The organism is Butyricicoccus sp. (genome assembly GCF_977037065.1).
In genome coordinates, this window is record NZ_CDRQNY010000006.1 from 1 (window position 1) to 56,818 (window position 56,818).

The 56,818-nt window shown below is 55.4% G+C and carries 56 protein-coding genes and 3 tRNA genes; 17 read left to right on the plus strand and 42 right to left on the minus strand.

The features are described 5' to 3' along the window. The 7 genes from ACWVX6_RS03635 to ACWVX6_RS03665 form a co-directional block, all read left to right on the plus strand. On the plus strand, positions 1–893 hold an 893-nt coding region (locus ACWVX6_RS03635), incomplete at its 5' end, for a hypothetical protein (RefSeq protein ID WP_455152382.1). A 209-nt stretch (positions 894–1,102) separates the two neighbouring features. Then, positions 1,103–2,017, plus strand: coding sequence for a LysR family transcriptional regulator (locus tag ACWVX6_RS03640; RefSeq protein WP_118761769.1), 915 nt, complete (start codon positions 1,103–1,105; stop codon positions 2,015–2,017). 284 nt (positions 2,018–2,301) lie between these two features. Continuing rightward, positions 2,302–3,468, plus strand: a complete 1,167-nt coding sequence (locus tag ACWVX6_RS03645; RefSeq protein ID WP_455152383.1) for a hypothetical protein — start codon at positions 2,302–2,304, stop codon at positions 3,466–3,468. A gap of 46 nt (positions 3,469–3,514) precedes the next feature. Next, positions 3,515–4,702, plus strand: a complete 1,188-nt coding sequence (locus ACWVX6_RS03650; protein WP_118761767.1) for a M20/M25/M40 family metallo-hydrolase — start codon at positions 3,515–3,517, stop codon at positions 4,700–4,702. A 35-nt stretch (positions 4,703–4,737) separates the two neighbouring features. After that, the gene (locus ACWVX6_RS03655) at positions 4,738–5,382 is read left to right on the plus strand and encodes a nucleoside recognition domain-containing protein (protein WP_118480957.1); all 645 of its coding nucleotides are present in this window, start codon (positions 4,738–4,740) and stop codon (positions 5,380–5,382) included. A 13-nt stretch (positions 5,383–5,395) separates the two neighbouring features. Then, positions 5,396–5,914: a nucleoside recognition domain-containing protein gene (locus ACWVX6_RS03660; protein ID WP_118361021.1), complete on the plus strand. Its 519-nt coding sequence runs from the start codon at positions 5,396–5,398 to the stop codon at positions 5,912–5,914. 15 nt (positions 5,915–5,929) lie between these two features. Continuing rightward, a complete protein-coding gene (locus ACWVX6_RS03665; RefSeq protein WP_118761766.1) occupies positions 5,930–6,130 on the plus strand; it encodes a hypothetical protein in 201 nt (66 codons plus the stop codon). 252 nt (positions 6,131–6,382) lie between these two features. On the opposite strand, the gene codB is transcribed toward ACWVX6_RS03665, so the two are convergent. The 3 genes from codB to ACWVX6_RS03680 all read right to left on the minus strand — a co-directional run bounded on the left by codB (position 6,383) and on the right by ACWVX6_RS03680 (position 9,969). Next, a complete protein-coding gene (gene codB, locus ACWVX6_RS03670) occupies positions 6,383–7,618 on the minus strand; it encodes a cytosine permease (RefSeq protein ID WP_455152384.1) in 1,236 nt (411 codons plus the stop codon). Between the two features lie 25 nt (positions 7,619–7,643). Next, a complete protein-coding gene (locus tag ACWVX6_RS03675) occupies positions 7,644–8,741 on the minus strand; it encodes a hypothetical protein (RefSeq protein WP_192924471.1) in 1,098 nt (365 codons plus the stop codon). A gap of 220 nt (positions 8,742–8,961) precedes the next feature. Further along, positions 8,962–9,969 (minus strand): ATPase P, encoded by a 1,008-nt coding sequence (locus ACWVX6_RS03680; RefSeq protein ID WP_110436013.1) that lies wholly within the window; start codon positions 9,967–9,969, stop codon positions 8,962–8,964. Positions 9,970–10,365: 396 nt separating this feature from the next. Between ACWVX6_RS03680 and ACWVX6_RS03685 the strand changes: the two genes are divergently transcribed. The 4 genes from ACWVX6_RS03685 to ACWVX6_RS03700 all read left to right on the plus strand — a co-directional run bounded on the left by ACWVX6_RS03685 (position 10,366) and on the right by ACWVX6_RS03700 (position 14,020). Further along, on the plus strand, positions 10,366–11,313 hold the full coding sequence (locus ACWVX6_RS03685; RefSeq protein WP_118648147.1) for an ABC transporter permease: 948 nt from the start codon (positions 10,366–10,368) through the stop codon (positions 11,311–11,313). Next, positions 11,307–12,086: an ABC transporter ATP-binding protein gene (locus ACWVX6_RS03690; protein WP_337535308.1), complete on the plus strand. Its 780-nt coding sequence runs from the start codon at positions 11,307–11,309 to the stop codon at positions 12,084–12,086. The genes ACWVX6_RS03685 and ACWVX6_RS03690 overlap by 7 nt, the downstream gene beginning before the upstream one ends. 71 nt (positions 12,087–12,157) lie before the next feature. Further along, a complete protein-coding gene (locus tag ACWVX6_RS03695; RefSeq protein ID WP_455152385.1) occupies positions 12,158–13,336 on the plus strand; it encodes an ABC transporter substrate-binding protein in 1,179 nt (392 codons plus the stop codon). Between the two features lie 24 nt (positions 13,337–13,360). Further along, positions 13,361–14,020: a DUF1847 domain-containing protein gene (locus tag ACWVX6_RS03700; RefSeq protein WP_118761761.1), complete on the plus strand. Its 660-nt coding sequence runs from the start codon at positions 13,361–13,363 to the stop codon at positions 14,018–14,020. 171 nt (positions 14,021–14,191) lie between these two features. Here the strand turns inward: ACWVX6_RS03700 and ACWVX6_RS03705 are convergent, their stop codons facing one another. The 24 genes from ACWVX6_RS03705 to ACWVX6_RS03820 form a co-directional block, all read right to left on the minus strand. Beyond that, a complete protein-coding gene (locus ACWVX6_RS03705) occupies positions 14,192–15,097 on the minus strand; it encodes a DMT family transporter (RefSeq protein WP_455152386.1) in 906 nt (301 codons plus the stop codon). A gap of 180 nt (positions 15,098–15,277) precedes the next feature. Continuing rightward, positions 15,278–16,552 carry a GTPase ObgE gene (gene obgE / locus ACWVX6_RS03710; protein ID WP_110436007.1) on the minus strand — a complete coding sequence of 425 codons (1,275 nt, stop codon included), beginning with the start codon at positions 16,550–16,552 and terminating at the stop codon, positions 15,278–15,280. 348 nt (positions 16,553–16,900) lie between these two features. After that, positions 16,901–17,179, minus strand: a complete 279-nt coding sequence (gene rpmA, locus ACWVX6_RS03715; protein ID WP_110436006.1) for a 50S ribosomal protein L27 — start codon at positions 17,177–17,179, stop codon at positions 16,901–16,903. Further along, entirely contained in the window at positions 17,166–17,501 is a 336-nt protein-coding gene (locus tag ACWVX6_RS03720; RefSeq protein ID WP_110436005.1) for a ribosomal-processing cysteine protease Prp, read from the minus strand. Before ACWVX6_RS03720 ends, rpmA begins: the two co-directional genes overlap by 14 nt. A 4-nt stretch (positions 17,502–17,505) precedes the next feature. After that, on the minus strand, positions 17,506–17,817 hold the full coding sequence (gene rplU / locus ACWVX6_RS03725) for a 50S ribosomal protein L21 (protein ID WP_117489775.1): 312 nt from the start codon (positions 17,815–17,817) through the stop codon (positions 17,506–17,508). Between the two features lie 161 nt (positions 17,818–17,978). Further along, positions 17,979–18,893, minus strand: coding sequence for a hypothetical protein (locus ACWVX6_RS03730; protein WP_455152387.1), 915 nt, complete (start codon positions 18,891–18,893; stop codon positions 17,979–17,981). Between the two features lie 28 nt (positions 18,894–18,921). Next, positions 18,922–19,599, minus strand: coding sequence for a ribose-5-phosphate isomerase RpiA (gene rpiA, locus ACWVX6_RS03735; protein ID WP_110436003.1), 678 nt, complete (start codon positions 19,597–19,599; stop codon positions 18,922–18,924). 444 nt (positions 19,600–20,043) lie between these two features. Then, entirely contained in the window at positions 20,044–20,898 is an 855-nt protein-coding gene (gene folD / locus ACWVX6_RS03740) for a bifunctional methylenetetrahydrofolate dehydrogenase/methenyltetrahydrofolate cyclohydrolase FolD (RefSeq protein ID WP_117751709.1), read from the minus strand. 27 nt (positions 20,899–20,925) lie between these two features. Continuing rightward, entirely contained in the window at positions 20,926–21,759 is an 834-nt protein-coding gene (lgt, locus tag ACWVX6_RS03745) for a prolipoprotein diacylglyceryl transferase (protein WP_455152388.1), read from the minus strand. A 20-nt stretch (positions 21,760–21,779) separates the two neighbouring features. Continuing rightward, positions 21,780–23,042: an EF-P 5-aminopentanol modification-associated protein YfmH gene (gene yfmH / locus ACWVX6_RS03750; protein WP_455152389.1), complete on the minus strand. Its 1,263-nt coding sequence runs from the start codon at positions 23,040–23,042 to the stop codon at positions 21,780–21,782. Next, the gene (gene yfmF, locus ACWVX6_RS03755) at positions 23,039–24,322 is read right to left on the minus strand and encodes an EF-P 5-aminopentanol modification-associated protein YfmF (protein WP_455152390.1); all 1,284 of its coding nucleotides are present in this window, start codon (positions 24,320–24,322) and stop codon (positions 23,039–23,041) included. The genes yfmH and yfmF overlap by 4 nt, the downstream gene beginning before the upstream one ends. Positions 24,323–25,122: 800 nt before the next feature. After that, positions 25,123–25,198, minus strand: a tRNA-Val gene (locus ACWVX6_RS03760). A gap of 3 nt (positions 25,199–25,201) precedes the next feature. Then, positions 25,202–25,276 (minus strand) — tRNA-Glu (locus tag ACWVX6_RS03765). Between the two features lie 9 nt (positions 25,277–25,285). Further along, positions 25,286–25,362: transfer RNA gene (locus tag ACWVX6_RS03770), tRNA-Met, on the minus strand. Positions 25,363–25,483: 121 nt separating this feature from the next. Next, complete coding sequence (locus ACWVX6_RS03775) at positions 25,484–26,260, minus strand: transglutaminase domain-containing protein (RefSeq protein ID WP_455152391.1); 777 nt, start codon at positions 26,258–26,260, stop codon at positions 25,484–25,486. A gap of 92 nt (positions 26,261–26,352) precedes the next feature. Next, positions 26,353–27,135 (minus strand): hypothetical protein, encoded by a 783-nt coding sequence (locus ACWVX6_RS03780; protein ID WP_455152392.1) that lies wholly within the window; start codon positions 27,133–27,135, stop codon positions 26,353–26,355. Between the two features lie 25 nt (positions 27,136–27,160). Beyond that, positions 27,161–27,886: a 16S rRNA (uracil(1498)-N(3))-methyltransferase gene (locus ACWVX6_RS03785; RefSeq protein WP_455152419.1), complete on the minus strand. Its 726-nt coding sequence runs from the start codon at positions 27,884–27,886 to the stop codon at positions 27,161–27,163. A 78-nt stretch (positions 27,887–27,964) separates the two neighbouring features. Continuing rightward, positions 27,965–28,927, minus strand: coding sequence for a 50S ribosomal protein L11 methyltransferase (prmA, locus tag ACWVX6_RS03790; RefSeq protein ID WP_455152393.1), 963 nt, complete (start codon positions 28,925–28,927; stop codon positions 27,965–27,967). Between the two features lie 304 nt (positions 28,928–29,231). Next, complete coding sequence (locus tag ACWVX6_RS03795; protein WP_455152394.1) at positions 29,232–30,263, minus strand: hypothetical protein; 1,032 nt, start codon at positions 30,261–30,263, stop codon at positions 29,232–29,234. 54 nt (positions 30,264–30,317) lie between these two features. Further along, a complete protein-coding gene (locus ACWVX6_RS03800) occupies positions 30,318–31,802 on the minus strand; it encodes a S41 family peptidase (protein WP_455152395.1) in 1,485 nt (494 codons plus the stop codon). Positions 31,803–32,093: 291 nt separating this feature from the next. Beyond that, positions 32,094–33,791: an arginine--tRNA ligase gene (argS, locus tag ACWVX6_RS03805; protein ID WP_455152396.1), complete on the minus strand. Its 1,698-nt coding sequence runs from the start codon at positions 33,789–33,791 to the stop codon at positions 32,094–32,096. Between the two features lie 40 nt (positions 33,792–33,831). Continuing rightward, complete coding sequence (locus ACWVX6_RS03810; RefSeq protein WP_118361062.1) at positions 33,832–34,275, minus strand: DUF1934 domain-containing protein; 444 nt, start codon at positions 34,273–34,275, stop codon at positions 33,832–33,834. 15 nt (positions 34,276–34,290) lie between these two features. Beyond that, the gene (murI, locus tag ACWVX6_RS03815; RefSeq protein ID WP_455152397.1) at positions 34,291–35,088 is read right to left on the minus strand and encodes a glutamate racemase; all 798 of its coding nucleotides are present in this window, start codon (positions 35,086–35,088) and stop codon (positions 34,291–34,293) included. Further along, positions 35,081–36,151, minus strand: a complete 1,071-nt coding sequence (locus ACWVX6_RS03820; RefSeq protein ID WP_118480915.1) for a D-alanine--D-alanine ligase family protein — start codon at positions 36,149–36,151, stop codon at positions 35,081–35,083. Before ACWVX6_RS03820 ends, murI begins: the two co-directional genes overlap by 8 nt. A 217-nt stretch (positions 36,152–36,368) precedes the next feature. On the opposite strand from ACWVX6_RS03820, the gene ACWVX6_RS03825 reads away from it, so the two are divergent. The 5 genes from ACWVX6_RS03825 to ACWVX6_RS03845 are packed head-to-tail and all read left to right on the plus strand — an operon-like array spanning position 36,369 to position 39,014. Then, positions 36,369–36,686, plus strand: coding sequence for a PadR family transcriptional regulator (locus ACWVX6_RS03825; RefSeq protein WP_110435989.1), 318 nt, complete (start codon positions 36,369–36,371; stop codon positions 36,684–36,686). After that, on the plus strand, positions 36,683–37,342 hold the full coding sequence (locus ACWVX6_RS03830; protein WP_119189524.1) for a DUF1700 domain-containing protein: 660 nt from the start codon (positions 36,683–36,685) through the stop codon (positions 37,340–37,342). Before ACWVX6_RS03825 ends, ACWVX6_RS03830 begins: the two co-directional genes overlap by 4 nt. Further along, on the plus strand, positions 37,339–38,268 hold the full coding sequence (locus tag ACWVX6_RS03835; protein ID WP_455152398.1) for a DUF4097 family beta strand repeat-containing protein: 930 nt from the start codon (positions 37,339–37,341) through the stop codon (positions 38,266–38,268). The genes ACWVX6_RS03830 and ACWVX6_RS03835 overlap by 4 nt, the downstream gene beginning before the upstream one ends. A 46-nt stretch (positions 38,269–38,314) precedes the next feature. Continuing rightward, entirely contained in the window at positions 38,315–38,524 is a 210-nt protein-coding gene (locus tag ACWVX6_RS03840) for a PspC domain-containing protein (RefSeq protein WP_110435986.1), read from the plus strand. 40 nt (positions 38,525–38,564) lie between these two features. Next, a complete protein-coding gene (locus tag ACWVX6_RS03845) occupies positions 38,565–39,014 on the plus strand; it encodes a hypothetical protein (RefSeq protein ID WP_118361074.1) in 450 nt (149 codons plus the stop codon). A gap of 340 nt (positions 39,015–39,354) precedes the next feature. Here ACWVX6_RS03845 and trmD read toward each other — a convergent pair whose 3' ends face one another. The 8 genes from trmD to ACWVX6_RS03885 form a co-directional block, all read right to left on the minus strand. Beyond that, entirely contained in the window at positions 39,355–40,089 is a 735-nt protein-coding gene (gene trmD, locus ACWVX6_RS03850) for a tRNA (guanosine(37)-N1)-methyltransferase TrmD (protein ID WP_188886609.1), read from the minus strand. Continuing rightward, a complete protein-coding gene (gene rimM / locus ACWVX6_RS03855; protein ID WP_116705292.1) occupies positions 40,086–40,592 on the minus strand; it encodes a ribosome maturation factor RimM in 507 nt (168 codons plus the stop codon). The genes trmD and rimM overlap by 4 nt, the downstream gene beginning before the upstream one ends. Positions 40,593–41,360: 768 nt before the next feature. Then, on the minus strand, positions 41,361–41,591 hold the full coding sequence (locus tag ACWVX6_RS03860; protein ID WP_110435982.1) for a KH domain-containing protein: 231 nt from the start codon (positions 41,589–41,591) through the stop codon (positions 41,361–41,363). Positions 41,592–41,605: 14 nt separating this feature from the next. After that, positions 41,606–41,848: a 30S ribosomal protein S16 gene (gene rpsP, locus ACWVX6_RS03865; RefSeq protein WP_110435981.1), complete on the minus strand. Its 243-nt coding sequence runs from the start codon at positions 41,846–41,848 to the stop codon at positions 41,606–41,608. A 64-nt stretch (positions 41,849–41,912) separates the two neighbouring features. Continuing rightward, entirely contained in the window at positions 41,913–43,271 is a 1,359-nt protein-coding gene (gene ffh / locus ACWVX6_RS03870; RefSeq protein ID WP_119189529.1) for a signal recognition particle protein, read from the minus strand. Position 43,272: 1 nt separating this feature from the next. Next, positions 43,273–43,644: a YlxM family DNA-binding protein gene (gene ylxM, locus ACWVX6_RS03875; protein WP_110435979.1), complete on the minus strand. Its 372-nt coding sequence runs from the start codon at positions 43,642–43,644 to the stop codon at positions 43,273–43,275. Between the two features lie 181 nt (positions 43,645–43,825). Further along, positions 43,826–46,819, minus strand: coding sequence for an EAL domain-containing protein (locus tag ACWVX6_RS03880; protein ID WP_455152399.1), 2,994 nt, complete (start codon positions 46,817–46,819; stop codon positions 43,826–43,828). Positions 46,820–46,861: 42 nt separating this feature from the next. Continuing rightward, complete coding sequence (locus tag ACWVX6_RS03885) at positions 46,862–48,286, minus strand: extracellular solute-binding protein (protein WP_455152400.1); 1,425 nt, start codon at positions 48,284–48,286, stop codon at positions 46,862–46,864. Between the two features lie 351 nt (positions 48,287–48,637). Between ACWVX6_RS03885 and ACWVX6_RS03890 the strand changes: the two genes are divergently transcribed. Continuing rightward, positions 48,638–49,168: a DUF5662 family protein gene (locus tag ACWVX6_RS03890; RefSeq protein ID WP_110435976.1), complete on the plus strand. Its 531-nt coding sequence runs from the start codon at positions 48,638–48,640 to the stop codon at positions 49,166–49,168. 278 nt (positions 49,169–49,446) lie between these two features. Here ACWVX6_RS03890 and ACWVX6_RS03895 read toward each other — a convergent pair whose 3' ends face one another. The 7 genes from ACWVX6_RS03895 to ACWVX6_RS03925 form a co-directional block, all read right to left on the minus strand. Beyond that, a complete protein-coding gene (locus ACWVX6_RS03895) occupies positions 49,447–50,457 on the minus strand; it encodes a sugar ABC transporter substrate-binding protein (RefSeq protein WP_455152401.1) in 1,011 nt (336 codons plus the stop codon). A gap of 85 nt (positions 50,458–50,542) precedes the next feature. Next, positions 50,543–51,487 carry a sugar phosphate isomerase/epimerase family protein gene (locus tag ACWVX6_RS03900; protein WP_118761741.1) on the minus strand — a complete coding sequence of 315 codons (945 nt, stop codon included), beginning with the start codon at positions 51,485–51,487 and terminating at the stop codon, positions 50,543–50,545. Between the two features lie 96 nt (positions 51,488–51,583). Next, positions 51,584–52,591, minus strand: a complete 1,008-nt coding sequence (locus tag ACWVX6_RS03905) for a Gfo/Idh/MocA family protein (RefSeq protein WP_118761740.1) — start codon at positions 52,589–52,591, stop codon at positions 51,584–51,586. Positions 52,592–52,809: 218 nt separating this feature from the next. Further along, positions 52,810–53,844: a LacI family DNA-binding transcriptional regulator gene (locus ACWVX6_RS03910; RefSeq protein ID WP_118480893.1), complete on the minus strand. Its 1,035-nt coding sequence runs from the start codon at positions 53,842–53,844 to the stop codon at positions 52,810–52,812. A gap of 501 nt (positions 53,845–54,345) precedes the next feature. Further along, positions 54,346–55,719 (minus strand): YARHG domain-containing protein, encoded by a 1,374-nt coding sequence (locus tag ACWVX6_RS03915; RefSeq protein WP_455152402.1) that lies wholly within the window; start codon positions 55,717–55,719, stop codon positions 54,346–54,348. Positions 55,720–55,722: 3 nt separating this feature from the next. Next, on the minus strand, positions 55,723–56,082 hold the full coding sequence (locus tag ACWVX6_RS03920) for a DUF2085 domain-containing protein (RefSeq protein ID WP_455152403.1): 360 nt from the start codon (positions 56,080–56,082) through the stop codon (positions 55,723–55,725). Further along, positions 56,063–56,752: a hypothetical protein gene (locus ACWVX6_RS03925; RefSeq protein WP_455152404.1), complete on the minus strand. Its 690-nt coding sequence runs from the start codon at positions 56,750–56,752 to the stop codon at positions 56,063–56,065. The genes ACWVX6_RS03920 and ACWVX6_RS03925 overlap by 20 nt, the downstream gene beginning before the upstream one ends. Positions 56,753–56,818 lie beyond the last annotated feature (66 nt).

The following is a 56,818-nucleotide window of genomic DNA, read 5'->3' on the forward strand; positions in this document are numbered from 1 at the left end:
TGCTGCACGGAAAATATTCACCCAAGGAGGTATTCCACGCGGAAGAAAAACAGCTCAACTCGCTCGACAAGGAAATGACCAAGCTGCTGCATAAAATCGGTCTGAACTGCAATTTTGAGCAGCTGACACTTTCGCGCATTGACTGCTGTCTGGACTACTTCCCCAACTCGCAGGACTGGGTTGACGAGGCGTTGCGTGTCATTCGCCGCAGTCCGTACATGAAGCAGTACAAGCTGTGTACATTCGGCAAAGAATTCCCCAATCACAAGGAAAAGAACGTGCATTCGTGGCGTATTTGCTGCAAGACGACCACATTGACGGTCTATGACAAGACATTTCAGCTGATGGAGGAGGACTTGCTGGAACAGTATGACGCGCCGATGCTTCGGTTCGAGGTGTCCCGCTCGGGAGCGAAGTTCAAGCGCGGCCTGTCTGAGCAGGTTAATGGCAGCAACAAGGAAATCCTGAAAACCGTGATAAATGAGTCGGAGAAAACCATTCACTCATATAAAGAATTACAACGCTATTCCGAAAAGTACAAAATTCCACCGGAACAAGACCAATGCGGCAGCTATGGCTTCCAGAAAGTTAAGTTCTGCAAGCTGCATAACTTCATTTACAAGGAGCAGAAAAATAGCAAATTCTCTTCCGCTCCGTACTGTTCATTTTACGTTTCCCCTCGTGAGATGTATATGCTGCTACCGAATTTAGTTATATTTTTATGCTATTTGCGTAAATGCCGAAATATATTTCTGTATGGTATGGAATGCACGAGGTTCATTACAGTCAATATCACACCTATATGCGTGCAAAATCGCCTCCCTCGCAAGCAGTTTCGATTACTTTTCATCATGCCTACGTGCAAACATAAAGGTGTCAAATACGGCCCATGATGTAGTCTCGCAGGAAGTGTGTGCGCGCGGCGCCGGGAGCAAGACTGCTGCCTAACCTTTTATAACACATAGCTGCCACTATCGCGCACGCCGAGAATATTCAAATGGTTTTCGTCCATTTCCGCGGTATTCCCTCCTCAAGATCATCTGACATTTTCCGCCCGAATATGCTATACTGAAGATACTACAAGCAAAAGAGGAAAAGAGTTATGCAAATTCAGCAGCTTACCTACTTTGTCGCCATTGCGGAGCAGGGCAGCATCAACAAGGCCGCGGAGAAGCTGTTCGTCACGCAGCCGAACCTGAGCAAGGCCATCAGCAATCTGGAAAACGAGCTCAAGGTGCGTATTTTCAACCGCACGAACAAGGGTGTCGTGCTGACTGACGAGGGAAAAAAGCTCTACCAGTACGCGCGCACGATCATTAACCAGATGGAGCTCATTCAGGGCTTATCGGAGAAAGAACACGCACCGGTGCTGTCTATTGCCTCCTATCCAATCATCACAATGGGGCGTCTGATGGCGAAGTTCTACAACGATTACCACGATAACCGCGTGGCGCTCAAGCTGGTGGAAAACCGTCTGCAGCAGGTGATCGAGAGCGTGGAGCACGGCGAAGCAGAGATTGGCTTTGTGATGAGCAACAACGTGCAGGTGAAGGAGCTCAAGCACATGCTGAAGTTCAAAAACATTCAATTCCACGCGCTGGGCACGGACACCTGGTACGCAAACCTCGGTCCGAACCATCCGCTGTATCATGCGTCTGAGGTGACGATGGAGCAGCTCCTGCCCCATCCGTTCGTCCGCCTTCCGGACGATTATTTCTCCAATCTGAGCTTTTATCTGGAGATCGACGGCGTGCGTCTCGAGCAGTTCAAGCGTGTTGTTTACGTCAACGACAGCGCGGCCATCCTGTCGCTGCTGCGCTCGACCGATGTGGTTCGCCTCGGTCCGGGACTGAGCGCGCCGGACTTCGCGGAGTACGGCATCCGCACCATTCCAATCCGAAACTGTCAAGTACAGATCAATGTAGGCTGGATTCAGCGCAGCCGAGAAATGCTGAGCACAGAAGCACAGGCATTTGTGAAGATGCTGGAGGAGCTTTACCCGAAAAAAGCGAAATAAGACGTTTCGAGGGTTATAACGGGATATTCCGTTTTGTTATGACTGGGTTATAACAAAAGCAGAATGGACAAAAAACTGCAGAATGATATACTGAATAGTGTCAAAGCAAGGGCGCTGTGATTTAGTCACAGCGCCTATTCTTTTGTCTGTTTTTCATGAAAAGCGGGCGTGAAACTGTACAGGAATACTATTCCGTTTCGGTTATAACGTCACTATAACTTTTATGATTTGGACAGGCATAACAAATTTATGATACGGTATAGCCACAGAAAGGAATGAGGCTTATGACACCGATCAGCGCACTTGCGATTCTATTCTGCATCTACGCAGTCAGCGATCTGATTGCGCAGAAGACCAAAGCAATATTCTCCACGGTGCTCAGCATTGCAATCCTGCTGCTTGCAGGCTTCTGGAGCGGCATCCTGCCGCGCACACTGATCGACGATGCGCAGATCACCGGGTTCGGCAACATCATTGCCGGTCTGCTCATCGTGTCGCTCGGCACGACGATCGACTTCGCGGAGCTGCGTCGGCAGTGGAAGGTAGTCGTCACCGCGCTGTGCGGCGTGTGCGGCGCAGTTGCAGCAATCGTACTGATTGGACGACCGTTCATTGGCAGCGAGATGGCGATCGCCGGTGCACCGATCTTCGCAGGCGGCAGCGCGGCAACGCTCATCATGACGAGCACGCTCAAGGAGATGAACCTCTCGACGGCGGCGACGTTCTGCATCGTGCTTTACGTGACGCAGAAGTTCATCGGCGTACCGATCGCGTCCCTTCTGCTGCGGCGCACCGCAAAGCTCATCCGCGATGACGCGGTGCTCGTGGAGCAGTACAGCACTTTACAGGAGGAAAACGACGCGACGCATCACGGTCCGCTGCATCTGCCGAAATGCTGCGAGCGTCCTTCGATGTATTTCGCCAAGCTGGCAGTCGTTGCGGTCATCGCATACTATGCGTCCAAGCTGACCGGCGGTGCGGTTCACTACTTCGTCATGTGCCTTATCATGGGCGCGGTGTTCTTCGCACTGGGTTTCCTCGATAAAAACATCCTCGGAAAAACGCAGGCCTCCAGCCTGATCACGTTTTTCGTCACCATTCTGATCTTTTCCAATCTGGCGCAGACCACGCCGAATCAGGTGCTGTCCGTTCTGCCTGCGCTGCTGACCGCAGCGGCCTGCGGCGTTTTCGGAACCATGGCGGCCGCGCTGCTGTGCGCTAAGCTGCTGCACATACCGGTCAGCCTTGCGGCGGCCTACGGCATCAGCTGCACGTTCGGCTTCCCGACCACCATGCTCATTCCGCAGGAGGTCTCCGAGGCGTTCGGACGAAACGAGAAGGAAAAGAAAGCGATTTTGAATTTCCTGCTGCCGAAAATGCTGACGGCAGGCTTCGTCACCGTTACCATCGTGTCCGTACTCATTGCAGGCGCGGCGGTGAAGATGCTGTGAACTGAGCCCCGGCACAACGGGCTTTCAATAGAGGAGGTATACGAAAATGGAGCAAATTTACACGCAGATCCGCCAGTACATCGACGAGAACCGACAGCCGATGCTGAATCTTTGGCGCGAGCTGGTGAACACGGAGAGCGGCACGACGCAAATCGACGGCGTGAACGCGGTTTGCAGCATCCTGCGCCGCGAGATGGAGAACGCCGGCATCCACACCCGTGTCCGCGCCATTCAGAACTCCGGTGACATGCTCATCGGCGAATGGAACCCCGGCAGCTCTAAAGCGCCGCTTCTGCTCATCGGCCACATGGACACCGTGTTCAAGGAGGGCGCGGCGAAGGAAAATCCGTTCCGCGTAGACGAGAACGGCATGGCGCACGGCCCCGGCGTGCTGGATATGAAGGCCGGTCTGGTCATGGCACTGTACACGGTCAAGGCGCTTGACAGCGTGGACTGGAAGGAACGCCCGATCAAGTTCATCTTCGCAAGCGACGAGGAAAACCTGCATATGCGTTCGGACGCGAAGGAGATCTTCGCAGAAGAGGCGGCAGGCGCGCTCGCGGCGTTCAACTTCGAGACCGGCTACATGGACAACCGCTTCGTGGTCGGCCGCAAGGGCGGCGGCCCGGTCAGCATCAAGATTCACGGCAGAGCATCCCACTCGGGCATTGCGCCGGAGAAGGGCCGCTCGGCGGTGCTCGAGGCAGCGCACAAGATCGTCGAGATCGAGTCGCAAAACGACATCATGCGCGGCAGGCTGATGAACTGCGGCATGGTGGACGGCGGCATCGGTGAGAACACCATCCCCGACTCGTGCGAGGTGCGCATCGGCATCCGTTTCCCGAATGCAGAGGTGCGCGATGAGATTTTTGAAATTCTGCACCGCGCGACCGAGCATAATTCAGTGCCGGATACTACGGCGGAGCTCGATCTGAGCCGCGTCATGCAGTGCATGGACACAACCGATGGCGTGATGGCGCTGTTCCGTCATTTGCAGCGCACCGCGCAGGACTGCGGCTTCGGTGAGATCGACTGCTTCCAGGTCGGCGGTCTGTCGGACTCCGGCATCACGGTAGCGTGCGGCGTGCCGACGGTATGCGGCATGGGCGTGCGCGGCGAGGGCAATCACACCCCGAACGAATATGCGGAAGTAGAATCGCTGTTTCAGCGCAGCGTGCTTGCGGCGTGCGCAGCGTATACGCTGAACGACGATTTTGCAAAGGCTGCCGAATAAGCGGCGGCGCAAAAGGGATAAGGAGGTATAAACTCATGGCAAACAAAGAGAAACAGGCAGAAAACAAGGAAAAGATCGGTATCGGCGCATGGCTGGCACTGATCGTCCTCATTCTCGTGCTCTCCGGTGCGTTCCGCACGGCGGAAGGACCGATCAAGGTGCTTGACTTTACTAATCTGGCAGGCTCGTTCGGACAGATCGGCGACACAGGCGCGAACCTCATCGGCAAGGGCGGCACCGGCGCGAAAGACGGCTTCATGGCAGGCTTCAATCTGATTCCGGCGGTCATGTTCTTCTGCGGCCTGCTCGGTGTATTCGAGCAGCTCGGCGCATTCAAGGCGTCGGATATCCTGTTTCGTCCCCTGCTCCGTCCGCTGCTCGGCATCCCGGGCAAGTGCGGCATCGCATTCATCTCGAGCTTTACCGGTTCGGACGTTGCGGCCGTCATGACCCGTGAGCTGTACGAGGACGGCGAGATTACGGACGACGAGCGCACGATTTTCGTAGCGTATCAGTACGCAGGCTCGGCGTGCATCAACAACACCATCACCGGCGGCGCACCGCTCGTGGCGATCTGCCCGGTGGCACTCGGTCCGTGCATCGTCATCATGTTCGTCTGCAAGCTGATCGGCGCAAACATCGTCCGCCTGATTCTGCGTGCAAAGCGCGGCAAGGCATAAGGAGGTAACGGAAATGAGCAATCAGGCAACCAATACAGCGGCTGCGGCCGCACCCGCAAAGGCAAAGAAACCTTCAATCGTAGATACCTTCCTCAAGGGCTGCGCAAAGGGCTTCAAGGTCGGCATTGAAAATATCACCCCTGCGATGATCCTCGGCTATGTACTGGTGTACATTCTGAAGGAGACCGGTCTGATGGACATTCTCGGCACGGTCATGTCGCCGGTCATGGGACTGTTCGGTCTGCCGGGCGAGGCTTTCGCGGTTCTGATCTCGGCGTTCTTCGCCAAGGCCTCCGGCTGTGCGACCGCCGCTTCCATGTATGAGGCAGGCGCTCTGACGCTCGGTCAGGCCTCCATGATGCTCCCGGCATGTATCCTGATGGGCACGCTCATCGGACACTATGCGCGCATCGTGCTCGTAACCGACACGAACAAGAAGTGGCATCCGCTGCTCATCGCCGTCTGCCTGCTTGACGCGGCTATCAGCCTTGTCATCATGCGCGTCATTCTGGCGGCAATGGGCGTTCAGTAAAAGGAGGCCGAGCATATGCTTTCTAAGTTATCGCGTCGGCGCGGCCTTCAGCTCGAAGCGCTCGGCAGCGTGCTGATCTGCACGGTCATGCTGGCCGATCGGTTTCTGTTTACCTTGCAGGTCGGCTTTGTCCTCACCACAGCCATCATTTCCGCCGTGCTGCTGACGATCGGCATCCGCGTGGTCAAGCGGCACGACGAGAAAAATCAGAACTGATCCTTCGGGCGTTCCTGATACCCCAACCGCCCGAATTCACCCCTCTTTTGGAAAAGGCCTGCGCTGTCAGGCCTTTTCTGTTTCTCCCCCATTTTGCACAGCAGCGATCTGGTCAGCTACACGATTTCAGACCGTCCGGTACTGAGACCATGCTGAACGAGGCATTTGCAAAAATAAAAAATCCCCGATCAAACCGCAAGGTCAGCAAGTTCGGCTGACCTTGGGTTAAACCGAGGATTTCTTTGATTCTGCTTACTTTTTCGCCTTGCTGCCGACCAGATAGCACACAGCGGCAACGATCATGCCGTTGATGGATGCGATACCCCACGGGACCAGATTTGCCACCACAGCGCCCAGCACAACGCCGAAAACCGCAAACCAGTTGACGTTTTCGGTCACTTCAACGTCCTTGTACTTCTCACGGTCCATGAAGAAGCTCATCACCAGAATGATGCCGACCGGCGGCAGCGTGCAGTTGAGGATATTCAGCCAGCCGGTGAAATTCCAGTACAGCCAGACTGCAAGCACGGTGCCGATAATACCGGAAACCAGCACCATCGGCTTCTTTCTCTGGCCGAAAATGTTCGCCAGACCCAGACCGGCCGAGTACAGTGCATTATCGTTCGTGGTCCAGATGTTGAGACCGAGGACCAGAATCGCCAGATAGAACAGACCGAGGTTGATCATAACCTCAAAAATATCATTGCCGCCGACATAGACCGACGAAATACCGCCGAAGAAGAACATCAGCGAGTTGCCGATAAAGAACGCGACAACGGTCGTGATCGCACCAACCTTGCCGTTGCGGGCAAAGCGGGAGAAGTTCGGCGTTGCCGTGCCGCCGGAGACAAACGAGCCGATAACCAGACCGGCGCCGCCGACAACGGTCAGCGTACCGCTGGACTTGGCAAACTGATCAATCAGCGTGCCGTTGCCCTGTTTGACCGCCATCACCATGGCAACCGTACCCAGGATTGCAACCAGCGGAACCGCAATATAACTGATGAGCGTCAACGATTTGATGCCGAAATACGCCGAGGCCGTCATGCACACACCCGCAATGATAACGAGCACCCATTCAGCCGCTGTGCTGCCGCCGAGCAGCTCGTTTGCAACCGGAATGGCAAACATGGCGATACCGACGCCGAACCAGCCGATCTGCGTAAACGAGATCATCGCGCTCGGCAGGTACGAGCCTTTTACACCAAAGGCTTTGCGTGCCAGCAGGTCAAGGCTCATGCCGGTTTCCGCGCCGACATAACCGAGCAGACCGGTGTACAGGCTCAGGATCAGGCCGCCGATGATCATGGAGATGATAAAGCCGCCGAAATCCAGTCCGTCCGCCAGCTCCTTGCCGACCCACATGCTGGCCGAGAAGAAGGTGAAGCCCAGCATGATCATGAACATGGTTACGATGCCGCGGCGCGCATAATGCGGCACGGCCGCTTCCGCAAAGTCGATATCGACCGGTGTGTTGTCATTTTTCATAGATTCTTATCCCCTTTTTGTGTTTTCAAAGAATGTACTTTTTGAGCGTCGTGGTGAACTCATCAATGCGCTGACGCGCGATCTCCTCCAGCGTTACGTCCTTCAGGCTCTCGACAAAGCCGCGCTCCTGCTGATACAGCCAGCGCGTCAGCTTTGCGTCCAGTTTTTCATAATGGCAGTCCTTCAGCCAGTCCTCATAGGAAATCGGCAGCGCATGACCCAGCTTTTCCTCCAGCAGTGCCTGCTTGTCGATCTTGTCGGCACGCGCGAGAATACCGTTCCAGAATTCCAGCACCTCTTCAATATGCTCGTGGATTTCGTAACGGCGTGCGCCGCCATCGTAGATCGTGCACTTCTCAAACAGCGGATTCTGCATGGAAAGCGTCTGACGGCGGAACTCCGGCGCCACAATGCCGCCCTTCCAGTAAAAGTCGATAAGCGCACGGTTGATACCGGAAACGCCCTTGTCGCCTTCCTCGTAGCAGCTGAAAACGCCCTCGTAGTACACGGTGATGAAGCCCTCAAAGTCCGGCCAGTAGGTACGGATTTCCCTGGTCAGCTTTTCGAGGATCTCAATGCCCTGCGTACCGCCGATGGTAAACAGCAGAATGTTGCGCAGCTTGGCGCCCTGCTTGCGGTAATAGTCGGTGACATAGCGCAGGCACTGCACAAGCGTCTCGCCCGAGGCGATGATATCGCCGATCATCAGCGTGCTGTTGGGCACCATGGTCAGCTTGCAGTACTTGATATCGAGCGACATCTCATCATTCTCGCCAAACACGCGCTCGCTGGACATAAAGCTGATGTCATGCACGCGAATGTGCTCCTTGTAGCAGCTTTCCTCGAGCGGATAGTTGAGTGCGCCGCGCAGAATGGACAGAATGTTCGCCGAAGTGATCTTTTTCTGCTCCTTAAGGTAGTACATCATCTGCGAGGTAGCTGTCACGAGCGACGCATACACCTCGTAGCCGACAACCTCCGGATGGTTCATCAGCTTGCGGGTCTCGGCCTCCGAGACGATGTAGTATTCATTGACAAAGCTACCGCCTGCCAGACGGTAGCAGTCTACACCCTGATCGCTGAATTCCGGTACGATATGGACGTCATTCCAATTTTCGATCATATCAGTTTCCTCCCTAAAAAAAGGGACCGACTGCCATTTTTGCGGGCAGAAGGTCCTTGGTTTTCATCGTTTTCCTGTTTGATTCAACGGAACGCCGCATGTTCTGTTTTTACACAGCATATCCGTCCATCCCCTCTTTTTCGACTTCATTTTACTGCATTTATTATACGGGAGAAACCATACCGTTGTCAACAGCTTTGCAAGCCTCAGGCCGGATTTCTTACTTATAATCCGCATTCAGAAACAGCGGCTTGATCGTAGAAATCTCGGCGTATTCCTCCTGCGAGACCTGCATATCCGCATTCATGGTCTGCAGATCGGTCTTGACGACCTCAAGCGCCTCCATGACGTTCAGCGCATGGCCTTCCGCGATGGCCTGCTGCATACGGCGCAGCACGATCGGATGCGCGTACCGTGCGGGCAGCGGAAATGCCGGAAAACGGTCGATATAGTTCTGCATCTGTACCCGCGCCTGCTTATCCCCGCGCAGAACAGCCGCATTGTTGTTGCGCGCCGTCGGCAGCAGGCGCCATCCGCCAAACAGGAAAACTGCCGCCAACAGACACAGCAGCAGGTATCCGCCGGAGAAACCGCGGCACACGAGCGACACCACGCCGTAAATCAGCGCCGCCGCCCCAAGCACCATGATCGCTGCAGCCGCCCAGCGGTATCCCGCGCTCCTGCTCTGGTAGTTGCGCCGCCGTTTGGCTGCACGACTGAGCCGCTTGTACAGCTCGGGCTTGCGCTCGAGGTACGCGATCGCATTCTCCAGCTCCTCAATCTCCCGCTCGGCGCGCATGCTGAGCGGCGGTCGTCGGCGTTCTTCCGCCCTCCGGCGCTCGTACTCGACCTCGAGTTCAGCCTCCTCTTCCTCGCTGACGCACGGAATCTCCGGATGCATCTTGTGCAGCACGCGCAGCAGCTCGTCAATCTGATCCTCGTACTTGAAACAGCACACCTGCTGCATGCCGCCGTCATACTCCACAAGCAGACAGGCTCTGCCTGCAAGCACACCCCGGACACCGCCGGTGCCTTCTTCTATAAACTTAAATGCCCGCGTAATGGCGGAAAACGGCACATAATAATGCCGGTCAATAAAATAACTGTTCAAATATAATGCCCGACGACCAACACCGCACGGACCGATCCGGCGGCAGTGCTGCTTATCGCGGACAAGCGAAGCGTCATCCAGCATGGTTCTGCTGAGCGGACGCGGTTTAAAAATCATATCCATCACCTGTAAATATTGTAGCACAAAAGCGCGGATTCAGCCACCCGATCCCATAAGAAATCCTGCTGCTGCGGTTCTTTATGCAAAGCGACAAATTCTCCCTTTCAGACAAATCGTTTTTGGCATACTATCCAAAATCACAGTATTCCTATTGACAATTAGGATATTCAAGTCTATACTTTCAATCACTGAAACCCGATAGGATTTATATGAATTGAAAGGAGAACCTGTCATGAGCCGAATGTACTGTATGAATCGCTGCTGTATGTGTATGCACCGCTGCTCGTGTATGCGTTCCCTTGTGACCTGGCGAATGTGCGAATAACGCGCATAAACCATCCTGGCGGAAGGCATACGTCTTCTGCCATTTTTTGTCGAAAGGAGTTCTCCCTTGTGAAGCATTTTGTCAAATCACTGCCAGTTCTCTCCATTCTGCTGGCGCTCGCCTGCGATATTCTGCTGCCGGATTCCGCGCAGCATCCTGCCGCAGAACATCCTTATTTTACATGGGCGCTGCTCATCGGACTGGCCGTGTATGTGATTGCCCTGCTGATATCGCTCGGCAACACCAAGGTACGCGATAAGCTGTCGTACAGCGCACTGTTCTATGCAGGAGCGGTTCTGGTGCTGAACATCCTCAACCTGCTGACCGCCAAGTTTGCGATTCTGCCGGTGCTGTACTTTCCCTCGCTCGACCGTGTGTTCGGCGTTCTCGTTGAGGACAGCGCGTTCCTCGCGACCTGCCTTGCATACTCCGCACGCCTGCTGTTCTTCGGCTGGCTCGGCGGTGCGGTTGTCGGCGTGCTGACCGGTATCGCTATCGGCTTCAACAAGACCTTCGCCTACTGGGTACAGCCGCTCGTCCGCGTGCTCGGCCCGATCCCGTCCACCGCATGGATCCCGCTGGTGCTCATCGCTTTCCCGACTGCGGTTTCCGCCAGTGCCTTCCTGATTGCGCTGGCTGTGTGGTTCCCGACTACCGTGCTCACCAGCAGCGGCATCGCTTCCATCCCCAACTCGTACTTTGAAGTCTCCTCGACGCTTGGCGCGGGCAGCTTCTACCGCATTGCCAAGGTCGGCATTCCGGCGGCTATGCCGCATATGTTCCTCGGCCTGTTCAACGGCACCTGCTCGTCGTTCATCACGCTGGTCACCGCCGAAATGCTCGGCGCCAAGTACGGCATCGGCTGGTACATCAACTGGCAGAAGGAAATGATGGCATATGCCAACGTATATGCCGGACTGATCATCATTGCAGTCACCTTCTTCATTCTCATCACGCTGCTGTTCAAGTTCCGCGACCGCGTGCTCGCATGGCAGAAAGGAGTTATCAAATGGTAGGAAGTATTTCGATTTCGGGTGTATCCAAGCATTTTGTCAATCCCACCGGAGAGCGCATTACCGCTCTCGACAATGTTTCGCTCGATATTCCCGCCGGTTCGTTTGTTTCGCTGATCGGACCGTCCGGCTGCGGCAAGTCCACGCTGCTGCGTTTGATCTCCGGTCTGATTCCGATGGATGACGGCAGCCTGACGCTGGACGGTACACCTATCAAGGCCCCCGGTGCAGACCGCGGATTCATGTTTCAGGAGCACACGCTGTTCCCGTGGCTGTCGATTTACGATAACATCGCGTTCGGTCTGCGCGCCCGTGGCATCTACAAGCAGGAAAAGGACCGCGTAGACGAATTTATCGAGATGGTCGGCCTCAAGGACTTCGAGCATTCGTATCCGCACCAGCTTTCCGGCGGCATGTGCCAGCGCGCGTCTCTCGCAAGAGCACTCGTTGGCAAGCCCAAGGTGCTCCTGCTCGATGAGCCGCTCGGTGCACTCGATGCCTTCACCCGCATGAACATGCAGGACGAGATTCTGCGCATCTGGAAGGAAACCGGCATGACCGCCATCATGGTAACGCATGATGTGGATGAGGCCGTGTATCTTTCGGACAAGGTGGTCGTTATGACACCCCGACCGGGACGCATCACCGGCACGCTGGATATCCGGCTTGCCCGCCCGAGAGCACGCAGCTCGGAGGATTTTCTTCACTACCGTGCAGAGATCCTTCGTCAGCTCCATTACGGCGGCACAATCAAAGAGCCCAACTACTACATTTAAGATCGTATTAAAGAACTCTCGTTCATTATTATCACTTTTATTATACATTTCCCTTGAAAGGACAGAAATCCATGAAAAAGAACGGTATTTTATTTCGAGTGGCAAGCGGACTTCTCGCAGCTGCACTGACACTCTCGCTTACCGCCTGCGGCGGCTCAAGCAGCAATTCGGACGCTTCCGCGGCAGTAGATTCCGGCGCAACCCACCTGCGTCTGATCTACTCTCCTTCTCTCTGTGCCGCACCGATGTACATCGCGATTGAGAACGGCTACTTTGAGGACGAAGGTCTGGACATTGAGCAGGTAACGGTTGACGCAGCACACGTTTCCGAGGCCATCGGCGCGGATCAGGTTGATGTCGGCATGGGCCTGATCGGCAAAATGCTCCAGCCGCTGGAAAACGGCCTGCCCATCAAGTTCACCACCGGCATCCACACCGGCTGCACCAAGCTGCTCGTGCCCGGCGACAGCGATATCAAGAGCATTGCCGACCTCAAGGGCAAGAAGATCGGCGTACCCGGTCTGGCTGACGCGGCAACCGTTATCTCCAAGCGCTCGCTGAGCGCGGCAGGCATCGGCGTGACCGACCAGAACATGGAGGTTGAATTCTCGGTTTACTCCCGCAACGATCTGGCACAGGCACTGCAGAACAGTGCCGTTGACGCAATCGCACTCGGCGACCCGGCGGCTTCTATTGCAGAGGAGCAGTACGGTCTGACCGCTCTCATCGACACCGCAACCGATCCCGAGTACAAGGACGAGTACTGCTGCGCAGCATTCGTCACCAGCAAGCTGGCTGAGGAGAACCCGAAGGCTGCAGCAGCCTTCACACGTGCCGTACAGAAGGCATCTCAGTGGGTACAGGAAAACCCGGACGAGACCGCAAAGATCATCACCGAAAAAGAGTATGTCTCCGGCGACGCGGACTTCTGCGCACAGATTCTCAAGACCTACAACTACAAGCCTTCGGTTCAGGGCGGCTATGACGCACTCAAGCAGAACGCCGAGGAGCTGACCCAGATTGGCGTGCTCAAGGAAGGCACCGATGCGACCAAGTTCGCAGACAATGCATATATCTTCTTCGATGATGTTCCGGATGCACCGGAGAGCGACGCTTCCACCGATACCGCCACTAAATCCACAAAGGCCTCCTCTGTCAGCTTCCAGCCGGCAGCAGCCGCCGAGGCTGAGGACGACTGCTGCAGCGGCAAAATCACCAAGCCCGCACAGGACACAAACGCAAAGGCATAACGTTTTTACAGGGAGGAAAGGATTATGTCGGAACTGAAATGCACACACAGCTGCTCGGACTGCAGCAGACTCGGCTGCCGTTCAGCCAGCGAGGAGCAGTACCCGCCGTTCTGCCTGACGACGAACGTAGATAAGGCACTGCTCGAGGAAACACTTGAAATCTACCGCAATGACCCGGAACAGGGTCTGATCGCCCGCACCTCCGCGTGCATTGAAGGCGAGTTTTACGGCCGCCTGACCCGTGTTGAGGAAACCATCGAGTTCATCAAACGCATGGGCTACAAAAAGATCGGCATCGCGTCCTGCGTCGGTCTGATGCGGGAGGCCTCTATCTTCGCCCGTATTCTCAAGGCAAAGGGCATCGAATATTTCACGGTCGGCTGCAAGGTCGGTGCACAGGACAAGACCGAGATCGGCGTACCGAACGAGAAAAAGCTCAACGGCGGCTGCGGTCACGAGTCCATGTGCAACCCGATCATGCAGGCCAAGACGCTTGCCGCGCACGGCTGCGATTTCAACATCGTGATCGGTCTGTGCGTCGGACATGATACCCTGTTTCTGCGCCACAGCAAGGTTCCGACAACGGTTATGATCGTCAAGGACCGGGTACTGCAGCACAATCCGGTGGCGGCACTGTACGGCGCACAGTCCATGTATTCGCGGTTTAAGGATTTGGGATTGTAAATTCAGCAAACCGGCTGCAATCTGTCACGGTCCGGACTGCATCCCTTTCCCCTTCGGGCATCATCATCTCGCTTTCGCCGTTTTGAATGATTGCAAAAATCCTCCTGTCTTCTTTTGAAGACAGGAGGATTTTTCAGCTTAACCTGTAACAGCGGGCATGGCCGAGGCGGCTCATCTGTTTTTCTCTTTGCCGAGTGTTGAATACAGCACACCGAACACGATAAGCACCGCACCGGCAATAAAGCCGACCGTCATGTGCTCGTGCAGCAGCAGGACACCGAGCACCATCGAGGTGAGCGGCTGAATCGGGTAAAACAGAGAACAGGTGCTCGCCTCTGCACGGGAGAGACAGTAATTCCACAGCGAATGCGGAATGGTCGTGCAGAAAATCGCCACATAAAACAGCACAAGGATGTACTTCGCGTTCAGGAAGTCCATCTCCGGGTGGGTGATGATCTCGCGGAGCATCAGCGGCAGCGTGCCGATAGCGGCAACATAAATACCGTAGGTCGTGACGGTCAGCGCATCATACTTCTGCGAGAACGAGCGCATGAACACACTCAGCGCGCTCCACGTCAGCACCGAACCGAGCGAAAGCGCTATGCCGAGAATATGTCCGCCGCCGGCGTCTCCGCCGACGATGCAGACCGCACCGGCAACCGCGCTGACAATGCAGACGACCTTCTTCATCGTCATGCGCTCGTGCAGCAGCAGCACCGCAAAGAAGCAGATGGCAATCGGGTTCATGCAGTTGATGAGCGATGCCAGCGATGCGCCTGCCAGCTTGGTGCCGTACTGCTGCAGACCGATGGACAGCACATAGCCGCCCAGGCCAAACATGATAATGTATTTCCAGTCGCCGCCCTTGATCCTGCGCGGCTTGCCGTTCGGGTCGGGCTTACGCAGGCGCTGCAGGATGGTCATGGCGATGGCCGCGATGATGTAGCGCAGGCACAGCAGCGTGAACGGCTGAATCACATCGAGCAGTACCTTGCTTGCCGTGTACAGACTGCCCCAGAAAATCGTGGTCAGCGCAAGCAACAGGCAGGTTGTTTTATCGTTCTTTTGTTGTTGCACAGTTTGTCAACTCCCCTTTTGTGCATTATGCTTTTATTATAGCACCACTTTGGCAGATTGAACATAGGACGATATGGTTTTTTAGTGATATTGCATTATACTACTCCCGCACGTTCTCTTCACTCTGAATCAACCACACGATATGAAAAAAGAGGACCCAAAGGTCCTCTTTCACCCAGTTTAGTAAACGTACTCGAACTCGAACTCTCCGATCACGACCGGAGCGCCCTCCTCGATGCCCATTTCCTCCAGCTTGGCGTAAATGCCTGCAGACTGGAGCATACGATCCATATACTGGCGGGATTCGTAGTCGTCGATGTTGACCGAGCCCATAATCTTGTCCACCCATGCACCGGTGACAACATAAGCGTCGCCGTCGCGCTCGATGGTCCAGTCGTTCTCGGTTGCGGCCTTCTCCTCGACCTCAACGAACTCCGGCTCGTAGATGAATACCGGCGGCAGCTGCTGCAGCTCATGCCACGTCAGGTTCATCAGCTCCTTGACGCCCTGGTTGGTCGCCGCGGACAGCTCCGCAAACAGGAAGCCGCGCTCCTCTGCGTACTTGCGGATCTTCTCGACCGGCTCGCGGTCATCGCCCAGCAGGTCGGTCTTGTTGGCAACAATGATCTGCGGACGCGCTGCCAGAAACTCGCTGTAGCCGGCAAGCTCTGCGTTGATCTTTTCAATGTCGTCGATCGGGTCGCGGCCCTCACTGCCTGCCGCGTCAACCAGATGCAGCAGCAGACGGCAGCGGTCAATATGGCGTAGGAAGTCGTGTCCCAGACCGGCACCCTCGCTTGCGCCCTCGATAATACCCGGAATATCGGCCATGACGAAGTTCTGCTCCTCACCAACCGAAACCACGCCGAGGTTGGGCACCAGAGTCGTGAAGTGGTAGTTTGCAATCTTCGGGCGCGCCGCCGAGACCATGCTCAGCAGCGTGGACTTGCCGACATTCGGGAAGCCGACCAGACCGACATCGGCCAGCAGCTTCAGCTCAAGGATAATGTCGCGCTCGACACCCGGCAGACCCGGCTTGGCAAAACGCGGTGCCTGACGCGTCGGCGTTGCAAAATGCGTGTTGCCCCAGCCGCCGTTGCCGCCTTTGGCTGCTACAAACGGCTCGCTGTCGGACATATCCTTCATGACCTGACCGGTTTTCTGATCACGGATGATCGTGCCGCGCGGTACGCGAATGATCAGATCCGCACCATCCTTGCCCTTGCAGCGCTTGCCGCCGCCCGGCTCACCGGGAGCCGCAACATACTTTTTCTTGTAACGGAAATCGAGCAGCGTGGACAGATTGTCATCTACCTTGAAGATGACCGAGCCGCCGCGGCCGCCGTCGCCGCCGTCCGGACCGCCGGCCGCCACATACTTTTCGCGGTGAAAACCAACCTTGCCGTCACCGCCCTTGCCGGATACGATCTTGATTTTTGCAATATCAATAAACATGGTAGTCCTCCTTTCTTCTCAAAGGTGTAATATCTATCTAAAATCAACAAAATCCCAGACGAAGTCTGGGACAATAAAATACCAGTTTGCTTGCAAACTGCAACCACATGACAGGATTTCGTCCAGAAATCCGAGTCATCGGCCCGCCCGCAGGCGAATTGCGCCTCCGGCGCAATCATTTAATCGCGGCACTCCGTGCCGCAACAAAACGTCCAGCTTTGCCGGATGTTTTGTTACCCCGACCCAGCCGCATTGTGCGGCGCCGTTGGGGTATCAAATTTCGGTTTCGCAAGGAACCGGAATTTGAATATAGGGGGCTTTTGAAGCCCCCTATACGCAACGCTATAATTACTGCGGGTAAACGGAAACCTGCTTGCGGTCCTTACCCAGACGCTCGAAGCGAACAACGCCCTCAACCTTTGCGAACAGGGTGTCGTCCTTACCGCGGCCAACATTCACACCCGGGTGGATCTTGGTGCCGCGCTGGCGAACCAGGATGTTGCCTGCCGGTACGGTCTGACCGTCTGCACGCTTTACACCCAGTCGCTTGGACTCGGAATCACGACCGTTCTTGGTCGAACCAACGCCCTTTTTATGAGCGAAAAACTGTAAGCTAATCTTCAGCATCTGCTTGCACCTCCATTACGTTCAAGAAATCAGAATAGTTTTGTTCCAGTTCGGAAAAATGCAGCTTCAGAGCACAAAGTGCATCCTGTCCGCGTTCCACATCGCCTTTCGGCAGCGTAAAGCGGATATGCGCCCCGTCATCCTCGATGAGAGTATCGACCGGAATATGCTGTACATCATACAGCAGCGCATGCGTCAGCATAACCGCACTGGAGATCGCTGCGCAAACGATGTCCTCCCCTTCCTCCGCATAGCCTGCGTGGCCGAGAATGTCCACCGCGAGGATTTTATCCTCCTGCAGCGAAAAAGTGACTTTGGTCACGGTCTTACGCCTTGATGGACGCGATGGTCACCTTGGTGTACGGCTGACGATGACCCTGACGACGGCGATAACCCTTCTTCGGCTTCATCTTGAAGATGTTGATCTTCTTGCCCTTGCCGGTCTTCTCAACCGTGCCGGTTACAACCGCGCCGGAAACGTACGGAGCGCCTACGGTGATGGAATCACCCTCGCCTACTACCAGAACCTCATCAAAGGATACGGTAGCACCGTCCTCTACGCCGAGCTTCTCAACGTAGATTACGTCGCCCTCGGATACCTTGTACTGCTTGCCGCCAGTTTTCAGAATGGCATACATGTGTTTTCCCTCTCTTTCGTTGTAGAGTCACGCTTGGCACGGCGGTGCATCGTTTGATACACACTTACAAAAGCCTATGCACAATGCGGCTTCTAATAGCATAGCACAAGAGGCACGAACTGTCAAGTCCATGCCTCTGATTTTTTTAATTTTTCCGCAGATTATGCGTTTGCATCCGCAGATGCGGAGGAAGCGCTGCTGTCAGACGAATTGTCGGACGCACTGCTGTCGCCCGAACTGTCAGAGCTGTTATCCGAGCTGCTGCTATCGCCCGAACTGCTGCCGGAAGCCGTGGTATTGCTGCTGTTATTGAAGAACGAAGCAACAAAATCATAGAAGCCGGACGGAATCGTGCTCGTCGAGCCGGTTGCGCTGCGGTCGGTGCTGACAAAGCCGGTGTCGCCCTCTGCAAGACCGATCACGCGGTCGGTGAACAGCACATAGTACTGGCAGATCGGTGCATCGCCGGTGGAAGCGGCATAGCCGGAAGCGTCATCGCGGTACTCGCCCAGCTTGTCCTGCAGATAGCCCTTCGGAACGCTGATGTAGCGAAGCTGCGAGCCGGTGCTCTGTACTACATAAACGCCGTCGTTCAGCATCGGGATCAGATCCACGATGCTGTTGGTCTCTGCGGTCTTAGCCGCAGGAAGCGTTGCGGTGATGCTGCTCTGCAGGGTCTGATTCTCCTGCGTCAGCGCACCAATCTGTGCGGACAGATTGTCCTTATCCTTATTCAGTGTTTCGATCTGCGAGTTCAGGTCCGCAATTTTACTGCCGCGGGACTTGAACAGTCCGCCGAAGATGATCGTCAGCAAAAGCAGTACCAGCACGGCAATGCAGAGCACCATGCGGTAATTCAGCTTGACCGATGCTCTGCGCATCGGCTTGCCTTTGCCCATACGCATGCCGGAACGCACCGGACGTGCCGGCTGACGTCTGCCTGTGCGTGCGGGACGCTCACTGCGGTCGAGGCTGCTCGAGCGCTCACTGTGGTCCGAGGCACTTTCGAACCGGCTGAAGTCCGGCTCAAAGCGGTCGAATCTGTCGAAGCGGTCGTTCTGATCGTTCTGATCCATCATTAATTCTCCTGCCTTTCAGCTGCGCTTACTTGGACGGATTTTCGATGACCTGAACCTCACCGTTGGAGTGGCCGACGATCATGCGCTTGCACATGTTGAGGAACAGACCATGCTCCAGCACGCCGAGCATGCCGGTCAGCTTGGAGTAAACGTCCTGAATGTCAAAGCCTGCGCCGAGGTGCAGATCCGCGATGAAGTTGCCGTTATCGGTAACGAAGGTCTTGCCGTCGCGTACACGCAGAACCGGATTCCAGCCGTAAGCTGCCATGCGCTCCATCGCCTGCTTGGAGCCGTACTGTGCGATCTCAACCGGCAGATGGAAAGCGCCGATCTTGTCTACCAACTTGGACTCGTCCATGATCCAGATAACTTCCTTCGCCATGGATGCAACGACCTTCTCGCGGTACAGCGCGCCGCCGCCGCCCTTGATGGCGTTGAACTGCGGGTCGATCTCATCTACGCCGTCGATTGCCAGATCAACATGATCCAGCTCGTCGATGGTCAGCAGCGGGATACCCAGCTCACGCGCCTGCGCCTCGGTAGCCTTGGAGGTCGGGATCGCCTGAATCTTCAGGCCGTTCTTTACCATCTCGCCTACTGCATTTACCATGTGGTACGCAGTGGAACCAGTGCCCAGACCAACAACCATGCCGTCCTTTACATACTCTGCCGCCTTATCGCCGGCAAGCTTCTTCATATCCATTATATTCGTCCTCCCCTGACGTGATAAACCGTATGTTGCGGTTAACTCATTAGCTTTATTATAGAATGAATCCGGACAAAGGTCAATCTTTTCTAATTTACAAAATAAAAACAATCCCGCCGAAATTTGGTGGGATTGCAAAAGCAGTCGATTTCTGTTATACTTGTCGTTAAGAAAGGTGCTGCCGCGCCTGCGGTAGGCGGTTAAGTCTTGCCCCTGTAAAGGGGGTGGTTTTATGGAATATCTCGTAATTCTTGTAGTGATACTTGTACTTATTGAGCGTATTTTAGGACCAAAGAAGAAATAACCGCCTCTCACTCCCAATGATTGCGGTTATTTCTTCCGTTTTCTTTAGGGGCTGACCGTCTACCGGCAGCGCCTTTCGTTATCTTTAGTATACCCGCCCGCACCCGGATTGTCAACCCGGATACGGGCGGTTTTTGTTTACTGAATGCCGTGCTGGAGCTTTGCCGCCTTGAGCGTATTCTTCATCAGCATGGTGATGGTCATCGGACCGGCGCCGCCCGGAACCGGCGTCATGTAAGAGGCCTTTTCCATAACCTCCGGCGCCACATCGCCGCAAACCTTGCCCTCGGCGTTGCGGTTGATGCCAACGTCAATCACCACTGCGCCCTCCTTGACCATATCCGGCGTAATAAAGCCTGCCTTGCCGACAGCGGCTACCAGAATATCCGCACGGCGGCACACCTCTGCAAGATCCTGCGTACGGCTGTGGCAGATGGTAACCGTACCGTGACGGTGCAGCAGCAGCATGCTCATCGGCTTGCCGACGATATTCGAGCGGCCGACCACGACGCACTCCTTGCCCTTCGGGTCGATCTTGTACTCGTCGAGCAGCTCCATGACACCCGCGGGCGTGCACGGCACGAAATCAAAATTGCCGACCATGATCTTGCCGACATTGACCGGATGGAACGCGTCCACGTCCTTCTTCGGGTCAATGGCGTCGATGACCGCCTGCTCGGAAATATGCTTCGGTACCGGCATCTGGCACAGGATGCCCGAAATTGCCGGGCTCTCGTTCAGCTGTGCGATCAGACCGAGCAGTTCCTCCTGCGTGGTCTCCTCGGGAAGCGCGTACTTCTCGCTGTAAAAGCCGCACTGCTCGCAGGCGCGCTCCTTATTGCGGACGTAAATCTCGCTCGCCGGATCGTTGCCGACGATAATAACCGCCAGACCCGGCGTTACACCCTGCTTTTTCAGTTCTTCGGTCTCTGCCAGAATGCTGCCGCGCACCTTCGCGGACAGTGCCTTGCCGTCCATTCTTACTGCACTCATGTTGTCGTTCTCCTTTATCGTGAAATGTTATTCGCCTTTTTTCTCGTCCGCCTTGTCCTGCTCCGGCGCGTAGAATGCCTTCTCAACCTTGATGCGGTTATACTGCCGTACCAGCACAACAATCGCCGCAATGCAGCTTATGCCGGCCAGCAGCTGCGATACGCGCACCGGGCCGAGATACAGGCTGTCCGTCCGCAGGCCCTCGATCCACGCACGGCCCAGACCGTACCACGCTACATACAGCAGTGCCATTTCGCCCCCAAACTTGCGCTTCTTCGAGTAGAAATGCAGTGCAATAAAGCCCACCAGATTCCACAGTGACTCATACAGGAAGGTCGGATGCACCGGAGAGGCGCCGTCAATGCTCATGCCCCACGGCAGAGAGGTTGCACCGCCATGTGCCTCACCGTTGACAAAGTTGCCCCATCTTCCGATGCACTGACCGATCAGCAGACCGAACGCCGCCAGATCGCACAGGCTGGCAAACGACAATTTCTTAATTCTGCTGTACACCGCCAGTACAATCACAACACCGATGACCGCACCGTAAATCGCAATGCCGCCCTTCCAGATGGCGATGATCTCATTCGGATGCTGGCTGTAATAGCCCCATTCAAACGCCACATAGTAAATACGGGCGCAGATGATGCCGACCGGCACACAGATGATCAGGCAGTCCATCAGATTGTCCGACGTAACGCCGAACTCCTTCGTCCGCCGATTGACATACAGCGCCGCCAGCACAAAGCCCAGGCAGATAATAATGCCATACCAGTAAATATCCTTGCCGAACAGATTGACGGCGACACGGTTGATGTTAAAATCCAGTCCGAGCGCCGGAAATGAAATTGCGTGTTCCATGATCTTTCTTCTTTCTATCGTTACTTCTGCTCTACCACCGACATGGTCGAGCGGTTCGGCTGTGCCCAGCGGCGGAGCATTTCCTGCACATCCTCCGCATGGATGGTGTCAAACAGCCCGGCAAAATCCAGATAATGCTCGCCCGCAAAAACAGAAGCGATCTCCTGCCGTGCATACAGATCGGGCACATCCAGCATACGCAAACGCATGCCGTACAGCGCGTTCTTCATACGGCGGAACAGCTTCGGCTCGATGCCCTCCTGCGCCAGCCGTGCAGTCTCCCGCTCAAGTGCTTCGCGCACAGCCGCCGGATCTCGGCTCTCGCCGCCGAGGATCGCGCATGCGCCATCCGGAATGAGCGAATAATCCACATCAAAATCACGTCCGAGCAGCCGCTTCTCGTACAGCTTTGCATACAGCGGAGAGGTATCGCCGCACAGAATACGCACCGCCAGATCACCAATCAGACTGCGGCGCAGGCGGCTTTCGCCTGCCGGAACCGGCTCGTCCTTAAAGCCGACCATGCACTGCGGCAGCGACACCTGCATTTTGCGCATCACCACCGGCTGATGGACTTCCGCGCGGCGCTCGCCGTAATGACGCTGACCGATCTCGGGTGCGTCCTGCGGTGAAATCTCCTCTGCCATGCGGCATACCTGATCGAAGTCCGCTGTGCCGCACACCACGAGTGCCATGTTCTTCGGACTGTAAAACGCACGGTGACAGGTGTACAGCAGCTCCGGTGTAATATGCGAAATGCTCTCCTCGCTGCCCGGAATGGACACGCGCACCGGATGATTGCGGTACAGGCCCTCATACGCGCCGACGAACACCTCCCAATTGGGTGTGTCCTCTACCATGCGGATCTCCTGATTGATAATGCCGCGTTCCTTCTCCACGTTTTCATCCGTGAAGTACGGCGTGAACACGAATTTAAGCAGAATCTTCAGATTCTCCTCAAACCGGTCGGTGCAGGAAAAGTGATACGCCGTCATGGTGTGGCTTGTGAAGGCGTTCGGACTTGCACCGGTGCGTGCGAATTTCTGCAGTGCATTGCCGTCCTCATCCTCGAACATCTTATGCTCAAGGAAGTGCGCAACGCCTGCCGGTGTGTCATACCGCTTGCCCTCAAAGGTGAACGATGCGTCCACCGAACCGAAATCGGTCGCCAGAATGGCGAAGGTCTTGCTGAAACCCTTCTTGGGCAGATAGCAGATGCGCAGACCGTTTGCCAGCGTGCGGGTCTGCATACTCTCGTGCAGAGCGGAATAATTCTTTGTCATTTTGCCGCTCCCTTCATAAAGAATACCGTGTCAAGCGCTGTGCTCTGTGCCGCAGCAATGACCTGCTCGCGCGTGATGTCGGTCACCTGCTCGATGCGCTCCTCGGGCGATACGAGCGTGCCTGCAGCCGCCTGTCCCATCCAGTAGCGCTCGAGTGTAAGCGGGTCGTCGAGCATGGTGCGCCAGCCGTTGACCAGCGTTTTGCGTGCGCTTTCGAGTTCTGCGTCCGTAATTTCGCCCTTGCGGCACAAATCCAGCTGGTGCAGGATTTCATCGCGTGCGACCTCGAAATTTCTGTTCTCAATGCCGGAGTTGACAATCATCAGTCCCTTAGAGGCGACAAACTGTGCGCTTGCATAGTAGCACAGCGACTTTTTCTCGCGTACGTTGAGAAACAGCTTCGCGCTTGTCGAGCCGCCGTAGATGGTCTGGAACATCCAGTACGCCGCCGGTTCTCCGCCGGTCAGTGATGCACCGCCGGTACGGAAGCCGAGCGACAGCTTGCCCTGGGTTACCTCGGCATCCTCAACGACCTCACGAACATCACCGGCAGGCCGCGCCTGCACGACCGTGTGCGGCTGATACAGCGTGCCCTCGCGCGGCTGGGCCAGCGGCGTTGCCATGAAGTGCGCTTCCACCTCGTCCGGCATCATCGTACCGCAGTAGAACAGCTCCACCTGCGCCTCACTCAGCGCACGGCGATAGGCCGCGTACAACGTTTCCGGCGTAATGCGCTCCGCCTGCTCGATCGTACCGAGCGCGGACTTGCCGTAGTCCTCGTTTTCGCACATGATCTCATTCAGCCGGCGCGGCGCCCACGAACGCGGATCATTTTTAAGTGCAGCAATGCGGTCGATCAGGTTGCCGCGCTCGCCCTCTGCATAGGCGGCGCAGAACAGGCCGTCCTGCAGATACGGATCGTACAGCAGATCGCACAGCAGACCGATCACACCGGCGGTCAGGCCGTCGGCTCCCGGTGCATAAGCCTCATCAATACAGTCGGACAGAAAGCCGATGCACAGGTTTTCGCCCTCCTTGCGCACTGCAGCTTCAATACGCGCACCGTACAGCTCGTCAAGCGCGGTGCCGAACGCCTGCATATCGTTCAGCTTGGCCGTGCCGCGGCGCAAAACCTGCGGCAGACACGCGCGCAGCGCGGCATCCTCGCCGCCAAGCGGCAGCACCAGCATCGCACGCAGCACTGCCCGCTTAAACTTCGGTGTGGTCACGCAGGTGAGATTGATTCCCTCACCCAGCGTTTTTCGGGTCACTTGTTGCATAATTTCCCTCGATTCCGGAAAAGTTTGTCTAACGGGTTATATTATACCGTATATGTGGGAGTAACGCAAACGTAGTTTATGTGAAGTTGCGGCGGTTTAACCGCAACGCAGGCTATTCCGGCACCGACCCGCTAGGATGCACGAACCGCACAGGCGGTTCGCCCTATCCGGGCGGCATTTCTCAGCACCGGCTGAGCGGGGTACTCGAACTGCGCAAGCGTGTTCGTCCCTTTCCGGGCTGAGAGTTTTCCGCTGAACCTCAGCGGGGGATTCGCCGTCTGCGGACGGCGGGAACGTGCCGCGCCCCGCGGCGGGGGCAAAAAGGAAGGACAACCTACGGTTTTCCTTCCTCTTTGAACTCCTACCTTTCCCTTGCTTCCTAATCTGGCGCAGATTTCCTATATGTGACCGCTGCGAAAAGGTGGAGAAAGACACGCTGCGGTAACCCGACTGCCGTTCCCCTGTTTCGCAGCGGTCACATGTCGGCAATCTGCGCCAGACCCTCCCAAAAGGAAGTGGGAGTTAAGAGGGTAGAAACCTTGGTGTCTACCCTCTTGCCCCGCCGCGGGGCGCGGCGAATCTCCGCGCTCCGCAGAGCGCAACTCCTCGCTTGATTTCAAGCGAAAAACCTCCCGCCCGGAAAGGGTGAACCGCCTGCGCGGTTCAGGTCCCCCGGTCTACCCGTGCAGGAAAAGGTGCCGCCCGGACAGAACGTAGCGCTGCGCGCCTCGTATGCCCCGGAAAGTCGGTGCTCCTAAAAAACAAAAATAAAAACCACTCACTTTCGTGAGTGGTTTTCGTGGTGGAAGTTAACGGGCTCGAACCGCTGACCCTCTGCTTGTAAGGCAGATGCTCTCCCAGCTGAGCTAAACTTCCAAGTGGTGACCCGTGGGGGAATCGAACCCCCGTTACCGCCGTGAAAGGGCGGTGTCTTGACCGCTTGACCAACGGGCCAAGGGAAAATGGTAGCGGTAATTGGACTTGAACCAATGACCTTCCGGGTATGAACCGGACGCTCTAGCCAACTAAGCTATACCGCCATATCCTTTTCCGTTGTTATCGCCCGCTCGCTGACGACTTGTTTAGTATAGTCCATAATCGAGTAAATGTCAACACCTTTTTTTAAATTTTTTTGAAAAAGTTTTGGAACCGATTTTTCCGCTATTTCCCACCCTGTTCCAGACTGTCCAGAAGCTGTTCGTAAAACGCCTCATTCCAGGTATGCGTCTGCGCCAGTTCTTCTCCGGTGAGCATAAAATACTGATCGGATACATATTCGCCTCTGTCCGGAATCGGGTCGTCAAACGTGCAGTCGATGTAATATGTTGTGCCGCCCAACCGCACAGCATTCCAGCCGTGGTTCATTTCCTCGGATGCGACATAGATGACCTGAATGCCTGCCGCCTTGCACAGCATCTCATACGCGCGGCCGTAACCGGCACACACAGCCTTATGATCGAGCAGCGCGCCGTCTGCCGCGAAAGCGGGTGCCGAGCCGTCCGGAGCGTCCTCCTCTGCCGTATCCACATCGTACTCACACTGGCGGATGAGGGTATCGTGCAGCGCACGCAGCTTCTCCTCTGCGGTCATGGTCTGCGAAACCGAGCCTGCCGCCAGAACCCTGGCGTACTCCCACGCCTGCTCCTGCCGCGCCTGCCGAGAAACCTCAGTGTTCAGCTCAATGGTCTTATTCGGCCGTGTTACCGCGTGCAGCGCGAATGCGTATGGATACTGCGCCTCCAGTGCCCGGTACACCTCGTCCGCGTCCACGTTGTCCTCGCGGAAGGCAACGCCGTTTCCGCCGTTCTCCGCGTCCTGCCGGAGCAGATCTGCCGCCTGATAGACATTATCCACCGGCTTCGCCTGCAGATACGGCAGCCAGAATGCACCGCCGCCAAGCAGAGTCATGGTCAGCAGAAAGCCGAAAAATCGTCTCATACGTCCCCTCCTTCGGGTATGACAAAGCGGGCGGCTGCGCCGCCCGCTGTCTAACCGTCAAAACGCGCCGCGCTTCGACAAAAATGCAATTATCACATCAGCTTCACGGTGTAATATACCGCAGTGATGAACAGATATGCCGCTGCCGCACCCAGTGCGATCATGACATGACTTGCCGCAACTACAACGACCGCCGTCAGCGCTACCATCACGATCGGCGTAATGGTGAGCATCAGGTACGCGTTCTTGCTGAACCGGGTGTCGATCTTGCTGCCGCGGAAGGTGAACTTGCCCTTCTTGCGGCGCAGAGAAGCCGTAACACCGATCTGGATCAGCGCCAGCACCGCGGTACCTGCTACCGCCACGGTGGACATCCACGTATGGTTAGCCGAAACCAGTGCACGATGAATCACCAGCATCGCCGCAACACCCACACCGGTATCTACTGCAATCAGGAAAAATTCCGGCGCATAAGAATGATACACCAGATAATACACTGCCAGAACCGGCAGAACAACATACATCGCCTTGATCGGCATGGTGCCGTAGTAGTTGATCGCAGTCAGGAATACGATGGCAACGATGCTTGCAATCAGCATATTGCGTCCGCATACGATGCGGCGCACGCTGCTGCGCTTGCCTGCATGCTCCTGTCCCAGCATGATAATGCCGGCTGCCGCGCCGACAATGCCCACGCCGAGCAGCACCCGCGTTACCAGCACGCCGGTCTTCCAGGTGTTGCTGTAGCCCAACAGACGCTCGAGGATCATCAGCACCAGCACGCCGAGCAGGCACACGCTGAATACCGCGAGTACCTTGTTGGTGGTATACTCTTCCTGAGAAATTGGCTTTTTACCCACATTGTTTTTTGCCAATGTTTAACACTCCCTTTATTTCTTCTCACATGTTGCCGCCGGCATAGAGCACGGCCGCAAGCGCCGCAATCGGCGCAGTCTCACACCGCAGGATGCGTGTGCCGAGCGAAACGCTCTGCAGTCCCGCGTCCACGGCTGCCTTTGCCTCAGCCGGATCGAAGCCGCCTTCCGGCCCGACCATCAGCGAAACCGTGTCCTTGACACCGCCTGCAAGCGCGTCGTGCAGACCGGTCCGCTTCTCGTTTTCGTAGAAAAACAGTGCCGTTTCACTTTGCGCCGCCTGCATGATCGCCTGAGCGACCGGTACAACGGCTGCCACCTCCGGCAGACGTCCTCTGCCGCACTGCTTTGCTGCCTCGGCAGCGATTTTACGCCAGCGTTCCACCTTCTTTTCGGTCTTATCCGGTCGGGAAACGCAATTCTTGGACAGATACGGCACGATACGGCTGATGCCGAGTTCTACCGCCTTCTGCACGATAAATTCCATTTTGTCGCCCTTAGGCAGCGCCATAAACAGCGTGATAGCCTGCTTCGGCTCGGTATCCGCCGCGTGGCAGCTTACGACCCGGCAGGTCACGGCTTCCTTCTCCACGGCTTCCACCGTGCAGTCAAAATCCATTCCGGCACCGTCACACAGGGTAACACCTTCGCCGACACGCAGACGCAGAACACGTCCCGCATGATGCGCGTTTTCTCCGGTAAGGGTCAGCACGCCGTCCTGCGGCTGCTGATCGACAAAAAATCGAGGCATAATAATCAAATAACCTTTCCTATTTTAGCAAAAAAACAGCCGTTTGGCAAGTGAACATTCCGTGAATCCTGAAATAAATCACTTTTTCGCAGCAAAAGCACTCCAGTCATCGCTCTTCTCGTGCGAAAGAATCGTAAATCCGCTCTTTTCCAGCGCCGTGCGCACCTCCTCGGCACGCTCGTTGAGGATGCCGGAGCAGATCAGCGTACCGTCCTTGACCAGCTTATCCGCAAACATGGGCGACATGCCGATGATGACATCAGCCACGATGTTCGCCACGATCACGTCGTAGCCGCCGCCGATGTCCTCGGCAAGCTTCGGGTCGCGCAGCGCGTCGCCGCACAGCCCCCTGCCGATCTCAACATGGTTCTTTTCTGCATTTTCGTGTGCAGTTTTCAGGCAGTTCTCGTCGATATCGACGATAGTCTGCACATCCGCACCGAGCATAGCCGCCGCAATGGCCAGAATACCCGAGCCGGTGCCCATATCGAGCAGCTTGTCACCCGGCTTTACCGCATCCTCGAGCGCCATCATGCACAGCTGGGTCGTATCGTGGCTGCCGGTGCCGAAGGACGACGCCGGGTCGATCTCAAGAATACGGCGGCCCTGCGGGTCCTCAACCGTCTCCCACGAGGGCTTGATCATAAAGCCGCGTCCCACCGGGAACGGCTTGAAATACTGCTTCCAGCCCCACTCCCAGTCCTCCTGACGGGTCAGCGCGGTTTCGGTACACAGTCGGCCCCAGGCGTGCTCCTCATCGCGTGCCTTGAGGTTTTCCAGCGCGGCACGGATATCCGCGTACTGCTTTGCACCCTCGTCGCTGTCCGGCAGATAGATCTTCAGACAGGTTTCCTGCGCGCGCTTCTCGCGCACGAGATCCTCGTCTACATAGTCCCAGTATATTTCGGTGTCCTTGAGAAATTCTTCAAAATCCGCCGCATCCTCGAGCACATAGCCTTCTACGCCGTTGTCCTCGAGCAGTGCCTCGACCGGACCGATGCCCTCGGTCGTCGTGTAGATCGTAACTTCTCTCCAGTCCATAGGTTCCACCCTGCCTTTCCTATCCAGATAACCGCGCTCCGCGCGGTATTCAATAACAATTTGCTTGCATAATTGCAACTACAAGACCGGTTTTCGTCCAGAAAACCGAGTCTTTGGTCCCGCCCGCAGGCGACTGCCGCTCTGCGGCAGCATTCAATCCGCGGCGCATTGCGCCGCAACAAAACCCGCGACATGTGCGTGGGTTTTGTTTCCCCGCCCCAGTGCCCCTGGGGCACGTCATTCGGGTATCGAAAGGCGGTTTCTCCGGAACCGTCTTTCGTATATAGGGGACTTTTGAAGTCCCCTATAAGCGGATCATGCCGTATTTCGTCTCGAAGTACGAAATGACCGCGTCTTCCTGCTCCCATGTGCCGTCATACAGTGCCAGTCCCGGAAAAACCCGCAGACCCTGCTCGAGCAGGTCGGCAGATTCCGCGCACAGGCACAGCGGACGCGAGATCATATAGCGGGATTCCTCCAGTGTGACAACATCCTCTTCGGTTTCGAGCAGTAGCTTGAACGCGCCCGAATCATCCTCGGCTTCGATGAGATCCTCATCCAGATGCGGACCGCACTCGATCTCGTCCGAAATGTCGATGGTCGGAGCGATAAAATGCGCGTGCTTGCCATCCGGCGCACAGATAAAATCATCGTGATCGCGCGGCAGCGTTTTGCACGCCACCTGATTGCCGTGCAGCGCTGCGACGAATGCTTCCGTAATGTCGGGCACAATGACCTCGGTGTTGTACAGTGTGGTTTGAGGCAGCCAGTCCGCGTGCATGCACACGCCGAGCGACAGCCGCGCATACGGCGCCGCGATTTCGAGCGCCTGCGTCAGCGATTCGGGATCGTGTGCGCTGATCAGCACAGTCGTAACGCCAATGCGCTGCAGCACACCGATAGCTGCCCGCACATCTGTGCCGTCCGGCAGATGGCCTTCATCGTCCTCCACCTGCAGCTCCGCAATTACCGTTCGGCCGCACAGATCGCCCAGAGCCAGCACAGCGGCACGCAGTGCCGGAAACGTCGGCGCGCCATGCAGATAATAGAACGCCGCATCGTCGTGCAGCAGCGGACGAAAGGCATCCTTGCACTGCTCAATATAGTGCATGGTGATCGGGCGTTCGCAGTGCTCAGCATCGGGTTCGGGCGGGCACTCGAGCGCCATGCCGACCGGCAGCGGTGCCAGTTCTTCAGACCATGCATCACACAGTTCGGCATTCGGTGCAAGCGCGCCTGCAAACCGCTCAGGCGCAGTATGATACAGCGGAATTGCCGCCGGATCGTTCAGCAAAAGCTGCGGTTTATGCTCGGATTGACATAAAGGAATATCCAAGGTTGTTCTTCCTCCTAAGAAGATGAAAAATATTCATATTTCAGTTGATAAAGTTTACTTTTTCGTCCAGCTGCCGTCACTCTTAACGGTATACTGCTGCGGTTTTGCCGCCGCCAGCCTGCACATTTCAAGTGCGCTCTGCAGCTGATCGTCCACCAGATAGGTCTGGCCGTTCAGCGCGGTAACCGCTTCGTCCAGTGCACTCAGCATCTCCGGAGACGCATACAGCGCCGCAGGCAGATCGTAAGCCGCCCGGAAGGACGCTACCGCGTCCGCTACGTCGCCGTCATACCTGCCGGTTGCTTCGGTGAGCAGCCCCAGTAGTGACAGACGCTCGGTCATGGCGTAAACCGCGTCCGAGCTGTCGCCAAAACGCAGGGTTGTGCTCGTATCGAGCGGTTTCAGGTCCTTGGTATTGACCGTAACCTTGCGGTTTTCCAGCTGGATATCCGGCGTCAGGCCGACGCCTTCCCAGCAGCCCTGCTTGGGCAGCTCGAGTTCCAGCGTGGTGATGACCAGCTTGTCGCCGTTTACCAGATCAATGTGGAACTGACCCTGTCCCTTGCCGTAGGTCTTGCTGCCGATGAGCGTTGCCGAGCCGGTGTCCTGCAGGCTGCCTGCCAGCAGCTCCGCCGCGGAAGCCGTGCCGCCGTCCACCAGAACGACAATCTTGCCCAGCGGCAGCGCGTTGCCGGTCGAATAGGTCTGCTCCAGGCCGCCCATATCATCGCGGTAGCGGACGCCGGCAAGCTCTGCATCCTTGACCGGTGTCATAGCATTCGCCATTTTGAGCGCCGCGTCGATCAGGCCGCCGCCGTTGCCGCGCAGGTCGAGAATGACCGCACGGGTGTTCTTGGACGGCAGGCTGTCCCAAATCTCCGAAAACGCCGACCAGTCGTTCTGCGAGCCGATGGCGCTGACCTTGATATACTCCACACCGTCCGCCATCGTCTTGTTGGAAACGTACACGCGGTTGACCTGACGGCGCTCACAGGTAACGGTAATGTCCCGTCCGTAGCGGCGCACGGTCAGCTTGACCGACGTGCCTTCCTCGCCGCGCAGCTTAGATGCTACATCGGCATTTTTCAGCTTGGTTGCGTCCTCACCGTTGATTTTCACGATAAGATCGCCAATCTGCAGGCCTGCTTCCTCCGCCGCTGAATAGCGCATGACCTCCGCGATCTGTACGCCGTTTTCTGTCTCCTGCAGGCCGACACCGATGCCGACAAAGCCCTCAAGCGTCGAAAATCCCTGCGAATACTCCTCGCTCGACAGATACATGGAATGCGTATCGAGCAGCGAGAGAATGTCGTTGAGTACGTCATACATCTCATCCGGATGCTTTTCCAGATATTTATTGATATAGTTCTGCAGAACGTACGGATCATGCTCTGCCTTGAGGCCGAAAGCATCAATGAGCGCCCAAACGCCGTCAAACCACGTTTCGCTCTGTCCGTCCTGCGTGATCGCACCGGCGGAGGCGGTCATCATTGCCGCCGTCATCGCCAGTGCCGCTAATCTTTTGGCTAATTTTTTCATGTGGTTCTCCTCCGCGCTCAGCGCGGCAAAAAATCCGTTTTGCTTGCAAAACGTAACCGCATGGCAGGTTTTTTACCGAAAAACCGAGCCATTGGTCCCGTCCGCAGACGGCCGCCGTTACACAGCGGCTTTCAATCAGCGGCGCATGCGCCGCAACAAAACCCGCGACATGTGCGTGGGTTTTGTTACCCCGACCCAGCGCTCTTGGAGCGCGTCATTCGGGTATCGAAGTATGGTTTCTCCGGAACCATACTTCGTATATAGGGGACTTTTGAAGTCCCCTATACGTTGTCACATGGACTCCGGTGCATCTACGCCGATGAGTTTCAGCACGTTCTCAATGGTCTGCTTTGCTGCCAGGCACAGGGTCAGACGCGCATCACGGACAGTCGGCTCGGCATCCTTGATGCGGCAGGCATTGTAGAAATGATGGAACTGCTGCGCCAGTGCAACGGCGTATTTGTTGAGGCGCGACGGATCGCGGCTGACAGCGGACTGCACGATCTCCTCGGGCAGCAGAGCAACCTGCTTGATGAGCTGACGCTCATCTGCGCCGGTCAGCACGGACAGATCGGTCTTGCCGGTATCCGGCAGCGCAATGCCGCTCTCCTGTGCGTTCTTGAGCACGGAGCAGATACGCGCGTGCGCGTACTGCACATAGTACAGCGGGTTGTCGGAATCCTGCTTGATAGCAAGGTCAAGGTCGAACTCCATCTGGGTCTCCGCCGCGCGGGAATTGAAGAAGAAACGCGCTGCATCTACCGGAATCTCGTCGAGCAGGTCGGTCAGGGTCAGGCTCTTGCCGGTACGCTTGGACATGCGGACAACCTCGCCGCCCTGCATCATGCGGACAAGCTGCATGAGCACGATCTCCAGACGGTGCGAGCCGTCCAGTCCGAGTGCGTCCAGAGCGCACTGCAGACGCTTTACATGACCGTGATGGTCAGCACCCCAGATGTTGATAACACGGTCAAAGCCGCGCTTCTCAAACTTATTGCGATGGTAGGCAATATCCGCCGCAAAGTAGGTATAAAAACCGTTTGCACGGCGCAGAACGTCGTCCTTGTCGCAGCCGAAGTCAGTCGAACGGAGCCACAGTGCGCCGTCCTCGGTCTCGTAGGTTGCGCCCTTGGCGGTCAGCATGTCGATGGTCTCCTTGACGTAACCGCTCTCATGCAGAGTGGACTCGCGGAACCATACGTCGTAGTTGATCTTGTAACGCTTGAGGTCGCGCTCCATGCGGGCAATGTTGGTCGGCAGACCGTAACCCTCGATAACGGCGAAGCGCTCCTCCGGGGTCTTTTCGAGCAGGCTGTCGCCGTACTGCTCTACCAGATCATGCGCCAGCGCCTTAATGTCGTCGCCCTGATACCAGGAAGCGTCAAACTCGATGGCGTCCTCGCCCTTGATCTCCTGGATATAGCGGCCCTCGACCGAGTGCGCGAACTTGTCTACCTGATTGCCTGCATCGTTGATGTAGAACTCACGGGTAACGTCGTTGCCGGACCAGTCCAGAACCGAGGACAGGCAGTCGCCCAGAACACCGCCGCGTGCATTGCCCATGTGCATCGGGCCGGTCGGGTTGGCGGAAACGAACTCTACCATGACCTTTTCCGGCTTTTTGCTCTCGGTACGGCCGTAATTCTCACCCATAGCGAATACACCGCGGACAGCCTGCTCGTACCAGCCCTGATTCAGCGTGAAATTCATAAAGCCGGGGCCTGCGATGGTCACGGTGTCAAAGCAGCTGCCCTCGAGATCGAGGTTGGCTACGATGCTCTCCGCGATCTTGCGCGGCGCCATATGCAGCGGCTTTGCGCACTGCATGGCAAAGGTGGATGCCCAGTCGCCGTTGGAGGAATCCTTCGGGGTCTCTACTGCAACCGGAGGAATGGTGCCCTCAGGCAGCTCGCCTGCGGCTACAGCCTTGCGGTACGCCGCTTCTACAACGCGGGTTGCTTCGGCGCGTGCGATTTCGTATGCGTTCATGTGTACACTCCTATATCTAAAATCTCTTATTTTTACTTTGTTAAACGACCTGAATGTTCGGTTTGGTCGATACCGTCATCTCAAAGTGGTGTTCTCCCATGAGAGAGTTGTCCACCTCGACCGTATAGTCAATGATAAGGTGTCCGCCGTTCTCGCCGATGGTGTTGTGCACCCGCGAGGTGTGGGTGGCGATAGCCATTTCGCTGCCGACCGGCGTCTGATACAGACCGACATGGCGCTCGTCCTCGGCGAACAGCATGTGCGAGGGAAACGTACCCGTGCGGATGAGGGCAACCGTTTTTCCGTCCAGCTTGACGGTGGTCTTGGTGCCTTCGAGTCCGGTCAGTTCACTTTCCTCGTATGCGATGTAATATTTTCCGCCGCGCTCGTACAGCGTGGCAGCGGTTTGCAGGTCGATGTTCTCCTCGTCACAGCCCGCAAACTGCTGCTGAGAGGAAATCGTCAGCCAAACGTCCTTCTTCATATATCTCTATGCTCCTTAATAGCGGGAAATATCCACAAGCTCCGCACCGACATCGACCTTTTCCTGCAGGAACAGCTCGGCGAGCTGGTCAAAGCCCTGCGGATCGTCCGAAACGAAATACTGCGTTGTACCCGTGCCCTCGTTCGGGTCAAACTGCGTGGAAGCGAGGTTTGCCGCCTCGGCGCCCGAGTCAATGAGCGTCACATCCGGACCCATAAAGTCGCCGATGACCTCCTCAAGCAGCGGATAGTGCGTGCAGCCGAGAATCAGCGTATCCACACCTGCGTCCTTCAGCGGCGTGAGATATTCCTTCACGATCGTTTCGATGACCACATCGCCGCGGTGCACGCGGCCGTTCTCGACCAGCGGCACGAACAGCGGACACGCCTGCGTGAACAGGTCGAGCGTACCGTCCTTTTTGTGCAGATACTTCTCGTATGCACCCGAACGGATGGTGGCCGCCGTGCCAATCACGCCGACTCTGCCGGTCTGCGTCATGGTCATGGCGCGGCGGCAGGCAGGCTCGACCGTGCCGATGATTGGGATGTCGTTCTCCTCGGAAAGCAGGTCAAGCGCGATAGCGGACACGGTGTTGCAGGCAATGATGATGGATTTCAGGTCATACTGGCGCAGAAACGCCACATCCTGCCTCGCATACTTGGTAATGATATCGCGGCCGCGCGTACCGTACGGCACACGGCCGGTATCGCCGAAATAGATGATATTCTCCTGCGGCATCAGGGCGTGCAGACGGCGCACGGCGGTCAGACCGCCCAAGCCGGAGTCAAATACGCCGATTGCACGCTTATCCATGATGCTCCTCCAGTGCCAGAGAGATCAGGCGGTCGAGCAGCTCGGCATAACCGATGCCCTCGTAATCAAACAGCTTGGGGTACATGCTGATCGAGGTAAAGCCCGGAATCGCATTCAGCTCGTTGAAAACGACCTCACCGCTGTCGTGGGTGACAAAGAAGTCTACGCGCGACAGGCCGCGGCAGCCGAGTGCGGTGTAAACGCGGACAGCGTCCTGACGGACGGCCGCAATCTGCTCCTCGGTGATATGTGCCGGAATGTACAGACGCGAGCTTTCATCCTTGTACTTGGCGTCAAAGGTGTAGAACTCCTGCGTCGGAGCGATCTCGCCGACCGTAGAGGCCTGCGGCTCGAGGTTGCCGAGCACAGCGCACTCGACCTCGTGACCGTCGATGAACTCCTCGACGAGCACCTTGGTATCCAGCTTAAAGGCTTCGGTCAGGCCCTCGGCCAGCTCGAGCAGATTGTTCGCCTTGGCAACGCCCACGGACGAGCCCTGCGAGCACGGCTTGACGAATACCGGGAACGCGCCCAGCGTTTCCGCAGCCGCGGCGATTACTGCCTCGGCATTGCGCTCAAAGTCATATCTCAGCGCCAGATAGTACCGCGCCTGACGGACGCCGGTGCCCTCAACGACCTTTTTGGTCAGCGCCTTATCCATCGTGTTCGCGCTTGCAGCTACGCCGCAGCCGACGTACGGAATACCGGCCAGCTCGAGCAGACCCTGCATCGTGCCGTCCTCGCCGCCGACGCCGTGCAGCACCGGGAATACGCAGTCCAGACGGACAATCTCGATCTCTCCCTCACGGAGCAGCACCATGCCGTGCATGCCGCGGTCGGGTGCGAGAACGACCTTTACCTTGCCGGTCATGCGCTCCCACGCACCGCTCTCTACACGGTCCGGATCACAGTCCGGGCAGTAGAACCACTCGCCGCTGCGGGTGATGCCGACCGGATAGATTTCATATTTATCTTTATTCAGGTTTCGCAAAATAGAAGCGGCAGACAGGCACGAGATGTCGTGCTCACTCGAAATACCGCCGAATAATACAGCCAGTTTCATTTATCAGATTCGCCCTTTCGTTCGTTTCCTCTGCCCATACTTATACAGATACCATTATACGCTATCTTTCCGGCGAATACAATGCGAAAACAGTGTTTTTCCTGCACTGATCCCACAAAATTTACAATTCCTTCATAGTTATTTTTGATATACCCGTTGACGGACTATATTATATCCAATATAATATTATTAGAAACACAGGAGAGGAGGATTCCATATGTCCTATCCCATCTCGTCCTCCCTGCTGGACGGCATCGTGCTTGCCGTAGTCGAGCGAGAAAGCACCTACGGCTACCGTATCACGCAGGACGTACAAAAGGTACTGGATATTTCCGAATCTACGCTGTATCCGGTACTTCGGCGGCTGATGAAGGACGGCTGCCTGACCACCTACGATCAAGCCTATGCGGGCCGCAACCGACGCTACTACCAGATCACCGAGCACGGCAGAGCCGCTCTGCGGCAGCACCGCATCGACTGGCAGAACTACCGCAGCGGGATCGACACGATCTTTTTTGGAGGGGTGAACGAATGAACAGAGCAGATTACATGGCAGCGCTGCGGCGTGCGCTCTCGGTTTTGCCGGAGGAGGAACGCGCGAACGCTTTGCGCTATTACGAAGAATATTTTGATGACGCAGGCCCGGAAAACGAGGCGAAGGCCATCGAGGAACTCGGCGAGCCGGCAAAGGTTGCGGCGCAAATCCTTGCGGACTACCGTGAACTGACCGCTGTACCGCATACACAGCCGATAAAAGAGAAGCGCCGCTGGCGCGGTATCAGTCCACTGCTGCTGATTGTGCTGGTGCTGCTCGCCATCCCGATTGGATTGCCGCTCGTATTCGGCGCAGGTGCAACCGTGCTTGGCGTGCTTCTGGCGATCGTTGCGACCGTGCTCGCGGTGATTTTCGCTGTACTGCTCATTCTGTACGGCATTCCGCTTGCGCTGATTTGCGGCGGAGCCGTGATTACCGTGCTGTCCTGCACACTGTGGGCGACACCGGCGAACGCGCTCGTCACACTCGGCAACGGACTGGCTGCCTTTGCCGCCGGTATCCTGCTCGGACTGCTGTCCATCAAGCTGAGCATTCTGTTTGTGCCGCCGGTGTTCCGCGCCTTTGTCGCCGTGCTGCGTGCGCCGTTTAACTGGATTCGCAACAGATGCCGCCGTACAGGAGGTGGAAATGTATGAAAAAGCTCATTATTGCCTGCGCTGCCGTGCTGGTGCTCGGACTCGGACTGACAACGGTCGGTCATGTGCTCGGCGGACAGTTTTACAGCGTGTACTATAATGGTGCGCTGCATCCGTTCAGCGATGCCGCACGCGATTTTTCCGATACGGTTGAGAATATCCGCGATCATTATGTTTCTCCGGATGATGAAATCGACAGCGATTACGACACCGGCTGGGTGCAGGATTACCTCGAAACCCGCCGAAATGCCATCGAAGGTTACAGCCTGCCCAAGCAGTCGCTCGACCATATCACCAGTATCGACCTGACGCTCAAGGGCGGCGATTTTGAGATACTGTATGTATCCGGCGCGGGTACGGACTTTACGCTGGACGGCGATTACAGCGTTGCGACCAGCTCTTTTACCCAAAACGGCAAATGGACAGCAAACATCTGGGCGAACAGCGGCACTGTCACCCTCATTATCCCGCGGGACAGCACATCGTTCCGTGAGATAGACATTGCCTGTACGCAGTCCGCAAACCTGTTCATCGAGGATAACCTCAGCGCAGACAGCATCAAGCTCTCCACGCAGGACGGCACGCTGACGACCAACGGGCTGTATGCACAGAACATCAACCTTTACACCAACACCGGAAACATTTCGGCATCCTTGCTGGAATTCAATCTGAGCCGGTGCCATATACAGGCGCATACAAACGGCGGTCCGGTCACGCTGAACGGCACTTCTCTGGTGCAGCTCAACGAGGACGGCAGCGGCACGGCACTGTATGACAACCGCTATGATACCGAAACGAAGTCCTATCGGCTCGACTTCTCGCTCGACCTGAACGCGACCGTCGGCGGCAGCGGCCGCATCGACCTGCTGAGCAAATACGAGGTCGGCCTTGTTCCTCAAGATGCACAGGGTCAAGATGTAACTTGACGAAATCCACAAAACAACGTATGATAAAAGAAAAGGAGACTTTACGATGAATGGCAAGAAATTGTATCGCAGTGAATCCAACCGCATGCTGTGCGGTGTCTGTGCCGGCATCGCGGAATATTTTGATCTCGACCCGACTTTGATCCGTCTGGCATGGGCGCTTGTATGCTTCCTCGGCGGTTCGGGTATCCTGGCGTATATTATCGCCGCGATCATCATTCCGTCCGAGAGCACGCGCAATAACAATATGATGTGACCCATCGCCGTTTCTCCGGAAAAGAGAGGAAGTGCTCGCTATGAGCGAAAACCAGCAGCCGCTGGACGAAGAACAGGCGGTTTCCGATGTGCAGGAGCAGGAAACCCTGCCTGCCGCAGCCGAAGATACCCCGCCCGCTGCGCAGGATGAAAATGCACCCGCCATCCTCGACGCGGAACCAGAAGAGGAAGAAGAAGATATTGATCCTGCCGATGTGAAGATCTTCGGCATGAAACGCCATGTGTTCCAGCTGACCTGTCTGGGCGCCGCTGTCGGCTATATCCTGTGCGGACTGGTCGGTATTCTCGGTGAGAAGATGCAGGGTACCGGTCTGGGCGATATTCTGGCGAAATCCCCGAGCACAACCGTCTGGGCGGTCGTTGTAGCCGCTGTCGGCTACTTTATCGGCTCGCGTCTGGAGAAAAAGCGCGAAGCTGCTCTTGCGGACGAACAGGCCGCACTCGAGCAGTCCAATGATACAAACGCATAATTTTCCTTTTGGAGCTGTCCGAAAAGAGAGTCTGTGTAAGCAGGCTCTCTTTTCGCGTTTGCGCAACAAAAAAGAACCCCGAAGGGTTCTTTTGAGGCTGTCGAAAAACTATCGTTTTCCGAGCAGCCTCTCGCTCGAAACCACGCTTTCGAGCGAATACTGAAGAAAAACCGCGCCCTACGGGCACATTTTTTCTTCCCTTGTATAAATTCCGAGATACATGCTCCCGGAATTTATGAATTTGCTTCGCAAATTCTATTTTATGCGTGCTGCCGCACGAAGCGTAAAAATTAAAATAATACTTTTTTGACAGACTGAAAAGAACCCCGAAGGGTTCTTTTTACCGCTCATCGCTGTGAATTTTATCGAGAATCTTTTTATCCCGCTTATCCTGCGGCTGAAACTGCGCAAACAGGTCAGGCCGATCCTTTTTCGTGCGGCGCAGGCTCATTTCGCGTCTCCATGCTTCGATGTTTGCATGGTGGCCAGAGAGCAGCACCTCCGGCACTTCCCTGCCGCGCCAGTTTTCCGGGCGGGTGTACTGCGGATGCTCGAGCAGACCATCCCAGTGGCTTTCCGCCGTGAACGCTTCCTCGTCCGGCAGAACGCCCGGCACCATGCGGCATACCGCGTCCGCGACAGCCATCGCGGGGATCTCGCCGCCGGTGAGCACAAAGTCGCCGATGGAGATCTCCTCGTCCACGCACTCGTCAATAAAGCGCTGGTCAATGCCCTCATAATGGCCGCAGACCAGAATAAAGTGCTCCTTCGCGAGCAGCTCACGCGCTTTCTGCTGGTTAAACGGCTGTCCCTGTGCAGAGAGGAACACCGTGTGCACATGTTCGCCGGCACTCAGCGCCTGATGGCACAGATACAGCGGCTCAGCCAGCATGACCTGTCCGCGTCCACCGCCGTAGGGCGCGTCATCCGCCTTGTGGTGCTTGTCGAGCGCATAATCGCGGATGTTGGTCGCCTTGACCTCGACAACACCCTTGTCCTGGGCGCGTCCGATAATGCTTTCGCGCATAACCGCGTTGATCATCTCCGGAAACAGCGTCATAATGTCGATTTTCATTCGATCAGGCCCTCGATGCTCTCAACGTAGATCACGCCGGCTTCCATATCGATCTCCTTGAGGAACGGCTTGATGGCCGGAATGTAGATCAGGCGGCCGTCCTCACCGGCGATCTCGTACATATCATGCGCCGGATTACTGGTCAGTACGTCACGGATGCGGCCGATTACGCGGTCAACGCGCAGATCGAACACCTTGAAGCCCAGAATATCCTGAATGAACACGAGATCCTCGGGCAGCTCTACGTCCTCGCGGTCGAGGTGGAGCACCTTGTTTCGCATCGCCTCGGCGGCCTCGACCGTGTCAATGCCCTTGATGTGCATAAGCACAACATTCTTGTGAACCTGCGCCTTTTCGACGGTCACAGGCGTTTTTTCGTCCAGATAGAGCGTGTCAAAGTCACACAGCACCTCAGGGCTGTCGCACCAGCTCTGCACCTTCAGGTCACCGCGCACGCCGTGCGTGCCGACGATCTTGCCAGCCTCTAAAAATTTCTTCGGCATATTCGTTCTTTCCTCCTGCCTGTGAGCGTTTTTATTCCTGCGATATTGGATTGATGGTGATTCGTTTATCTGTCGGGGATTTCGCCGTCTGCGGACGGGTCGCGCAATTCTTTAGCCTGTTACTACGCACGGCACCTGCGAATTTAGACATTCACCACATTTAACTGCGTAGGTGCCTTCCAACACAACACGTTAAGAGTTTGTGCGGCACTGTTATCCCCCAGGGGACCTTCTCTTGCCCTTCGGGCAATTCACCTTGTGCCGCACTCAGCAGAGAGCAAACCGTCTGTGTAGCAGTCCGGTATCTGGCACTGCGAAACGGTTGAGAAAGACACGGAAGAAAAAATCCTTTGCCGTTCCTTTGCGAGTCTCAGCTCTGCAAATTTCGCCGTGCCCTCTAAGGGAAAGGCAGGAGTTCAAAGAGGAAGGAAAACCGTAGGTTGTCCTTCCTTTTTGCCCCCGCCGCGGGCGCGGCAAACTCCCGCGCTCCACAGAGCGCAACTCCCCGCTGAATCTCAGTGAAAAACACCCGCCCGTTAGGGACGAATACGCTTACGCAGTTCGTGCCCCCCGTTGAGTCAGTGCCGAAAAGGGTGCCTCCCAGGCAGAGCGTATTGCTGACGCAACTCGTGTGCCCCGCATAATCGGTGCCCGATAAAAACAAAAAATCGCCGCGCTGCGGCGATTTTCGGAAAAAGCCAGCGCCTGACGGCACCGGCTCTTCATTCAAGTTGAAGTGATTAACACTTCGGCGCGATCCGCGCAGGCTCAGTCGAGAATATCAACTGTGACGCGCTTGTTCTCGCGATTGCCTGCCGCTTTCATGAGTGTGCGGATTTCCTTTGCGATGCGGCCGTGGCGACCGATAACGCGACCCATATCTCCCGGTGCTACACGCAGCGAGTAGGTGATGTTATCGCCGTCGATCTCCTCAGTAATGGCAATCGCAGCCGGATCGGAAACCAGATTTTCGACTATATAAGTCAGTAACTCTTTCATTTCGACGACCTCACTCAATTCAGCACACCGGCCTTCTTCAGAATACCGCGAACGGTATCGGTCGGCTGAGCGCCGTTCTTGATCCACTCCTGAGCACGGTCAGCGTTTACGTTGACAACAGCCGGCTCTGCCAGCGGATTGTAAGTGCCGATCTCCTCGATGAAACGACCGTCACGCGGGTAACGGGAATCAGCGACAACGATGCGGTAGAACGGAGTCTTCTTAGCGCCCATGCGACGCAGTCTGATCTTTACCATTGAAATTTCACCTCCTGTTATAGAAATTTATCTATTGTAAATTTACTTTACAAACGAATAGCGATTAAAACGGCAGCTTGAAGTTGCCCAGTCCCGGAAAGCCGCGGCGCTTTTTGCCCTTGCTGCGTGCCATGCTGGTAAGCTGCTTGGTCATCTTCTGCATGGCCTCAAACTGCTTGAGCAGCTTGTTGACCTGCTCGACCGACAATCCGCAGCCGTTTGCAATGCGCTTCTTGCGGGAGTAGTTGATGATGGAGGGATTATCTCTCTCCTTCGGGGTCATAGACTGGATGATGGCTTCGGTATGCGCCATCTGCTTTTCGTCGATCTTTGCACCGGCGAGGGCTTTTGCGTCCACACCCGGCAGCATGCCGAGCATTTCCTCCATCGAGCCCATGTTTTTCATTTTCTGCAGCTGATCGTAAAAATCGGTCAGCGTCAGCTTGCCGGCCATCATCTTCTTGGCGGTTTCGGCTGCCTGCTTCTGATCGAAGGACTCCTGCGCCTTTTCGATCAGCGTCAGCACATCGCCCATGCCGAGGATGCGGCTTGCCATACGGTCCGGGTGGAACGGCTCGATATCGCCGAGCTTCTCGCCCGTGCCGATGAACTTGATCGGCTTGCCGGTAACGGCCTTGACCGAAAGCGCTGCACCGCCGCGTGCGTCGCCGTCCATCTTGCTCATGAGCACACCATCGATGCCGAGAGCCTCGTCAAAGGTCTGTGCGACCGTTACGGCGTCCTGACCGGTCATTGCGTCCACCACAAGGATGATCTCGGTGGGCTTGACCGTTGCTTTGATGTTTTTCAGCTCGCCCATCAGCTTTTCGTCGATGTGCAGGCGGCCTGCGGTATCGAGGAAAACCAGATCATAGCCGTTCTTGCGGGCAAAGTCGATGCCGTGCTTTGCAATCTCGACCGGATCGCCCTGACCTTCGTCAAAAACGGGGATGTTAAGCTGCTTGCCAACTACCTTTAACTGTTCGATAGCCGCCGGACGGTAAACGTCACAGGCTACGAGCAGCGGTCGGCGCTGCTGCTGCTTGCGAAGCAGAGCGGCCAGCTTTGCGCAGTTGGTGGTTTTGCCGGCGCCCTGCAGACCGGCCATCATCACGATGGTGGGCGGGTTCGGCGATATGGTCAAACGAGTGGTCTGGCCGCCCAAGAGCGAAACCAGCTCCTCGTTTACGATCTTGATGACCTGCTGGGTCGGAGACAGGCTTTCGAGGATCTCCGCGTCCGTTGCCTTTTCGGTAACAGTCTTGATGAAGTCCTTTGCGACCTTGAAGTTAACGTCCGCCTCGAGCAGTGCCATGCGGATTTCCTTCATTGCGTCCTTGATATCGGACTCGGTCAGCCTTCCCTTGCTGCGCAGGTGCTTAAAAGCAGATGAAATTTTTTCGGTAAGCCCTTCAAATGCCATGTTAAGCCTCCTGCCTGAGCTGTTCGAGCAGTGCCGTCATGCGGGAAACGATCTCGTCCGCCTCGGCACTGTGCAGTTGTGCGGCGTTCAATTCATGCAGCTGCTCAACCTCGTGCTGAAGTTCCTCTGCGCACCGCTCGGTGTCGCCGTATCGGGCCACCAGACCGAGCTTGTCCTCCATCTCATGAAGGGCGTGCTCCGCTCGCTTGATGCTGTCGCGCACACCCTGACGGGTGATGCCGGCGTGCTCGGCGATCTCGGAAAGCGAAAGATCTTCATTGTAATACAGATCAAACAACTCGCGCTGCTTCTCGGTGAGGGTCTCGCCGTAGAAGTCAAACAGCAGGCTCATTTCAAGCGGTGTTGCCTTCATGGTGATCCTCCCTGCGAAGTGTAAAGTGTTTTGCCTTTACATCGAACGTGATTATTCTATCCTATATCGGCTCTTTTGTCAAGAGGAAACTTTTCATATTGCAAAGATTTTTTCGTTCCGGTTGCATCATCGGGAATTGCGGATGGAAACCGCAGCTTCTCCCGCTTTGCAAGCGACCCGCTCACCGATTCATCCACCGAATCACGCTCAGCGCCTGCGGCGCGATCTCACTCGGAGACGCTGCCGGCTTCGCCAGAAAATATCCCTGCAGCAGATCAACGCCCAGTTCAATAACCTTGCGCAGCTCGGCTTCGGTCTCGATGCCCTCGGCAACGATCTTCATGCCGCGTCCGTGTGCGTATTCCACAATATCCTTGACCAGCTGCTGCTTATCCGCATCGGTATCAATATCGCAGATAATGGTGATATCCACCTTGATATAGTCCGGCGACAGCTCGAGCAGACTGTTGCTGTTGCTGTAACCGCTGCCCCAGTCATCCAGCGCGAACGCGCCCTGATCGCCCAGTGCCCTGCGCTTGCGCTCCAGCGCCTCGCGGTCGATCTCCTCTTCCTCGGTGATCTCGATAACCAGATTATTCAGCAGCTCGGCAAACTGCGCCTTGAATTCCGCAACATCCTCATCCGTCAGGCTGCTGCTGGCAATCGAGTTGAGAAACAGCTTGGTGTTCCTATGCAGCCGCCCCCTGTTCTGCATCATCACAAACGTGGATGCCGCCTTGAAGGCGGTCAGCCGCTCAACCTCGTACAGCTTGTCCATCTCGCGCGCCAGCTTCATCACGGTCAGCGGCGAACGCAGAAGCGGCATTTTCACACGCAGCAGCGCCTCATACGCCTCTACCCTGCCGGTATGCGCCGAGAAAATCGGCTGAAAATGGTAGCCTGCGCTGTTCTCACGCAGCATCTGCAGGAATTCCCTGCGCAGCTGTGCTGCGTAGACCTCCTGATTATAGGCGCCGATATCAAATTCACCCATTTCGCCCTTGGACTCATGCTTCACCTGATACATGGCAAAATCCGCATGCTTTTTGAGCGTAGCCAGATCCCTGCCGTTCTCCGGATACCACGCTATACCGCCGGAAATGCTGATGCGCATAGTGTCGCCGTTCGGCAGAAGCGCCGTGCGCTCCTTCATTGCTTCGGAAAGCCTGTTCAGCACCTGACGGATTTCGTCTCGTTCATCGTAACCATAGAACAGCACAATGAATTCATCTCCCGACATACGGGCGCAAATGGTATTCTGGGGCAGCGTCTGTGCAAAGCACTGACCCGCCAGATTGATATATTGGTCGCCCCAGTCATGGCCGAACGTGTCGTTGATATGCTTGAGGTTATCCATATCCATCATCAGCAGTGCAGCATGCCCCAGCTTTTCCGGCATACGGAACAGTTTTTTCGCCCGTGCATCAAAGGCCCGGCGGTTGTACAGACCGGTCAGCACATCGTAATCGCGCTCATGCTCGATGCGGCGGCGCTCAAGTGTTGTCGCAGTCACATCCTCGACCAGACCGACCTGCACCTCGTCCTCGTTGGTGATGCGCAGCATGACAAACCGCTCGCTGCCGTCCTTTTGCGGAATGGTGAACACACAGCCGCCGTCCTGCAGACTGAAGCTCTCATTCTGCAGCACCAGCTCCTCCATCAGCATCTCAAACCGCTCCCGCGTCACATCATTCGGGTCGATGTCCTGCATGCCGAGCATGGAGAAAAAGTTGTCGGTCACGAATACTTTATCGCTGTCCTCACGCATTTCATAGCCGCCGAGTTCAATACTTGCCATGTCCATAATACGCAGGAATTTCGTGGAGGTATCCAGAATATCCTGACTGAGCTGGGTGATTGCAGTGGAAAAGCCGTCTAACTCGCGGATGCCGGTGCGCGAGAGCTTTGGGATCGTCGTTCTCTTATCCTGTATAGCGGCTATCTCGTCGGACAGCTGCCGAATCGGATGCGCCAGTCCGCGGCTGACCAAATAACTGCATACCAGACCGACAGCCAGCGTCAGCACGACTGCCACCAACAGCAGACTCTGCATATCGTTGGAGATTTTATACAGCGTGCTGTTGGGCACTATGCCGAGCAGCAGCCAGTGCTCATCCGAAAATGGTGCATTGCGGTTGTACAGCGTCAGCGGTTCCGCACAAGCGAAGTATTTTGTCTTATTGATGACAATGGTGCCGGCAGCACCGCTGTCCTGCATGACAATGCTCTGCGCGCTTTTCAGCGAACGATCCTGCGTAGAAAACGTCACCGGCTGCAGCGGGATGCCGCCGGCCTGCTTTTCATCAGTCGTTACGGCGAGCAGGTATGCGCCGGTGCCGTCATTCTGCAGTTCGGTCAGCGGCAGCTGCTCCTCCAGATAGCTGCACAGCAGCTCCACGCCGACAACGCCGTACACCGTGCCGTCCGGCAGGATGAGCGGCTGCGCGTACGCGATTGCCTCCCGCTTGTCTCCCGGCAGAACATACGGCGAGGTCGTCCAGCGGCCGTACTGCGCCATCATCAGCTTGCCGCCGTCCTGATAGGCGGTCCTGAACGGCTGATACACAAAATCACCAAGCTCTTCATAGTCCAGCGCGGGCTGCCAGCAGGAGTCTGTCGAAATACGCATGGACTTCACGATTCCTGCCGGTGCAAACGACAGCATCAGATCCTCGTTGCGCTCGGAAGCCGCCGCATCCGGGTCCAGATCGCGCAGATAAATGCCCGGCAGACGCCCATTGGTCTTGCGGGCATCCAGATCGCATGTATTGAGCACCACGAATACACCCGTCACCAACGAGCTGCGCAGCTGCGTCACCAAATCATCCGCAATCGCTTCAAGCAGCGGCTCGCTCGAAGCGCTGCTCTGTCCCAGCGTATCCTTTGAGATTTGACCGGAGGTCAGCAGCGCTTCGGTCTTCTCGTTGATCCGATTCGGCATATCGCCGAGATTCTGCGCCTGCACGAGAAAATCCTCCAGATATCTGCTGCGGTTCTCAACCTGTTTGGCTAAAATATCCTCCGCATTCCGGTCCAGCTGCTGCGGCACACGGCTTACCGCGATGGAGCCGATCAGCAGTGTGACCTCGACCGCCAGAATGACCAGTACCGATATAAATATAGTGGAAAAGACCGATCTTTCCCGTTTTTCTGTTGGCTTACTGCGAGCCTTCATACCGCACCGCCTGTTCAAACCCGATCTCTCGAGCTGTTTCTCTTATCCTTCGTATGCCTGAAGCTGCGCCAGCGTATCCCGATACCATCTGTCAAAATATGCATCTGTCAGGAATTCCGCCTCGGCCTGCTCCGCGCTCTGCCCGGCTGCAATGCGCTGCTCCACCGTGTCGCGGTCTGCCACAGCAAGATCACTCATCGCGTATTCCAGCACCTTGCGCGCGTTCTTGCTGCCCTCGAAGGCACGGGTGGTGTACAGCTTATTCTCGTTTACCGTCTTGACCGCCATCTGCAGAACGGACTTGACCTCGGGTGTCATAGCAACCTCGCTGTCAGCCAGCATTTCTTCTTTATTCGCTTCCCGGGTGACCGGCAGATAACCCGAGCCGATCGAGAACTGAATGTTGTTCTCCGGTGCGGTGAAATACTTGAGGAAGGTTACGCTCGCCTTGATCTCCGCCTCATCGCCCTTGGTAACAACCATGCCCGCACCCTGCTGCACCGAAACCGGTTCACAGCCCGCAAAATGCGGATTCGGCAGCACTTTCAGCTCGATCGAATGGCTGTCGTCATCACTGGTCATTACGCTGTCCGGAAAGAAGGTCGCGCTCGAGCTGGAGCCGACATAGGACAGGATTGTACCGGTTTTGATGTCATCGCTGCGGAAATGGCCGGTTGCCTCAAAATAGCCCTTGATAAACGGCACATAGTAGTTGTCCCACAGCTTACGGATAACATTCTTATCAAAATCAAGCGTCATTTTGCCGTTCTGCACGTCAAAAATCGTGCAGCCAAGCTCCTTTGCACCGATGAGCAGATAGTTTGCCATCGCATCTCTGCCAAACAGAGCACGGCCGTCATCCGGCGCTTCGGTCTGCGCGTCCGTCCAGTTATAGTATTTCTCGGCTGCTGCGGTCAATCCCTCAACCGTTGCAAGATCGTCATAGGTCGTGCCGGTCGCCTGCGAAAACGCCTGCCAGTCGGTATCGTTCAGATAGAGCACCTCGGTGGCCTTTGCGGTCGGGAAAATCTTGATGCTGCCATCACCGTCAAAGTCGCCCTCGGTGAGATAGCCTTCGATGTACTCGCTTTTTTCGCTTTCGGTCAGGTAGTCGTTCAGATCCACGACCATGCCCTGCTGATCGAGCGCATACGCGGTATCCGCATAGCCGGAGAAGATATTCGGCAGCTCTTCCGCACCGACCTTGCCTTCCGCGGCGTTCAGCACGTTAGTCTCCAGATCATTTACACTGCCCTGACTGGCGCTTTCCACCGTGATCCCCTGCTCTTTGCCGACCGTATCGTTGAATTTCTGCACCATCCGGTTGAATGCTTCGAGCTGCTCACCGTTATAGTAGTTCCAGATTGTGATCGTCACCGGCTCCTTTTCCGCACCGCAGCCGCCGCATGTCAGCGCCAGCATGACCGCAGCCGCCGTTCCGGCGATCAACCGCTTGTATGCCTTCATAGTTTCCTCTTTTTCTCCTGATAGTATGTAAACAAATTCATCCGATTCTATATATTTTCCCATATACACGGAATTTTCTTTTTCCATTCATATAAATAGTGCAGCAAAAGCAGCGTGTACAGCGCGTAAAGAGCGCGGAAATTTTACGCGGGTATGCTGCCGCATGGCAAATGAAATTGATAATGGTATTTGCGTGCTGTATGCGTGCACCTGCTGCAGTATCTGTCTGAACTGCTATAGCGAAAAACGTAAAGCGCGAGTTCCCGAGGGCACATTGCACATTGTTTTTGCTTTTCTTTTTCCGCACAGCATGGTAGAATACTATCAGTCCGAAAAAGGAGGGCGCATGCCATGAAATGGCTTTCACATCTGCGCACGGTGCAGCACCATCGTTTTCTGGTGCTCCGGCACTGCTGGCGCGTTGGATTATACTGGCAGGGACTGACGCACGATTTGAGCAAGTTCAGTCCGGTGGAGTTTTCCGCCGGTGCAAAATATTATCAGGGCAACCGCAGCCCGAACGAGATCGAACGCCGCGAAAAGGGCTACAGCGCGGCATGGCTGCATCATAAGGGCCGGAATAAGCATCATCTGGAGTACTGGATCGACTACGCCGCCGACGGCTCCGGTATGTGCGGCATGAAAATGCCCATTCAATATGTAATAGAGATGTTCTGCGACCGCGTAGCCGCCAGCAAGACCTATCGCGGTGCTGCCTACCGCGACAGCGATCCGTATGATTACTATGCACACTCGGTCGATCACTATATCATCCATCCGGATACCGCCGCCGCACTGGAATCCCTGCTGCGTATTCTGCGCGACGAGGGCGAGGAAAGGGCGTTTGCGGCTGCGCGAAAGCTGCTTAAAACGGGATATTGAGCAAAAAGGAATCAGCCTGCCGGCTGATTCCTTTTTATAATATGATGTGCAGCCGCAAAAGTATCCACAAGTTGTGGATACTTTTTGTTGATATCCGCTTTGCAAGCAAAGAACCGAAACAGCGCACAGGACCTTTGTCCTGTGCGCTGTACAGTTCAGCATTATCTTCCTTGGGCAATACCGCCGTCCCGAGGCGGTACGATTGGGAACGTTGGAGCGTCAGACCCGACCGTTTTCCAAAGGAAAAGAGATTTAACAGTGTGCAGCCGGTCTGTGAATTACTCCCACAGACCCTTAGTCTTCATGTCGTCGATGTACTCATCGCAGTTGGTGGAGTCAACGACCTTGGAACCGGAATCAATAAAGGAATCAACCTGTTCGCCTTCCAGAGCCTTTACCGCAGCTTCCACTGCCTTGTAACCCATGTCATAACCGAGCTGCGCGATATCCATGCCGAGCGTACCGTCCTTGATGGCGGAGATAGCGGAGGTATTGCCGTCAAAGCCGCACACGATGGTATCGGCATACTTGGCATTGCCGGAGTCCTTGATGATCTTGACAACGCTCATCGCCATGTCGTCATTGGAGGACAGAACGATGTCAATGCCGTCCGGATACATCTGCATAACGGATTCCATTGCAGTTGCAGCCTTCTCAGCCAGACCGTCGCAGTACTGCACCTCTACAACCTCGCCGCCGGCCTCCTCAACGCCTTCCTTGTAGCCGGCCAGACGTGCTTCGTGCGTCTCGTCGCCCTGTACGCCGGTAACGATCAGTACAATCGGCTTGTCAACACCGTTCGCCTTGGCTGCTTCTACGGCTGCCGTGCCGCCGCTCTTGGCTGCATCCTTATTACCGGTGCCGACAAATGCAAGCTTCTTATCCGAGGTGAAGTCGGTATCCAGTGCAATAACCACCTTGTCCGTGTTTGCTACTAGCGTGGATGCGGAATCCGACTGCAGCGGAGCCAGTACCAGTGCGTCAATACTCGGATTGCCGAGCGAGGTCTCAATCATGTTGACCTGCTCATCATAGGACGTTGCCGAGGTCGGAGACTGAATCTCTACGTTTACGTTGTCGTGCTCATCGGCATACGCCTTTGCACCTGCCATAACCTTGTTGAAGTGGCCGTCGGTCAGCTTTACGATAACCGAGATGTTGTAAGCGTCGCTGCTGCCGCTGTCTGCGGAAGAACCGCCGTTGTCGCTCGCAGAGGAGCCGCCGCAGCCCGCCAGCATACCTGCACACAGTGCGCTTGCCAGAGTCATCGCTAACAGTCTCTTTTTCATGATAATTGTCCTTTCTTTCCTCTCGTTTTTCTCTTCAGGGGTCTCTCTTTTTTATTTTTATTCAATAGCGCCGAAGCGTTATTTTTTACAGATCGCAGGGCATTGCTTCCTTGAGTACGGTGGTGGACTTTTTCAGTCCGGTCAGTGCCGGCATAGTCAGATCCTCCATCTCCTGACTGATCGGGCCGTCATAGCCCTCCATGCTCAGGCAGGACAGGAATTCCTTCCACCAGCTGACATCATGGCCGTGACCGAGTGCAACATAGTTCCATGTGCGCTTTGCAAACTGGTCGATGGTCTTGGTGTCGAGCACGCCGTCCGGGCCGATATAGTTGCGTTCGATGCGGACGTCCTTGGCGTGTACATGGTAAATGCGGTCCGCGCCCAGCTTGTGTACTGCGGCGACCGGATCGCCGCCCATCCACATCAGATGGCTCGGATCGAGGTTCATGCCGACCATCGGGCCGACTGCGTCACGCAGACGAATGAGCGTTTCCGGATTGTAGACCATCTGGCAGCCGTGGTTCTCCAGTGCGATCTTCTCGATGCCGTTGGCCTTTGCCAACTCGACGGTTTTCTTCCAGTACGGAATGAGCACCTCTTCCCACTGCCAGTTGAGAATCTTGGTGGTGATCGGCGGCCAGCTCGTTACGATCCAGTTCGGGGTGTGATCCTCCGCCGAACCGCCCGGGCAGCCGCTCATCATAACGATTTTCTTGACGCCGAGCAGACCTGCCAGCTTAAAGGTCTTTTCGACTACCTCCTGATGCAGCTTGCCCTCCTCGTTCGGTGCAAGCTGGTTGCCCGAGCAGTTGAGCACCTCAAGCACCAGTCCGCGCTTTGCGATAGCGTCCATAAAGCTTTTGCGGGCTTGCTCGCTCTCAAGCATGGCATCGAGGTCAATATGCGGCGCTTTGGACCAGTTGCCGCAGGCGATTTCGATGGACTCGTAGCCGAGTTCCGCAACGGTATCAAGCATTTCTTCAAACGGCATGTAGCCGAGACAGTCGGTATTTAAGCAGAATCTCATTTTGCATATCCTTTCAGAGTGTTCTTCGCTCGTGCCACGGCGTCCGATGCACCGCGGCACGCGAAAGAGAAGTAGAAAATAAAAAGAGAAGATAAGTTATTTCTTATAGAAGTCCGGCATTGCGTCATACTTGATTTCAACAACGGACTGGGTGTCACGCGCCTTGGAAGCGGCCTTTGCAGTTACCTGTGCGGTATAGCCGTCCCACGCGGACGGACCGTCTACGCGGCCTTCCTTGCAGGCGTTGATCCAGGACTGGAATTCGATATTGTACGCTTCCGGGAAGCGCTCGGACCAGTCATGGCAGATGGGCGTTACGCGGGAATCATTGGTACGGATCATTGCGTTTGCCGGTTCCGGCAGATTCAGACAGCCTTCCTCGCAGACGACCTCGCAGCGGACGTCATAGCCGTAGCGGCAGTTTACGAAGGATTCTACATCAATGCGCACGCCGGATTCGGTGGTCAGATACATGATCTGCGGGTCGCGCAGCTCGCCTTCCGCGTTGCGGGTGGTCTTGGGGAATACGACCTCGGCAGTCTTGTAGTTTTCACCGAGCAGCCAGCGCAGAACGTCGATTTCGTGGATCATGGAGTTCTCAACCGGCATAGAGGTGGTAAAACCCGGTGCGTCATAGTTGCGGTGTACGCAGTGCAGCATGAGCGGCAGGCCGTACTTGCCGGAATCGATAGCTTTCTTAAGCTGATTGTAGCCCGGGTCATAGCGGCGCATGAAGCCGACCTGAACCAGCTGCTTGCCGGCGGCCATCTCGGCCTCTACGATGCGCTTGCAGGCATCCGCCTCGGGTGCGAGCGGCTTTTCGCAGAATACATATTTGCCGGCCTTGATTGCCGCCATGACGTATTGCTCGTGGAACGGATCGAGCGTGGTAACAACAACAGCGTCGATTTCGTCCGAAGCGATCATCTCCTCGCCGCTCTCCCAAGCCTTGATGGCGTACTTCTCGGCAACCGACTTGCAGAAATCAACATTTGCGTCCGCGCAGCCGACTACCTTTGCACCCTGCAGGGTGTTGTTGATACGCTCAATGTGCGTGCGGCCGATTGCGCCCGTGCCTACCAGACCGATTTTCAGTTCTTCCATGATATTTCCTCCTCAAGTATGTCATTTCTTCTCATTTATGCAATTTTTTCTTTACGAGTACGTACTCGTAATTCTCTATAAAAAATATCTGCTGTTATTTAGCAAATATCTTTTGACGGGATTTTATGTTTTTATCGCTGTATCAGCCGATTTTTCGATTTACGAGGACGTACTCGTAAATCTCTACAAAAAAATATCTGCGGGATTCGCAAATATTTTTATGAAAAACATTCCTTAACCAGAATACGGATGTCGGTAAAAATACGGTCGATCACGGGTTTTCTACCGAATACGAGCTGATCCATGATCAGCTTGACCGGAAGCGCGCCCTGCTCGTCTTTTTCACCGCCGAGTGTCCAATCTACAACGCCCTGTCGCATCAGCTCTACGATTTCGGGATAATCCTCGTAGCAAAGCACACGAACATCGTTCGCACGACCGGTTTCGATCAGCGCCCTGCCGACCTGTGCTACGCCGCCGCAGGTAATGTAAATTCCGCGCAGATTCGGCTGTTCTGCTAACAGCTGCACCGTTTTTTCATAGGTAATCTGCGGATTTTCGAAGCTCTCCACGCGCGATACGATCTCAATCTGCGGATACTCCACTTTCAGAAAATCCGTAAATCCCTGTTCACGCATCTGCACATAGTAGTTGTTGTTTTCTGTCTCAATCGCACTCGAAATGATGGCAATCTTGCCGTTTCCGTTTAGAAACTGCCCCATCAGCCGACCGGCAATGCGGCTGGCTCTTGCGCTGTCAATGCTGACACAGCAGGTACGGCGCGAACCGTCGATATCCGAATCGGTGGTGATAACAGGAATACCTACATTAGCCGCCCGGTTAATCGCTCGACGCACACAATCTGCGTTGATCGGACTGAGGATGATGCCGTCGGACTGCTCGTTGATGGCCTTGTCGATATACTCGCTCTGCCTCTTGGCTTCCTGGAACCCGGTAACTGCATAGCTGACTTCAATATCGAAACCAGTCTGCTCTTTTACACCGCGTTCGATACCTTTTTTCAGGTACGGCAGTGCATCCACCTGCACCAGAATGGCAGAAATGCGGTACACCTTGCCTTGACGCTGCAGCACACGGCCGCTCGGATTGGGCGTATAGCTCAACTCGTTAATAATGGCCTGCACTCTTGCGCGAACCTCATCGCTGACACCTACACGGTGATGTACGACCTTATCGACCGTTGACGGATGAACGCCGGCACGCTCGGCGATTTCCTTCATGGTAACTCCCATGCCGAACGACACCTCACTTTCATCGGCATAACAGTGCTTTATTGGTTAACGTGTACGTCCTCGTTATTTTACGAGTACGTCCTCGTTATCTGACGATGTTATTGTAGCGCGATAAGCACGCAGCTGTCAACTGTTTTTTACGAAGTTTTTGAAGTTTCATCTTTTTCATAAAAGCCATGCTATGTTTTTGGTGTTTTACAACAAATGCTGTCACGATTGCTGGCAAGAAAATTTAAGTCGTTCTAAAAGTTATCATTTTCCATCTATAAATGCAAAAAGCTGCACTTTTCGTAATAAAAAGTGCAGCTTTCATGGCGGAGACAGAGAGATTTGAAAAGCAAAGTTTTGATTTTTTGCATCTTTTTCTGTGTTATTCCGTCTTATTCAGTTCATCATCCCGTTTTTTGAGTACATATAGCACATACAGTTTCGGTTGTTTTTATCGTGATTGCTGTCACGTTGCTGTCAGCCCGAGCGGTTTCCCGCTCGGGCTTTTGGCTTTTATACCGGTCTAAACACACCGCCGTCCAGACGGCCGATTACCCATGCGTCAGAGCCGTTGACCTCTACAATATATTCGGCCTCCCATTCATACTCACCAATCTTTGCACAGACCAGATATTCGTTCTCTGCATACGGTTCAACATAATCAAAACCCGTACAGTAATCGCCTTGGCTCTCCACATAGCTGCTGACCGCACCCTGCGCCAACTTTGTCGGCGAAACATCCTGCTCGGCCCAGCCCATCTTCTGCTCATATGCAGAAATAGTATCAACGTTCGCCTTTTCTACATCGTTCAAGCCACTGCCATCATACGACGAATTCGGTGTGTACCACGATTTAGCCGCAAAGTAATTCTGGATTTCCTGCGTCTGGAATACATAGCCGTGACGAGCAAAAATCTCGTTGCGGGCCAGCAGCGCCGTCTTTTGATTCCAGCCTGCCATATCGTCCTCGGTGATGTACTGCCGATCACTCGGAAAAATGTAATCAGCCGACGAAGCATCCGCAGTCGATGCCGGTTCTACTGCTGTCGTATCAGCAGTGTCTTGCTGTGCATAGTCGTTCATATCCAGATAACCATAAGCATCCAGCAGCCACGAAACCGAGGTTTCCAGTGCGTCCTCACCAAACAGCGTGCAAAGCTGTGCGCGATCACCCGTATAGTTTGCTGCCGCACCATACAACACTGCAGAACCGGAGATCTGATCCAGCTGATCAATAAAGACTTTCATCTTCTCTGCGCTGTCGAGTTCTGTTTCATGCTTTGTGGTGTAAGCCATAAAGTATAGACTGTTTAACTCTGCCGGAAGGTCGCTTGCCTTTTCAATCGTTACATTCGGATCAACAAATGCAGAAATCTTGAACACCTGCTCATCCAGCATTTTGAACTGAATCGTTGTGTCGCCCACGGTTTCATCCGTATACTTTACTTCAACAATCTGCTGACCATCATCGTTCTCTCCGCCGTCCCACTCGGCTGTGCAGTCCAGCAGATCTTCATAGTAGCTGCCGAGCAATTCCTGCACCGTCATATCGGTAAATTCACCGAGATAGCCGTTTTGCACCGTTTCGATATAAGTATCTGTACTGGTCGTGCCTGTATTACCACCAGACGTACCAATCATCACTGCAATCAAAATCAGTACAACCGCCACAATACCGCCGATGATAAACTTCTTTTTACCACCCTTTTTCGATGGTACTGGCGCTCCCTGTGGTGGTATTACATTCTCATGAACGTTTTCTGTGCTTGCAGCAGCTTCCACCGTCTTTGCGTCCTCTTGAACTGCCTCTACGCCCAGCGGAGAGCCGCATTTCGGACAAAATGTTTTCTTCTCCTTAATTTCCGTACCGCAATTTGGACAGAACATCTTTTACCAACTCCTTAGTATTAAATTTTTTACGAATAACAGCAACGTTATCGCCATGGAGCAGATACCATATCCCGCTAAAGCGCCTGTTGCAAATCTTCTTCGATTGGTAGACACCCGCCACTCCCATAGCTGAGTTAAACCGTCTATCACCAGTGGGATACAGCAAACGGCATACACGCTCACGTTCTTTCTACAAACCGTATACGCTGGCACAGCGAGAATATATCCAACCAGAACACCTGTACAGCGGGCACACAGTGGAAACTTCCTGCCTTTCCAGTAAAAGCTCCTATCTGCGCGTTGATGACAGCCTGCTCGATGGCCGACTGCCATCAGCCATTCATACACCGTTTTCTTCATCACGAGCCTTTTTCAGTCTATCTAAATACTCTTTATATTTCTTTGCATTTTCGACTGCTTCGTTTAACTCGGTTAAGGCTGGTGATAGCTTTATGTAATACGGCGGCATCATGCACATTACTCCAATCACCATTGCAGCAAGAAACCAGATAATTATCGTAATCAGTTCGTCCATATCAATAGCCAGAAATGCTATAAAGCCCATCAATGCAATGATGATTCCTCTCCCAATCATCCGGAATGTATTCTGTACCTTACACGCCGGGTACTCTTGCAAAAATGCCTGCTTATCCGCTTTCAGGCGAGCTTTCAAAGCCTTATAGCGGTTTTCAGCTTCTATCAATTCGTTGTCGATATTCTGGAGTATTACTGGATTCGCTGCCGACAGCAATGCTTTTCGCCTGGCTTTTGCATTAAGTTCTTGTTGAATTTTCTCCTGCCGAGCCTTTTCCGCTGCTTTCGCAGTCCCGGCTTGAAACTTTTTACCGCAGGAATGGCACACCCAGTAATCATCGGTAAATCCCGGACTTGCTCCGCACAGGCCGCACAATATGCCGATCGGCCCGAAAATCATCATACCGCAGCAGGCATCTGTAAACGATCCGCTGCTGCCAGAATGATGAACAGCCACATACTGCGTATTTTCCGAACCGCACTTTGGACACTTCACGCGATCCCCTCCCCTTTGCTTTCTTATGCACAGTATATCATTTCCAGCCTCATTTATAAATGATAT

Excerpts from the sequence above, each read along its gene's own strand:
- ACWVX6_RS03645 (WP_455152383.1), top strand. The coding sequence starts at position 2,302 with ATGACACCGATCAGCGCACTTGCGATTCTATTCTGCATCTACGCAGTC.
- ACWVX6_RS03840 (WP_110435986.1), top strand. The coding sequence starts at position 38,315 with ATGAATGGCAAGAAATTGTATCGCAGTGAATCCAACCGCATGCTGTGC.
- rpsP (WP_110435981.1), bottom strand. The coding sequence starts at position 41,848 with ATGGTAAAGATCAGACTGCGTCGCATGGGCGCTAAGAAGACTCCGTTC.
- ACWVX6_RS03825 (WP_110435989.1), top strand. The coding sequence starts at position 36,369 with ATGTCCTATCCCATCTCGTCCTCCCTGCTGGACGGCATCGTGCTTGCC.
- ACWVX6_RS03800 (WP_455152395.1), bottom strand. The coding sequence starts at position 31,802 with ATGAAAAAATTAGCCAAAAGATTAGCGGCACTGGCGATGACGGCGGCA.
- ACWVX6_RS03905 (WP_118761740.1), bottom strand. The coding sequence starts at position 52,591 with ATGGAAGAACTGAAAATCGGTCTGGTAGGCACGGGCGCAATCGGCCGC.
- ACWVX6_RS03885 (WP_455152400.1), bottom strand. The coding sequence starts at position 48,286 with ATGAAGGCATACAAGCGGTTGATCGCCGGAACGGCGGCTGCGGTCATG.
- murI (WP_455152397.1), bottom strand. The coding sequence starts at position 35,088 with ATGGATAAGCGTGCAATCGGCGTATTTGACTCCGGCTTGGGCGGTCTG.
- ACWVX6_RS03895 (WP_455152401.1), bottom strand. The coding sequence starts at position 50,457 with ATGAAAAAGAGACTGTTAGCGATGACTCTGGCAAGCGCACTGTGTGCA.
- prmA (WP_455152393.1), bottom strand. The coding sequence starts at position 28,927 with ATGGACTGGAGAGAAGTTACGATCTACACGACGACCGAGGGCATCGGT.
- ACWVX6_RS03910 (WP_118480893.1), bottom strand. The coding sequence starts at position 53,844 with ATGGGAGTTACCATGAAGGAAATCGCCGAGCGTGCCGGCGTTCATCCG.
- obgE (WP_110436007.1), bottom strand. The coding sequence starts at position 16,552 with ATGTTTATTGATATTGCAAAAATCAAGATCGTATCCGGCAAGGGCGGT.
- ACWVX6_RS03695 (WP_455152385.1), top strand. The coding sequence starts at position 12,158 with ATGAAAAAGAACGGTATTTTATTTCGAGTGGCAAGCGGACTTCTCGCA.
- ACWVX6_RS03810 (WP_118361062.1), bottom strand. The coding sequence starts at position 34,275 with ATGAAGAAGGACGTTTGGCTGACGATTTCCTCTCAGCAGCAGTTTGCG.
- yfmF (WP_455152390.1), bottom strand. The coding sequence starts at position 24,322 with ATGCAACAAGTGACCCGAAAAACGCTGGGTGAGGGAATCAATCTCACC.
- ylxM (WP_110435979.1), bottom strand. The coding sequence starts at position 43,644 with ATGAAGGCAACACCGCTTGAAATGAGCCTGCTGTTTGACTTCTACGGC.
- rimM (WP_116705292.1), bottom strand. The coding sequence starts at position 40,592 with ATGCCGAAGAAATTTTTAGAGGCTGGCAAGATCGTCGGCACGCACGGC.
- ACWVX6_RS03890 (WP_110435976.1), top strand. The coding sequence starts at position 48,638 with ATGAAATGGCTTTCACATCTGCGCACGGTGCAGCACCATCGTTTTCTG.
- ACWVX6_RS03860 (WP_110435982.1), bottom strand. The coding sequence starts at position 41,591 with ATGAAAGAGTTACTGACTTATATAGTCGAAAATCTGGTTTCCGATCCG.
- codB (WP_455152384.1), bottom strand. The coding sequence starts at position 7,618 with ATGAAAAATGACAACACACCGGTCGATATCGACTTTGCGGAAGCGGCC.
- ACWVX6_RS03655 (WP_118480957.1), top strand. The coding sequence starts at position 4,738 with ATGGCAAACAAAGAGAAACAGGCAGAAAACAAGGAAAAGATCGGTATC.
- ACWVX6_RS03920 (WP_455152403.1), bottom strand. The coding sequence starts at position 56,082 with ATGAAGAAAACGGTGTATGAATGGCTGATGGCAGTCGGCCATCGAGCA.
- ACWVX6_RS03830 (WP_119189524.1), top strand. The coding sequence starts at position 36,683 with ATGAACAGAGCAGATTACATGGCAGCGCTGCGGCGTGCGCTCTCGGTT.
- argS (WP_455152396.1), bottom strand. The coding sequence starts at position 33,791 with ATGAACGCATACGAAATCGCACGCGCCGAAGCAACCCGCGTTGTAGAA.
- yfmH (WP_455152389.1), bottom strand. The coding sequence starts at position 23,042 with ATGACAAAGAATTATTCCGCTCTGCACGAGAGTATGCAGACCCGCACG.
- rplU (WP_117489775.1), bottom strand. The coding sequence starts at position 17,817 with ATGTATGCCATTCTGAAAACTGGCGGCAAGCAGTACAAGGTATCCGAG.
- ACWVX6_RS03820 (WP_118480915.1), bottom strand. The coding sequence starts at position 36,151 with ATGAAACTGGCTGTATTATTCGGCGGTATTTCGAGTGAGCACGACATC.
- ACWVX6_RS03700 (WP_118761761.1), top strand. The coding sequence starts at position 13,361 with ATGTCGGAACTGAAATGCACACACAGCTGCTCGGACTGCAGCAGACTC.
- lgt (WP_455152388.1), bottom strand. The coding sequence starts at position 21,759 with ATGGAACACGCAATTTCATTTCCGGCGCTCGGACTGGATTTTAACATC.
- rpmA (WP_110436006.1), bottom strand. The coding sequence starts at position 17,179 with ATGCTGAAGATTAGCTTACAGTTTTTCGCTCATAAAAAGGGCGTTGGT.
- folD (WP_117751709.1), bottom strand. The coding sequence starts at position 20,898 with ATGAGTGCAGTAAGAATGGACGGCAAGGCACTGTCCGCGAAGGTGCGC.
- rpiA (WP_110436003.1), bottom strand. The coding sequence starts at position 19,599 with ATGGATATGAAGAAGCTTGCCGGCGATAAGGCGGCAGAGTATGTAAAG.
- ACWVX6_RS03880 (WP_455152399.1), bottom strand. The coding sequence starts at position 46,819 with ATGAAGGCTCGCAGTAAGCCAACAGAAAAACGGGAAAGATCGGTCTTT.
- ACWVX6_RS03690 (WP_337535308.1), top strand. The coding sequence starts at position 11,307 with ATGGTAGGAAGTATTTCGATTTCGGGTGTATCCAAGCATTTTGTCAAT.
- ACWVX6_RS03730 (WP_455152387.1), bottom strand. The coding sequence starts at position 18,893 with ATGGATCAGAACGATCAGAACGACCGCTTCGACAGATTCGACCGCTTT.
- ACWVX6_RS03650 (WP_118761767.1), top strand. The coding sequence starts at position 3,515 with ATGGAGCAAATTTACACGCAGATCCGCCAGTACATCGACGAGAACCGA.
- ACWVX6_RS03835 (WP_455152398.1), top strand. The coding sequence starts at position 37,339 with ATGAAAAAGCTCATTATTGCCTGCGCTGCCGTGCTGGTGCTCGGACTC.
- ACWVX6_RS03665 (WP_118761766.1), top strand. The coding sequence starts at position 5,930 with ATGCTTTCTAAGTTATCGCGTCGGCGCGGCCTTCAGCTCGAAGCGCTC.
- ACWVX6_RS03680 (WP_110436013.1), bottom strand. The coding sequence starts at position 9,969 with ATGATTTTTAAACCGCGTCCGCTCAGCAGAACCATGCTGGATGACGCT.
- ffh (WP_119189529.1), bottom strand. The coding sequence starts at position 43,271 with ATGGCATTTGAAGGGCTTACCGAAAAAATTTCATCTGCTTTTAAGCAC.
- ACWVX6_RS03915 (WP_455152402.1), bottom strand. The coding sequence starts at position 55,719 with ATGTTCTGTCCAAATTGCGGTACGGAAATTAAGGAGAAGAAAACATTT.
- ACWVX6_RS03775 (WP_455152391.1), bottom strand. The coding sequence starts at position 26,260 with ATGAGACGATTTTTCGGCTTTCTGCTGACCATGACTCTGCTTGGCGGC.
- ACWVX6_RS03845 (WP_118361074.1), top strand. The coding sequence starts at position 38,565 with ATGAGCGAAAACCAGCAGCCGCTGGACGAAGAACAGGCGGTTTCCGAT.
- ACWVX6_RS03660 (WP_118361021.1), top strand. The coding sequence starts at position 5,396 with ATGAGCAATCAGGCAACCAATACAGCGGCTGCGGCCGCACCCGCAAAG.
- ACWVX6_RS03900 (WP_118761741.1), bottom strand. The coding sequence starts at position 51,487 with ATGAGATTCTGCTTAAATACCGACTGTCTCGGCTACATGCCGTTTGAA.
- ACWVX6_RS03785 (WP_455152419.1), bottom strand. The coding sequence starts at position 27,886 with ATGCCTCGATTTTTTGTCGATCAGCAGCCGCAGGACGGCGTGCTGACC.
- ACWVX6_RS03675 (WP_192924471.1), bottom strand. The coding sequence starts at position 8,741 with ATGATCGAAAATTGGAATGACGTCCATATCGTACCGGAATTCAGCGAT.
- ACWVX6_RS03640 (WP_118761769.1), top strand. The coding sequence starts at position 1,103 with ATGCAAATTCAGCAGCTTACCTACTTTGTCGCCATTGCGGAGCAGGGC.
- trmD (WP_188886609.1), bottom strand. The coding sequence starts at position 40,089 with ATGAAAATCGACATTATGACGCTGTTTCCGGAGATGATCAACGCGGTT.